The sequence below is a fragment of the Pseudomonas syringae group sp. J254-4 genome (assembly GCF_032586855.1).
Classification (GTDB): domain Bacteria; phylum Pseudomonadota; class Gammaproteobacteria; order Pseudomonadales; family Pseudomonadaceae; genus Aquipseudomonas; species Aquipseudomonas amygdali.
Genome location: NZ_JAWHOO010000035.1, coordinates 1 through 45,267, shown reverse-complemented (window position 1 = coordinate 45,267; position 45,267 = coordinate 1). Strand labels below are relative to the sequence as shown.

Below are 45,267 nucleotides of genomic sequence, written 5' to 3'. Positions count from 1 at the left end.
CAGAATGCAGGCCGCCAAGGCAGCGTAGGTGGATAATTGTCCAACCTTCGGGGGTCATACCAGAGCGTGAGGAACGAGAGGAGCCCGTGAGAACACCTATCGTGCCCATGCTCCGCGTGGGCATGCATTTCTGGACGCTCTGCGTCCGCTCCTAGATCCCGCTGAACCAGTTGTAGCCCTGATCCTCCCAGTACCCCCCAGGATTCTCGTTGCTGACGAAGATCTCGACGATGTGCTTGGGGTTCTTGAAGCCCAGCTTGGTCGGCACCCGCACCCGCAACGGATAGCCGTAATCAGGTGGCAGGGCCACTTCACCGAAGTCCAGCGCCAGCAACGTCTGCGGATGCAGCGCAGTGGGCATATCCAGGCTTGAATAATAGCGATCGGCGCACTTGAAGCCGACGAAACGTGCCGTGGTATCGGCGCCGATGTACTCCAGAAACGTCTTCAGCGGCACACCGCCCCATTGCCCTATCGCGCTCCAGCCTTCAATACAGATCAACCGCGTAATGTCAGTGCGTTGCGGCAACTTGCGCAATGCATCCAGCGTCCATGGCTGCTTGTCACGCACCAGCCCGGACACCGCCAGCCGATAGTCGGAAAGCTCCACCTCCGGCACGTTGTATTCGGGGTAGAACGCATTGAACGGGAACGGGTTGGTCAACTGCGCCTTGCTGTAGGTCGGGGCCAGTTTCTGGCCGTTGAACAGCCAGGCCTGAACCCGGTCATTCCAGCGCGACATGGCCCACAGCACTTTATCGACCTGATCGCCATCCTGCAGGTTGCAGCCGGTGAGCATCGACATCGCCCCCACGGTCAGCCCGGCGCGCAGAAAAGAGCGGCGCTGAATATCGACAAGTTGGCTCTGCTGCGCAGGCTCAAGACGAATGCGCTGGGTGATGCGTTTACGAGGTTCGTTCATGGTTGCGCAGTTCCGTCTTCGTTCGGCTGGCGGCCGCCGGTAATCATGGGTAACAAGGTACTGGGCACCAGCACGACCAGCACCAGATGAACAACAACAAACGCGCCGATGGCCGTCATCGCGCCAAAATGCACCCAGCGGGCGAAATCGAACCCGCCCAGCAGGGCAACCAGGCCCTGAAACTGCACCGGTTTCCAGATCGCCAGCCCGGACACCACGACCAGCACGCCCATGATCAACACCAGCCAGTACATCAGTCGTTGCACCGCGTTGTAACGGCCTTTGACGTGGGCCAGGCGAAAATGCAGCGCATCACTCATGTCACGCTTCACTTCGGACGGGCGAACCGGCAGCAGATCGCGTTTGAAGTGGCGGCTGAATACGCCATACAGCACATAAATCAGACCGTTGATGACCAACAGCCACATCACCGCGAAGTGCCAGGCAATGGAACCGCCCAGCCAGCCGCCGAGGGTCAGGAATTTGGGAAAGGTAAATGGCATCAGTGGCGATGCGTTGTAAATCGCCCAACCGCTCATGAACATGCAGACCATGCCCACGGCATTGACCCAATGCGTCAGACGCACCGGCCACGGATGAATGGGACGGGTTTTCATGTCGAGATTCCTCTGAATCAGGCATGGCCGGGAATGTCAGCAGCAGCCAGCCACTGACATCCTCGGCGGCGATCACATCGGCGGAGTGAAACCGTCCTTGCCGACTGCCACACCACGAGCAGACTTGCCGTCGTCAGCCGGGAACACCACGACCTTGGCGCCCTTGGTCAACTGATCAACCTTGCCTGGCTCGACGTAGGCGATAGGCACATCCTGCGGCACCACCAACTTCTTCTCGCCACCCTCGTATTTGACGGTCAGCGTGCGGCCATCGGTGCCAGCCAACGTGCCAACGGTGCCATTGGTCATGGTGCCGGTGCTGCCATCAGCGTTTTCCCAGCCATAGTGACCTTCGCCGCTGCCTTTGAGGCTGGCTTCAAAAACAGTCACCTCCAGCGCTTTCAGTGTGCCGTCCGCCTGCGGGATGGCAGCCGAACCGACAAAACTGTCGCCTTTGATTTGCTTGAAGTCAGCTTCGGACACAAGACGAATACCGGTCTTGTCAGTCAGCTTGATACTTTCGTGCTGACCCGAACGGGTGGTGAAATCGAGGGTGTCGGCGCTGACGCTGTCGACGGTCCCGCGCATCGGTTTAACCACCTTCATGTCAGCAGCCTGAGTCATGACAGCAGCGCTGAGCAACAGCAGGCCGAACGTAGTAGAGAGTGCAGTCTTCATCGGTACTTCCTTGGCAGTTGATATCTGAAACCCATCCTTGCACCGTTACCGGCACCGCAGAATGACCGGGCAATGACATTTTTGTCATTCGCCGGACACCTCGTCGGCAACTGGTTAGACTCCGGCATCGGCGCACCATGGGTGCAGGCAAAAGCGTAGCGGACAAAACGATGCATATCCTGCTGATTGAAGACGACACCAAAACCGGCGAATACCTGAAGAAGGGCCTGGGTGAGTCCGGCTACAAGGTGGACTGGACCCAGCACGGTGCCGACGGCCTGCACCTGGCACTGGAAAACCCCTACGACCTGATCGTGCTGGATGTGATGCTGCCAGGCATCGATGGCTGGCAGATCATCGAAGTGCTGCGCGCCCGGCAGGACGTGCCGGTGCTATTCCTGACCGCTCGCGACCAGTTGCAGGACCGGATTCGCGGGCTGGAGCTCGGCGCTGACGATTATCTGGTCAAGCCATTTTCCTTCACTGAACTGCTGCTGCGCATCCGCACCATCCTGCGCCGGGGCGTGGTGCGCGAGGCAGACCATTTTCATCTGGCCGACCTTGAACTGGACCTGCTGCGCCGCCGCGTGACGCGTCAGCAGCAGGTCATCGTGCTGACCAACAAGGAGTTTGCCCTGCTACACCTGTTATTGCGCCGCGAAGGCGACGTGCTGTCACGGGCACAGATTGCCTCGGAAGTCTGGGACATGAATTTCGACAGCGACACCAATGTCGTCGACGTCGCCATCAAGCGTCTGCGCAGCAAGGTCGACCTGCCCTACCCGGTCAAGCTCATCCACACCGTGCGCGGCATTGGTTATGTGTGCGAGGTACGGCCATGCGACGCCAGCCTTCCCTGACCCTGCGCTCGACCCTGGCATTTGCCCTGGTGGCGATGCTCACCGTCAGCGGTGCCGGCCTGTATCTGTATCAGTCAATCGAAGCAACAGTGATGCAACGCAGTGACCATGCCGTGCTTGCGCGACTGGACCACTTTCGCAAGCTGCTGCGCTATGACCTGACCATGGACAACCTCAAGGGCAGCCCGCAGCTGTTCGAGAACATGCTCGACAGCGAAGAAGATATCTTCATCATCGGAGAGCCGGGCAAGTCACCGGTTATCTCCGTCAACCCGCAGCACGCGCCCTTGCCGGAACTGCCGACCGTGGCGCAGGACCAACCGCTGCGTGTCGATGACCTGCGCAGCGGCATGAGCCTGCAAGGCGTGCCGTTGCGCGCTGCTGCCGTACAGGTGATGTCCAACGGTGTCGAAGTACGTTTGCAGGCAGCGCACCTGATGGTCAAGGAAATGGCCATGCTCGCCAGCTTCCGTCAGCGCATCTATATAGCCGTGGCCCTGGCGTTTCTGATCACCGCAGCCCTGGGTTATGTACTGCTGCGTCGCGGCTTGCGTCCACTGCGAAGAATGGCTGCCCATGCCGCCGCAATCACCCCCGCCAGCCTGCACAAACGCCTCGACAGCCGTGATACGCCCGTCGAGCTGCAACAATTGAGCGACGCCTTCAACGCCATGCTTGACCGTCTGGACGATGGCTATCGACGCCTGATGCAGTTCTCCGCCGATCTGGCCCACGAGATTCGTACGCCGGTCGGTTCGCTGATGGGCCACTGCCAGGTTGCCTTGCGCCAGAACCGCAGCGCCGACGAATATCAGGTCCTGCTGGCTTCCAATCTGGAAGAGCTGGAACGTATCTCAAGGCTGGTGGAAAGCATCCTGTTTCTGGCTCGAGCGGACGAAGCCCAGGCTGCGCTGGAACGCCAACCGCTGGACCTGCACGATGAATTGCAACGCGTGGCTGGTTATTTCGAAGGGCTGGCTGAAGAGCGTAATCTGCGGCTGAGCCACAGCGGACAAGGCACGTTGCTGGCCGACCCGATCCTGCTGCGCCGTGCACTGAGCAATCTGGTTGCCAACGCAATTCGCTATGCGAATGAAAACAGCGAAATCCTGATTCGTGTTGCGGCAGTTGATCGTCAGTGGCGAATCGAGGTAGAAAATCAGGGCCCGGTATTACCACAAGCCACGCTCGCGCGACTGTTCGACCGCTTCTATCGGGGTGACGCCTCGCGCCATGAGCGCTCGGACTCCAACGGCCTGGGGCTGGCCATTGTTACAGCAATCATGCACCTGCATGGCGGGCGGGTCGAAGTGGCTCAACCCGCCGCCGGCAGAATCTGCTTCAGTCTGATATTTCCAGCGGTCTGAATCTTCCAGACCGTAACGATCAATTCTTTTTCTCGTGGGCAATGGCCAGCTTGTAGAAAGTGGCCGAACCGCCTTCAGTGGTGTAACCGGTATTGTCCTGGGTATAGACCCCTGCCTTGAAGTAGAACAGTTTACTGGCCCAGGCTGAATCCAGCTTGGCGTACCAGACTGCGTCGAAGGCATTGACCGTCAGGTCGCCGCTGGGCGACAGGTTGATGGTGTAGTTGAACTGCTTGTTGAGCGGCACGCCCTGCGCAATGGTAATGACCTCGATTTCCGAGTCTGGCGTACGACGAAACTTGGCGACGATATTGCCGGTCTGCAGCTTCTCCTTGTACTGGTACTCCACCTTCAGCAGCGGCTCGGTGCTCTGGTAGCAGTGAATCTGACCGATCACGATTTTGCCCGTGGAAGGCACTTGATCGACCTCCAGCGTCGCGCGCAGAAAATTGTCAGCGCTTGAGTAGGCCCAGTTGAAGACCCTGCCATCGGACGTCGTCTCGCGTAATTCGGAGCGCGGGTACTTGGCGTTCTCTGTGGTGGAACCGGTCACCGGTGCCCAGAAAAACAGCGTATCCCCGGATTGAAAATAGCCATCCCGATAACCCTTAACCAACTTGGGGGTTTCGATGATGGTCGCGGGACTTCCGACAGGGACGGAAAGATTCCAGGTGGCAAGGTCGATCATGGAGTAGCTCGCAAGGTACGCATTGCGCACCGACAGAATGGCTCTGGAACGGGCGTGCTGGCCCGTTTGGTCATCCAGACTATCGGCTGAATCGTTTATTTTTTAAACAGCAACGACAACGCAATGACGCCAATAAACCGCCACAAAAAGACCAATGCCACTACTTTGATGTCAAATCACGATACAAGGCAGATTGCCATCCATTTGCTGCAGGCGGCGAATCATCAGGACCCTTCTATCGGGTGCCGCGCCATTTTTTTGAATGAGGCTGAGTAAAAGCTCGGCGCTTCTGGGTCTCTTGCCGACGAACGGTAGCAATTATTTTTTGAAATAATGAACTTTCACCGCTAAAAGCGGACGCAGATAGCCGTTCATCGCCTCTACGCTCCCTCAAAAAAACCGTTCGGACGTCCCTGTAACCCAAAAAGCCCCACTGGGCAGTTACGGGTTGACTGTAAGAACTTGTTACGAGATATTAGTTAGCATCCTACTAATATCCTCCCTAACAATAACGCTCCTAACTAAATTGTTCACAACCCAACCCCGGTGATTCATGCTTGTCGACCCACTGCATCGCGCTGTCAGTAGCGGCCTGGTAGCCGCCTCTCGCCAATGGCGACGCATTTGCCAGAACACACTGGTCACCTATGAAATTTCTGAGGCATGTGCCGGGCCACTGCTGGCCATTGCGCGCCTGGGTGACGGCGTGCATCAGGTAAAAGTCGCGCAGGCGGCCGGCATGGAAAGCCCGACACTGGTGCGCCTGCTCGACCAACTGTGCAAGGCCGGCATCGTCTGCCGCAGCGAAGACCCCAATGATCGCCGCGCCAAGGCCCTCAGCCTTACGGACAAGGGTCGTGCGCTGGCAGGCTCGATAGAACAGGAGCTGACGCGTCTGCGGGCGGATGTGCTTCAGGGCCTTCAACCTGCCGATCTCGAAGCCACCTTGCGGGTATTTCAGGCCTTCGCCGAGGCTGCACAAGGTGAGCACGGGGGGCAGGTTTGAACGGATTTTTCTCCAGCGTCCCACCGGCACGCGACTGGTTCTACGGCGTGCGTACCTTCGGCGCGTCGATGCTGGCGCTGTACATCGCGCTGTTGATGGAAATGCCTCGCCCCTATTGGGCCATGGCCACGGTGTACATTGTCTCCAGCCCCTTTGTCGGCCCGACCAGCTCCAAAGCCCTGTACAGGGCCGCCGGAACTCTGGCGGGCGCGGCTGCATCGGTATTGCTGGTGCCGATGTTCGTACAGACGCCCTTGCTACTGGCCATCGTGGTCGGGCTGTGGACCGGCACGCTGTTGTTTCTGTCCCTGCACTTGCGCACGGCCAACAGCTACGCACTGATGCTGGCGGGTTACACCATGCCGCTGATTTCCCTGCCGGTGGTCGACAACCCGCAGGCCGTATTCGACATCGCCGTGTCGCGTACCGAAGAGATTTTTCTAGGCATCATCTGCGCCGCCGTCGTGGGTGCGATGTTCTGGCCCAGACGCCTGGCACCGGTGTTTCAGGCCACCACGGAAAAATGGTTCAGTGACGCCTCGACCTACAGCCAGCGCTTTATCAGCCGCACCTGTGAGCCCGAGGAAATCGGCGCACTGCGCAATTCGATGGTCGGCAGCTTCAACTCGCTGGAAATGATGATCGGCCAGTTGAGTCACGAGGGTGCACGCAAGCAAACCGTACGCAACGCCAGTGAACTGCGCGGCCGGATGATCCACCTCTTGCCGGTCATTGATGCACTGGATGACGCATTGTGGGCGCTGGAGCGACGCACGCCCGAGCTGTTGGCCAGCCTGAAACCCGTACTGCAAAAAGCTTGCGACTGGCTTGAAAGCACTGCCGACGGCCCGCAACGGGAGCAATGGCAACAGTTGCACGATGAGCTGGAACGCCTTCAGCCGAACTCCACACAACTGGACGACCGCGATCAACTGCTGCTCTCCAATACACTGTTCAGGCTCGGCGAGTGGATCGACCTGTGGCTGGATTGCCGAACCCTGCAATACGCGATCAAGACCGACGATCAGTCACAGTGGCGCGCGGTCTATCGCCACTGGCGTCTGGGTCGGCTGACGCCATTTCTGGACCGCGGCCTGATGCTCTACTCAGTGACTTCGACGGTACTGGCGATCATCGCTGCATCGGTGTTGTGGATTCTGCTGGGCTGGAAAGACGGTGCCAGTGCCGTGGCATTGGCAGCAGTGTCGTGCAGCTTCTTTGCAGCCATGGACGACCCTGCCCCGCAAATCTACCGGTTCTTCTTCTGGACCCTGCTTTCGGTGGTATTTGCCAGCCTGTACCTGTTCGTGGTGCTGCCCAACCTGCACGACTTCCCGATGCTGGTGCTGGCCTTTGCGGTGCCCTTCATCTGCGTCGGCACCCTGACTGTGCAACCGCGTTTCTTTCTCGGCACACTGCTGACCATCGTCAACACCTCGTCGTTCATCAGCATTCAGAGCGCCTACGACGCGGACTTCATGAACTTTCTCAACTCCAACCTGGCGGGTCCTGCCGGGCTGTTGTTCGCCTTCATCTGGACCCTGGTGTTCCGCCCGTTCGGCGTCGAACTGGCGGTCAAGCGTCTGACCCGTTTCAGCTGGCGTGACATCGCCAGCCTCAGTGAAAACGCTTCTCTGGCCGAACACCGGCGCATGGGCGTGCAAATGCTCGACCGCCTGATGCAGCAATTGCCGCGCCTGACGCTCACCGCTCAGGACACCGGGATTGCCCTGCGTGAGCTGCGCGTCGCGCTGAACATGCTCGACCTGCTGGCCTACACCCGCCGCGCCACGCCTGCGGCTCAGGTATTGCTGCGTCAGGTGATCGACGAAGTCAGCGGCTATTTCAAACAGTGCCGCAAGGCCGGTGAAAGGCTGCCCGCGCCCCGCGGCCTGCTGATGGCAATGGACCGCGCACGCCGTTCGTTGACGGCTCAGGAGATGGGCGACAACCCGGCCCGGTTGCATCTGTTGCACGCCCTCAGCGGCCTGCGTCTGGCCTTGTTGCCGGGGGTCGAGATTGTCACCGTGGGCGGCGAACTGACCGAGCAACTGCCGCATAACATCGATGGAGCGCCCCTGTGATCGGTGATCTGGATATCAGCGGGATCTTCATCCCCACGTTCCTGGCGATGATGGGTATCGCCTATCTGCTGTTTCTCGCCGTGCACGCGCTGCTGTCGCGTGCCCACTTCTACCGTCTGGTCTGGCACCGGGCTTTGTTCAACGTAGGTCTATACGCTTTGTTGCTCGGCGCCGTGGATACTCTAAGTCGATACCTGATGACATGAAAAAACCGATACTGACACTGGGCCGTGTGGTCCTGACCCTGCTGGTTGTCACTCTGGCCGCCGTCGTTGTGTGGCGCATGGTGATGTATTACATGTACGCGCCGTGGACCCGCGACGGGCATATTCGCGCCGATATCGTGCAGATCGCGCCGGACGTGTCCGGGCTGATCCAGAAGGTCGAAGTCACCGACAATCAGCCCGTGCACAAGGGCCAGGTGCTGTTCACCATCGATCAGGACCGCTTCCGCCTGGCCTTGCGTCAGGCGCAGGCCACGGTCGCCGAGCGCCAGGAAACCTGGGAGCAGGCACGCCGCGAGAACAAGCGTAACCGTGGCCTGGGCAACCTGGTGGCGCGTGAGCAACTGGAAGAAAGCCAGTCCCGCGAAGCCCGCGCCCTTTCTGCGCTTGGTGAATCAAAGGTCGCAGTGGATGCCGCGCAGTTGAATCTGGATCGTTCGGTGATCCGCAGCCCGGTGGACGGCTACCTTAACGACCGCGCGCCCCGAGACCATGAATTTGTCACCGCCGGGCGTCCGGTGTTGTCGGTGGTCGATGCCGCATCGTTCCACATCGACGGCTATTTTGAAGAAACCAAACTGGACGGCATTCATGTCGGCCAGGGCGTCGACATTCGCGTCATCGGTGACAACGCACGGCTGACCGGCCATGTGGTGAGCATCGTTGCAGGTATCGAAGACCGCGACCGCAGCAGCGGCTCGAACCTGCTGCCCAACGTCAACCCGGCCTTCAGCTGGGTGCGTCTGGCACAGCGCATTCCGGTGCGCATTGCTTTCGATGACGTACCTGCCGACTTCCGCATGATCGCCGGGCGTACTGCAACGGTGTCAATCATCGACGATACGCAGGAGCGCACACGATGAAACGTGCCTTGCGCGTGGCCGCACTCGGTTTTACTGCCGTGTTGTCGGCCTGTCAGGTAGTCGGGCCGGATTACCAGTTGCCCAAGGATGGCGCGATTAATCGTCCGGATTTACAGGGCGAGCTGGCCGGGCGCTCGGTCAACACGGTGTCGGCCCCGGTGCCTGCGCACTGGTGGCGGCTGTATCAGGATGCGCGTCTGGATGAACTGGTGCGCCAGGCCATTGCCTCCAATACCGACCTGCGCATCGCCGCCGCCAACCTGCAGCGTGCCCGCTACCAGACCTCGGAGGCCGAAGCGGCGGGCGGTTTTACCAACGGCGCGAAAATTGGCGCACAGCGCGTGCAGGAGTCGGGCGAAGCGTTTTTGCTGACCGACAAGGTGCCGGTCGCCAATGTCGGGGATGTGGGCCTGACCACGTCGTATCAGTTCGATCTGTTCGGCACCTTGCAGCGCGGCATCGAAGCGGCGCAGGCCAATGTCGATGCAAATCAGGCGGCGGTCGATACCGCACGCATCACCGTGGTCGCCGATGTGGTTCGGGCCTACACGCAGATTTGCGCGGCCAACGAAGAGCTCGACATCGCCCGCGAATCGCTGGACCTGCAGCAACAGAGCGTAACCCTCAACCAGCGTCTTCGCGATGCCGGGCGAGGCGATGAAACCCAGGTCACTCGCTCGCAGACGCAGTTCAAGTCATTGCGCGCCGAAATGCCCCGTTACGAAGCGCGGCGTCAGGCGGCGATGTTCCGCCTGTCGATGCTGCTGGCCAAACCTGTCGAGCAACTGCCCGCCGGGGTCAGCAGCTGCAATGCGCTGCCGCACATTGCGCAGGTCATGCCGGTAGGCGACGGCGCAGCACTGCTCAAACGCCGCCCGGATGTGCGTCAGGCTGAACGTCATTTGGCGATGTCGACTGCGCAGATCGGTGTTGCCACCGGCGAGTTGTATCCGGACATCAGCATCGGCGCGAGCATCGGCACTACCGGCCTGATCGAGAACCTCGGCAAACCGGCCGCCAACCGCTGGGGCTTCGGGCCGCTGCTGAACTGGACCATCCCGTCCAACGGCTCACGCGCACGTATCCATCAGGCTGAAGCCTCGGCGCAGGCTGCACTGGCGCGCTTTGACGGTGTAGTGCTGAACGCCATCCGTGAGACCCAGACCGGTCTGGCGCAATACACCGCCCTGCTCGACCGTCGCGATGCTCTCAAGGAAGCCGAACAATCGGCCAAGGAAGCCGCTGACCAGACCCACCGCTTCTACCAGGCCGGACGCGCCTCGTTCCTCGCTGACCTGCAAGCCACACGCACTTACACCGACGTGCGTGCACAAATGGCCGAAGCCAACACCCAGGTGGCCATGGGACAGATCAACCTGTTTCTGGCACTCGGCGGCGGCTGGGAAAAGGATGACGTGGCGCAGAAGTAGGAAGGGCGTTCGCTCCGCTATCAGGCCTCGCTCGGATTGATCAGTGCCCTCAGGACATGGTCTTCCCAGACGCCGGCAATTTTCAGGTAGGCGCGCGCGTACCCTTCCTTTTCGAAGCCGAGTGATTGCAGCAGTCGCTCGCTGCGTATATTGGCTGGCATGTGGCTGGCCATGATTCGATGCAGCCCCATCTGTTCGAAACAATAGCGATTGCTCACCTCAAGCGCCCTTTGCATCAAGCCACGCCCCTGAGCAGTCTCTGCCAGCGAGAAGCCGAGGTTGCAGGCCTGAAAAACGCCCCTCACGATATTCGTGTAACTGCACCGCCCCAGCAATTCGCCGCCGTCTGGCTCGGTGACGAGGAAGAAAATTGCACTGCCAGACTGCATGCTTTCCCACTGCTGCTGAACCCTGGATCTGGCGTTTTCGAGAATGAAATAGTCATCGTCCCTGAACGGTTCCCAAGGCTGCAGATGCTTGCGATTGGCCTTTTCGTACCGGTTGATCAACTCGCAATCATCAAACGCCAATACCCTTATAGAAAAGCCCTCGCCCGAATACTGCATGCATCCTCCCGCGTCAGTCATTGACGACACTCACCACCTGGCTTGTTATACCTAGCCCTGATGATTCCAGCACTGGACGCTCTGCGCCACAAGAGGACGCGGAGCGTCCAGAACGGCATGCGACGCAGAGCGACGCACGATAGTTGCGATGATCGTTCCTCACGCTCCCGAACGGCATGACGACGCGGAGCGACGCACGATAGTCAGGGTATCGTTCCTCACGCTCCGCGTAGGAATGCCGTTCTGGACACTCCGCGTCCGATCTTGAGTGGCGGCTGCGCTCGACTCAGACTTCCAGTGCCCGTAGGCGTTCCTGGCGGCGTTCGTCCTCGACAGTCGTTGCAGGCTGGAGCACAAAGTCGAAGTCTATGTCTGCGTGGCGGCCATTGGCGTCTTCGGTGAAGCGAATTTCGGCGATCAGTTCATCGCGCGTGGCGTAGGCAAAATCATCGTGCAGGTACTTGTCGCCCGCCAGATTGATCTGCGTGGTGAGGTGACGATGGCCAGGCGCTGAAATGAAGAAATGAATGTGTGCCGGACGTTGACCATGACGACCCAACTGGTCGAGCAATTGCTGAGTCGGCCCATCCGGCGGGCAGCCGTAGCCTGATGGCACGATGCTCTGGAAGCGGTAGCGCCCTTGTGCATCGGTGCGGATCCGGCGACGCAGGTTGAAAGCCGATTGCGACGGGTCGAAATACGAGTAGGTGCCCCCGGTATTGGCGTGCCACACATCGACGATGGCATTGGCCAGCGGCGCTCCATCGGTGCCGCGAACCTGGCCGGTCATGAACAGTACGGTTGCAGGGTCCTGACCATCGTCCAGGCGGGCATAGTGATCGGACAGCGGAGCCCCCGCGACATACAGCGGCCCTTCAATGGTCCGCGGGGTGCCGCCAGTCTGCCCGGCCTGTTCGTCTTCAGCGTCCATCAGCAAATCAAGGTAATGCTCGAGCCCCAGCCCTGCGACCAGCAAACCGGCTTCCTGACGGCTGCCAAGCACGTTGAGGTAATTGACGGCTTTCCAGAACTCTTCCGGCGTAATACGCAGGTCTTCGATGATTTTTATCGTGTCGGTCAGCACCCGGTGCACAACGCTTTTCATTCGCGGGCTGCCACCTGGCTGGTCAAGGCCGCAAGCCTCATTGAAGAACTGTTGCACATCGTCGGTCTGGGAAATGCGTACGCTCATGGTCTTTTCCTCATCGGTGTTCATTGTTGTTTTGTCGGTGTCGGGCTGAAAAGGTACGAACTCAGCGGTCGTCTTGATGGATGGAAGACGGGTGCCTGCACAGGGCCGTAACCTCGATTTCCATGTAGGGATAAAGCGGCAGTTGCAGCAATGTGTCGTGCAGCGCCTGGGCGTCCGCCACGTCGAAAATACTGACGTTGGCGTACAGCCCGGCGATGCGCCACAGATGGCGCCAGGTGCCCTCTTCCTGCAGACGCTGGGCCAGGGCCTTTTCATCAGCCTTGAGTCGAGCGGCCTTGTCGACCGGCATATCGGTCGGAAGTTTGACGGTCATGCGGACGTGGAAAAGCATGTTGTGGGTATCCTCGTGGCTAGTCTTGTGCTCCGGCAGATCAGCTGCGGGCAAAGTGCGAAAGACGCTCAGCATCCAGCTCCAGCCCAAGCCCTGGGGTGTCGGGGATGATCAGTTGAAAATCGCGATAGACCGGAGGCTCGACCAGAATGTCTTCGGTCAGCAGCAGTGGCCCGAACAGTTCGGTGTGCCACTCCAGCCGGTCGAGTGTGGCGAAGGCGTGAGCTGCTGCCAGCGTGCCGACGCTACCCTCCAGCATGGTCCCGCCGTACAAACCGATACCGGCGGCTTCGGCAATCGCAGCGGTGCGCAACACGGCACGCGGGCCGCCGACCTTGGCGATTTTCAGAGCGAAAATCGACGCTGCACCCGACTGCGCCAACGCAAAGCTGTCCTGCACCGATTCAATGGCTTCATCGGCCATCAATGGAATCGGGCTGCGAGCATTCAGACGAACCATGGCCGCACGGTCGTGGCGCGAAAGCGGCTGCTCGATCAACTCGACGCCCGCCTCTGCAAGCAACTGGCAGCCACGTATGGCCACCGCCTCGCTCCACGCCTGATTGATGTCGACACGCACGCTGGCTCGATCACCCAATGCCCGCTTGATCGCCGCAACATGAGCGATATCACGGGCGGGTTCACCGGCACCGATCTTCAGCTTGAAATGCCGGTGACGGCGCATTTCCAGCATGCGCTCGGCTTCTTCGATGTCCCTGCCGGTATCGCCGCTGGCCAGTGTCCAGGCCACTTCCACACCGTCGCGCACGCGTCCGCCAAGCAATTCGGCAACCGGCAACCCAAGGCGCTTGCCCTGGGCATCAAGCAGCGCCGTTTCAACCGCCGAACGCGCGAACGTATTGCCGCGAATGGCACGATCTACGCGCTGCATCAACGCGTTGAGGTTGGTGGCGTCTTGCCCGACAAGAAGCGGAGCGAACCATTTGTCGAGGTTCACCTTGATGCTTTCCGGGCTCTCTCCGGCATACGCCAGACCGCCGATGGTGGTGGCCTCGCCGATACCGATAATGCCGTCACTGCACCGAATGCGCAGGATGACCAGTGTCTGACCGTGCAGGGTATGCATGGCCAGTTTGTGCGGACGAATCGTCGGCAGGTCGACGATCAGGGTCTCGAAACGTTCGATCGTGATGGCACTCATGGGGGTTCCGTCTGCTGGGTAATTGTTCTGGAGCAACGACTGGCGTCAGGCGGCCGGTCAAACGCTGCTGTCGGCGAATTTCTCGAAGTACAAACGCGAGGCGTCCAGCGAATGCCCGTGCAGCCAGTCCTTGATGGACTCGACCATCGGTGGCGGCCCGCACACGTAAATGTCTGTGGGTACTTCGGCCAATGCAGCGGCGTCCAGGTGATCGACGATGTAGCCGCGCCTTCCGCTCCAGCCGGCCTGCTCTTCGCTGACCACCGGGACAAACCTGAACCCGGGAATCTGCTGACTGTAGGCTTCAATTCGCGCAAGCTGGCAAAGGTCCTGCGCCGTACGCACGCCGTAATAAAGGTGCACGGGCTGCCCGCAGCCTCCTTTGGCGGCGATCTGATCAAGCATGCCGAGGAAGGCGGACAGCCCCGTACCTCCGGCGACAAGCGTCAGCGGCCGATCGACATGGCGTAAGTAGAACGTGCCCAGTGGTGCTTCGAACTGAATCACGTCGCCCACCTGGCAGCGGTCACGCACGTAGTTGCTCATCGCCCCGTCAGGTAACAGGCGAATCAGGAACTCCAGCGTGTTACTGCCGGGAGCATTGGCAAACGAATAAGAGCGACGCAGATCAGTGCCGGGAATTTGTAACCGGGCGTACTGGCCGGGCAGATAATCCAGCCCACTGGCCTGCTCATCCAGCGTCACCTGAACAATGGCGGTGCCCTGCGAAACCAGTTCGACCTGGCTGACCTTGCCTTGAAGGGCGCTCGGGCCGGTGTTGTCACACAGGCTGGAGGCGAAATCGAAGTAGAACGCCGCATCGGACTTCACCCGGGTCTGGCAGCTCAGCACCTTGCGCTGCGCCAGGTCGCTGGCCGAAAGCGCCTCATCGTCCACGTAATCCTGGGTGTACTGCCCCGACTCGCAACGCCCCTGACAGGTGGCGCACACGCCTTCGCGGCAATCCATCGGCAACGTGATCCCGCTGCGTAACGCAGCATCCAGCAACAGTTCATTGTTCTGCACGTTGCAGAACAGCGTCTTGCCGTCAGCAAAACTGAAAGCGACCTTATAAGTCATGTCCGCCCCGCTACCTCAGAGGTGATAGAAATCGAGCACCGAGTTGATGGTGTCGTTGAGCAGCACCACGTGTTTGCGGGCGATTTTCCAGCTGTCGCCATCAGGACGCAGGCGATAGCTGGCGCGTCCGAAGAACTGCTCCGCAACTTGCAGGCGGTAATACAGGGTGTGCCAGTTGACCTGCACGTCCAGTTCGCCCGCCTGCCCATTTGCACCCTCACCCGCAGGTACGATGCCCACATTGCTGATCAGGTGCAGCGTGCGCGGCATCGGGATGGTTGACGCCGCTTTGCCGGTACGCAGGCGGTAGACACGATCTTCCAGGCCGCCACGGTTGGGGTAATAGATCAGCGACATGCCTTTTCTGGGATCGGTGGTGTAGACATGCTCCGAATCCCATTGCGGCAGGTGGAACTCGCTGTCTTCACTGAACAGGTCCAGGTAGCGATCCCAATCCTGGGCATCGCAGACTTCGGCCATGTGGTACAGGAACTGCTCGATGCGGTACTGCAATTGGGCGCTCATGTTCAGACCTCACGCAGTTTCAGGGAGTGTTCTTCAGCGGCTTTGCGTGCCAACCTTTCAAGCAGGAAGCGCTGCCAGTTACCGTGCTGATTGACGTACAGCCCTTCGTGGGTGAACTCGGTGCCGGTGAGTACCGGCGAGATGCCGATGGCCTCGCTGTTGGGTGTTGCCCCCTCGACCCATTTTTCGTACCCGCGCGAGATGTCGCTCCAGCGTTCCAGGCGCGCCTGAAAGCCACGCTGGGCCTCGCGAAACTCCACCAGGTCATCCGGCGTGCCCAGCCCGGAAACATTGAAAAAGTCTTCGAACTGGCGAATGCGGTTTTCGCGGTCGGCGTCGGACTCGCCCTTGACGCCCAGGCAGAAACTGTTGATTTCGGTCTTGTTCCAGGCCAGCGGGCGGATAATGCGCAGTTGCGAGCTGATCTGGTCGAGGAAGAACATGCTCGGGTAGATGTTCAGGTTGCGCAGCCGGTGCATCATCCATTCAGCCTTGCTCTGCCCGTATTCCTCCACCAGGCGCGGCATGATGGTCGCGTAACCGGGGCGCACGCTCGGGTTGGGCATGTCGCTGAACAGCAGGCTGTGACCGTTGTGAAACGAGAACCAGCCGTCGTCGGTGTCTGCATCACCGGCCCCCAGCTTGCTGTAGTCCAGCGTACTGCCCGCCGCTGCGCCCTTTTCGGCGTTGACCTGCTGGCGGTGCTGCACCGTGGCGACGTAGTTATAATGCACGGTACTGACGTGATAACCGTCCAGACCGTTTTCGTTCTGCAGTTTCCAGTTGCCGTCGTAGGTGTAGGCCGACTTGCCCGGCAGCACTTCCAGTTCACCGGTAGCCGACTGCGCGACCATCATGTCGAAAAATACCTTGGCATCGCCCAGGTAGTCGGCAAGGCTGTCGCTGCCATGCACATCAAGGCTGATGAAAACAAACCCCTTGTAGCTCTCGATGCGCGCCTTGCGCAGACCACGCGTGGCCTTGTCGAAGCCTTCCGGGTACTCGCCGGGTGCCTTGACCTTGACCAAGCGGCCATCGCTTTTGTAACACCAGGCATGGAACGGGCAGGTAAACGTCGACTGGTTACCCTTGCCGACCCGGGTCAGGGTGGTGCCGCGATGCTGACAGGCGTTGATCAATGCATTGAGCTGGCCGCTGCCATCACGGGTGATGATCATCGGCTGGCGACCGGCGCGCATTGTCATGAAGTCGTGATTATTGGCAATTTCGCTTTCATGACAGGCGTAGATCCAGTTCTTTTCGAAGATCAGTTCCATCTCCAGATCGAACAGCTCGGGCTCGGTGAACATCTCCCGGGCAATGCGGTACACACCTTCGACGGGACGAAAATCCAGACAACCTTCAACGAAGTGCTGCCATTGGCTTACGGTTTTTGCGCTGCTCATCAGGGGGCTCCTTTTTAGAGTCATCAGCCTTGAACTGATTGAACGCCCCGCAGCACTGCCCTTCTATCCGTTTTCCCGGCAGAACCTATCCGTTTTGCGGTTATTTGCAGTAAGTGGATAGAGGCGGCATACGCGCTGCAGTAACGTGAGCAGAACCTGATCAGAACCAGACCGGACTTACCGGCAGACCTACCGGCAGGGCATCGATATGAAGAGTGAAGCTGTTTTGCCCAACGACTCGCGCGCCCACGGCCTTCATGCCGCGCACCATGATCTGGACGGCGCGCGGGCCTGGATGTCGACCATCTGCGGCCCGCACAGCCTTCAGGCCAGCGCTCCGCATTGCCTGGAATTCGAACATTCGGCGAACGTGCTCAGCGCAATGTCTACGGTGCTGGGGCGTATACAGTACGGCACCGATGTGGTGATCGGCGTCGAGCCCGGCAGTTCGTTGAAGAGCTACAGCATCAGCCTGCCGCTGGACGGCGAGCAGGAGCTTGACTGCGGCAAGGGGCTGTTGCGTTCCAATGCCGGGACCGGGCTGATTATTTCGCCGTTCGACTCGCAGCGACTGAGCATCACCGGCAACTGCCGCAAGTTGCAGGTGGCGATTGACTGCTGCTCAATGCAGCGCGTGCTGGACGAGTTGCTGGAGCGTCCGGCCCAAGCGCCGCTGGTGTTCGAGCCGTGTATCAATGCCGAACTGGGTGCCACGGCTTCGTGGTGGCGCATGGTGCGGTATCTGGTCGATGAAATGGACGGCGACAGCGACTATTTCGAGCACCTGCCGATGGCACGGGACCTGGAGCGCAGCCTGATCAAAGGCTTGATTCTCTCGCAGCCGAACAACTATTCGGCGGCCCTGAACGAAAAGGTCCAGAGCCGCTGTCCGGCGTTTCTGAAACGGGCGCAACAGTTCATCGAAGAGCATTGCGGCGATGATATCCACCTGATCGATATCGAACGCGCGGCCGGTATAGGGCCGCAGAAACTGCACGACAGTTTCAAGACGCACTTCGGCGTTTCGCCTGTGGTCTACCTCAAGCGTTTTCGACTCCAGTCTGCGCGGCGCAGCCTGTTGCAGGGGCACAGTGGCTACAACATCGCGGCCATCGCCTCGCAGTGGGGTTTCAATCATCTCGGGCGCTTTGCACAGGACTACCAGCGCCTGTTCGGCGAGCTGCCCTCGCAGACGCTGGAACGCGGCAGCCGACACTGATCGCCCCTGTGCAACGCTCTTTGTCATCCACAAATCTGCTTTGATTGGCCGCAGGCTCCCACGAGATTTATAACTATCGTGCCCATGCTCCGCGTTGGCATGCAGTTCATGACGCTCTGCGTCACAAATCTTCAGCCTGGCGAGACAGTAGCCGTAACCGCTAACGATCAAAGCGCTCGGCGAGGCTCCTCAAACCCTCCACCTGATGGCCGATTTCCTCACTGATGCGTCGGCCATCCAGTGCCTTGGCCGCGCTTTGTCGCGAGGCGTCGGCGATCCGCATGGCTTGCTGGTTCAGGTCTTCAGCGACCTGCCCCTGCTGCTCCATGGCGCTGGCGATCTGCACGCTCATGGAGGAAATCCGGTCCAGCGCTTCGTTGACCTGAGAGAAACTTTCACGCACCGACGTGACCGCTGCCATGCCTTGCCGGGAGAGCGTCTGCCCCTCATGGGTAAGCTGCACGGTCTGTTCGGTGGTCTGGCGAAAACGCTGCAGCAGCGGCTGAATATTCAGCGTGGCTTCCTGGGTGCGGGTCGCCAGTTGCCGAACCTCATCGGCCACCACGCTGAAGCCTCGCCCGGCATCACCGGCACGCGCGGCTTCGATGGCGGCATTGAGCGCCAGCAGGTTGGTCTGTCCGGCAATGTTGCTGATGATGTCAGTGATGCTGCCGATGGATTCGGTTGCGGTCGAAAGCTCGCTGGCCGCAGCGGAAATTTCGGCGACCGAGGCATTCAACCGCTGCATGGCCGACAAGCTCTGTTCAGCCAAAGCTTGCCCTTGACTGGATTGTTCCACCGCCTGGCCGGTGGCTTCGGCACTGTGTTGCAGGTTGCGAGAGACTTCCTGGATGGTCGCAGTCATCTCGCTCAACGCCACCACCGACTGATCGGATTCACTGCGCTGCTCTTCGAGTCGCCGGGCCTCGTGGCCGATCAGTTCATGCAGCGCGCCCATGTGCTCGTCAATCAGTCGGCCACTCATGCCAATCCGGCTGAGGGCGGTTTGCAGACGTGCCTCTCCGGCGATCAAGGCCATGTTGACCAACGCTGGCGTAGCGCTCATGTCAGCGTACAACCCGGCCAGCGCAGGGGCGGAAAACGCTTTGGGGTGTGACGCCAGTACCGCTCGCACTTGCCGGTTTTGACGCCAGCTCTGCCAGCCGGTTAGCACAAGGACACCCAGCAATGCGCTGGCACCTTGCAGCCAGGCCGACTCCAGCGCCGCGCAGGCCAGAGCGATGCCGGAACCGACCAGCAAAGTCGGCCAGCTCCACGACAACCAGCGAGTCATCGCCGCAACCGGCGAGACCGGCGAGACCGGCGAGCCGCGACGCTGCCAGCGGGCAAAAAACACCTGAGCACGGTGTTGTTGCTCACTGCTCAACGGCAGATAGATTGCACCGTAACCCTGCACGCCTTCGCTGCCATACACCGGTTTGATGTACACATTGTGCCAACGCTGGCTGCCGTCCCTGTGACGGTTGCAGACGATGCCCATCCACGGCGTGCCCTGACCCAGCGTCGACCACAGGCTTGCAAAGACAGCGGTGGGCATCAACTCGTGACGAAGCAGCGTCACCGAGGCCTCCAGCAGCTCATCGCGAGCGTAACCATGCTCGCGGGCAAATCCCTCGGAGCAGTGTTTGATCTGACCTTGGAGGTTGGTCCGGCAAATCAGTGCAGGCCTGTTGGGCGCAGAGCTATTAGAAGGAATGGTCATATCGAAAACTCGCACGCAGAAAAAAAGCCTGTCGCAACGACAGGCAAAACCCGAGTCAGCTGTGGAGCAGCGCCTGCGGTGATTTAAAAATGGTGAACGTAGCGCATCTGCACGCGACTGCCGTCAGGGCGATTTTCGACATCCTGTTCGAAGTACGCGTTGACGAACACATGGTCGTTTTGCGAGAAGCTGTACATGGCACCTGGGCCGATTGCCCAGACCTTTTCCCTGCGCCCGGAAACGTCGTGACCGTCGACCTGGGTGTCGGTGATCTGCTTGAGCCAGTAACCGTTGATCCCCAGCCGAAGCTGATCGGTGACCGCATACTCAGTCGCGAAGTTGGCGTGCAGCGCCTGCCCTGCCTGAATGTCGCTGACATTGCCGAACGACTGTGCCGGGTCGTCATTCTTGCCGTTGTACAAGTAGTGCGCGCGAACCGACGCCGTCCACTTCGGCGTGAACCAGTAGGTCGCAGCCCAATACGGATTGAACGACCAGGCGTTGTTGCCAGGGTTGATTGCGTGTTTGTCGTCGTACTCGCCGGTGGGCAGGTTGACCTGCAACTCAATGCGCTGCACGAAGCGCGGCCCGTCCGGCCCCATCACCGGGTCGAACTGAATGAACGGCCCGATCAACAGATCGCCCATACCGGTCTGGCCGCGCAACGCGGCGTTGTTCAGCCCGTCGTCGACCTTCATGCGCGTCACCACCGGCAATACTGCGTTCAGCCCCAGGCTGGCGTTGCCCAGACGCACGTTCGACAGGTAGCTGAGCTGGGTCACCGCGACCTGATAATCCAGATCCTGCTTCGGCAAACCCAAAGCCTTGCCGTCCTTGTCGCGCAGGCGATCAGCGCTGTAATTCTGGAAATACTCTTGCAAGTACCATCCGGGACCTGCGGGCAAACCGCCGTCCAGAAAGCTGGTCAGGCCCAGATTGACCACAGGCAAATCGTAGGCACCTGCCCCTTGTGCAATCAACAAACCCGCCCCGCAAACACACATCAGTTGCGTTTTCATGCGTTTATCTCCCCGTTTTTCTGCATGTCGTGCGGCAGGCTTACTGGGCCAGTCCGGGGTGCGCGGCGGCAATCCGGTACTGGCCTGCGTGAAAGACCAGCGGTTCTGCGCCGCTGTATCGGTAATGCTCGATTTCGCCGATGAAGATCAGGTGGTCACCGCCCTCGTACTGGCGCACGTTGCGGCACACCAGCGTAGCGACCACGTCATCAAGCAGCGGTACGCCAGCTGTACCGGCCGCGTGCGCCACGCCGGCGAACTTGTCGCTGGAGGGTCGGGAAAAGTGCCGCGACAAGCCATGCTGCTCGGCACCGAGCACGTTGATCGCAAAGTGGCTGGCCTCGCAGAAATCGTTCAGGCTCGGTGCGCTGCGTGCCAGGCTCCAGAGCACCAGCGCGGGCTCCAGCGAAACCGATGAAAACGAGTTGGCGGTCATGCCCACCTTGCGTCCGTCGGCAGTGCAGGTCGTTATGACCGTGACGCCAGTGGCGAACTGGCCCAACAGACCGCGCAAGTCGCGGGGGTCAGAGTCTTTCGCGTCGCACAGTGGCTGGGTGGTTTCGATGTCAGTGCTCATGGGGGCTCCCTCTGGCAGCAGTCTTATGCCGCTTGTTTGTTGTTCTTCTGGATAAAGGCCTGGCATTGCTCGGCGTCGAACCACCACGGAGCAAACTGGCGTGGGTCGTCGAACGCGTTAGTGATGGCAGAAGCCAGCGGCAGGGACTGGCTGGCCGCGCCGAGCAGTTCGAGCAAATGCCGGGGCGGAGGCGTGAGCATGCTGTTGGTCCACTCCACCACATGCCGGGCGTAGCTCCAGTACTGCTCGAAGGTCTGCTCCATCCACGCCTGATCGAACGCTTGATCGCCACGATCGAGCACCGATTGCAGGTAGACCTTGCTGCACTTGGCGGCATTGTTGGAGCCTTGTCCGGTGATTGGATCATTGACCACCAGCGCGTCAGCCATACCCAGCACCTGACGTCCGGACGGCAGGGTCAGTACCGGGCGGCGGACCATCGGCGTGAAGCGCCCGGAGAGGAAACCCTGATCGTCGGTGAGGGTCAGGTTGTGGCAACGCTCGGCTTCCCAGGGCAGGTACTGACGGACGATTTCCAGGCTTTTCTGCAAGTGGGCTTCAGGTGTCTTGATGTCCTGCCAGCAGTCCAGAGGGCCGCCGGGGATACCTTCGAACACCATGATTTCGCAAGGGCCGCTGGTGGTCAGCGCCGGAAACACAAAGTATTCGCCGACTCCGGGGATCAGATTGAACGCCACCCTGGAAAACGGCGAAACCGGCGTCATGCCCTTTACGTAGGTCAGCGCCAGCGCCCGCTGCGGCTGACTGAACTGCGTGCGTTGCGGGTCTTTGGCGAACTGGTTGACCACTTCGCCCTTGCCAGCGGCCAGCAGCACCAGATCATGGTTCAGCGACAAGGTTTCCAGCTCGTCGATGCCCACATCGGCAATGACCAGCTCGCCGCCACGTTTGACAAACTCGTCCATCCATACCGGCATTTTCACCCGCTGATCCACTGACTGAGCGTAGCGATCCAGCCGCGCGGCCCAACTGAACAGTTGCTCGCCGGGCAACTCCGGGTGCGGCACGGTCAGGCCGATACCCTCGACTGCCGGGCATTGCTGCTCCCAGAAGTTGAGCCCCAGATCACGTTCGGTCTGCAGCGAGGTGTTGAACATGCACTGGCTGGACATGACCTTGCCGTTGCGAATCTGCTCGCCCGTGCGGTTGGTGGTCAGGGTGACGTGATAGCCCTCGGCAAGTAGCCCGAGAGCGAGTTGCAGACCGGCCTGGCCGGCTCCGACGATTGCAATACGACGCATGATGGCATTCCTGTTGTTGTGAGTGGGTAGGCGTGTCGCACCGGGGTCAAGCGTTATGAAAAGGCTGCGTGTCTACCGAAGCCATCACTGCGCCAGGCGCGGGATGGCAGGCAGGTTCTGCTCGGGCCCCATCGCCGAATAGCCGCCGTCCACGGCATAGTCGGCACCGGTGACAAAGCTGGCTGCTGGCGAGCACAGGAAAGTCACGACGCTGGCCACTTCAGCGGGCTCGCCGAGCCTGCCCAGCAGGTGATACGAAGCCGCCACCTGATCGGCTTTGGCGCGATCGCCACCACTGACCTCGGCGATCACCCGCGACCAGGTCCAACCCGGTGATACCGAATTGACACGAATGCCGTCGGGGGCAAGGTCCATGGCCATGCTCCGCGTCAGTTGCCTGATCGCAGCCTTGGAAACCGGGTACAGCCAGCGACCGGTCTGCGCGCAGCCCGCAGAAATGGAAGAGAAATTGACAATGGCACCGCCACTGGCCTTGAGATCGTCGTGTACGGCCTGAGCCAGAGCGATGGCCGAAACCAGATTGACGTTCAACGCTTGCAGCCAGTCTTCGCGGCTGGAAGCAAAGCCGTCATCCTGATAGGTACAGGCCAGGTTGATCAGCAGGTTTACCGGGCCCAACACCTGGCGCACCCCGGTAAGGGCTTCGCTGATCTCTTCATCCCTGGTGATATCAACGGGGAAAAATCGCGCCTGCTTGCCCAGCTGTTCGGCAGCCCGCTGGCCCGCTTCGGCGTCAATGTCGAACAGCGCCACTCGCGCGCCAGCATCGATCAGTCCACGGGCCACGGCCATGCCGATCAGTGTTGCGCCGCCGCTGATCAACGCGACCTTGCCGTGCAAGGCATCGGAGTTCAGAAATGTAGACATGGTTAATCCTCAGGCGCTTTGGTCGGCACTGTTCGCCCAGTTGGGCATCAGGCTGTTGGAAGGCAGGCTCTCATCAAGCAGCTTGCGGGCGGTTTCGACCCCGGCGACGGGCAGCCCGGACGGGTCAAGAAGACCGACTTGCACCAGCACGCTGGCCTGGTCCCAATAGATATGCTCGTGACAGAGCCTGGGGCCTCGAAACTTCACCACGCCAAGCATCGGTATCTGCACCTTGCGCCCCGTGGGCGCGACGCCCGGCAGCATCCAGTCGATCTCGCTGTCGTGGGTAAAGGTCATGATGAATTCGTCGACGATCTGGGTAGCGCCCACCGTTCGGGAAATAGGCGTCAGCGCCATGTCCTGCGGGTTGCCGTGCACAAAATGGTGCTGATAGAAGCGGCTCAATTGCGCATGGCCGACACCGCCGGTCATGGTCGGAATGTGATTGACGTACGGTTCGGCAACCATGGTGGCCATGGTCGCGGGCACGTCACGGGTCTCGAACTCGTGGCGAATGTGCTCTTCCCAGAGCGCTGACAGGTCGTATTCGGGGCCAAGCGTGCGGCGCAGTGCCGCCACGGTGCGCTCATGTGCCATCAGCGCGGCGGGCTTGTTGAAATGGTGGCCGTTGGGACGGGCGAACGCATGATCGACGCCGGGGTACAGGTAGGTTTCCACGCCCGGCGTGTTCTGTGCGGCGGCAAATATCTCGGCACGGGCCTCTGTGGGGCAGAATTGATCCAGCTCGGCAGCGTGCAAGACCAGACGGCGACCTTGCAGCCCCTCCAGCTCGGCCAGCGCCTTCTCTATGCCAACCCCGTAATAGCCAACCGCACACGCCACCTCGGACAGGCGGCAGGCGGCCAGATAAGCCAGCTTGCCGCCCAGGCAATAACCCACCACTCCTTGAGCATTGCCGGTGCATTCCGGCAGTTGGCGCAGGGCATGCAGGCTGGCGCGAATGTCATCGACACCGGCACGCTCGTCAAACGCCTGATAAAAACCGAACGCCTGCTGAAAATCCTCTTCGCTGTAACCCAGCTCGACGCCAGGCTTCTGCCGCCAGTACAGATCGGGCACCAGTACGCTGTAGCCTTCATCGGCGAGGAAGTCGGCAACGTCGCGCATTGCCTGATTGACCCCGAATATTTCCTGGCACAGCACCACTCCGGGGCCGCTTCCACCGATTGCAGTGGCCAGGTAGGCCTGGAACTGTCTTCCATCGTGCGCATTGACGCTGACATAGCGACCGTTCATTTGCGAGTCTCCAACATCGTGTGAGGTTGGAGCCAATCTTGCGAGCCTTGGACGGGATCCACTATCCGCTGGCTGCGGGCCCTGTCCGGACGGCGCGGAAAGTTGCACAACGCTTTTTTTCTTTCGATACGCAATAAATCCGCATGCGTAGAACTGGCGTGGCGTTTGCTAAGTACTCGTCAGGACCACAAAAAAGTGGCCAAAAAGAAACAGCAGAGCGGCCGCAGTATCCAGAAACTGCGAGCGTTATCCGCAGTGTGAAAATGGCGGGTGACATAAAGACTCAAGCTGCCTTGAAACCGTGCACGAGTGAGAGTTGCCATGAATTCGGAATTGGGTGGGGCCCTTTTTGAAAACACGCCGCTGTTTACAGCGCAGAACCGTCTCTTTTTGCTGCATGACCGGGAACGCATTCGTGAACAGGTGGGCAAGGTATTCAAACCTCATGATCTGAAGGTGGCGACATCCACGCAGGAAGTCAGTGCTTCCATGCACCATGTGCATCTGGGCAAGCTGTCGTTGAGCCGGCTGGAGTACGGGGTGCCGGTGAGCATCGATCCGGGCCGACTGGAAAATTTCTTTCTGATTCAGATTCCAACGCGCGGCAGTGCCGAGATCCACTGTGACGGCGTGCGTTTTACGTCCTCGGCACAATGCGCCTCAATCATCTCGCCCGACACACCGGTTTCGATGCGCTGGGCCGCCGATGCTCCACAACTGGCCTTGCGTCTGGATCGGCAAGAGGTCGAAAAACATTGCGCCCAGCATCTGGGCCATGGTTTGAAAACCCCGCTGCGCTTCAAACCCGAACTGCTGCTGACCCATCCTAACGCGAGCTACTTTCTGCAGTTGCTCGGTGCACTGGCCGATGCACTGGCCTTCGACGGGCACCCCATCCATAACCCGCTGGTGCTCAAGCAGTTTGAAGCGACGCTGATCAATGCCCTTATCTACGGGCAGCCAAACACCCTGCAAAACCCGTTGAGCGCGCCGGAACCGGCCCGCCGGGTTTCGCCGTACTTTGTCAAACGCACCGAAGAGTTCATCCTCGCCCACGCTCATGAGCCGCTGTCCATCGAACAACTGGCCGAGCATGCGGGAGTCAGCGTGCGTACGCTATTTTCCGGGTTCCGGGAGTTTCGCAACATCAGTCCGATGGCGTTCCTGCGCAACGTACGCATGGAGCGCGTGCACCTGGAATTGCGCAACCCCGGTACCGATTCGGTGACCGACATCGCAATGAAATGGGGGTTTGCTCACCTGGGGCGGTTCTCGCAGGAATATCGCAAGTACTACGGCGAGTTGCCCTCGGCAACCTTGCGCTTTCGTCAATGAGGATAGTTGAGGTTATCGTTCCTGACCCTCCAGCGCAGGAACGCTGTTCTGGAAGCTCTGCGTCCGATCTTTGAATGGGGTGCCAACGCACTTGCACTCACCCGCCCATGCTCCTAGGCTCTGCCGATATTCGAATCGGGAAGCACCATGGACACCTCTCTCAGCCGCCGCGAGCGGTTGCATATCGTTATTTTCGAGGCGAATACGCCTGCCGGCAGAACCTTCGACAAGATTGTGCTGGTGGCGATTCTGCTCAGCCTGCTGGTAACGGTCATTGACAGCATCGAGAGCATTCACCGCGATTACGCCATGCTGTTCGCCTGGATCGAATGGGGCTTTACCCTGCTGTTCGCGATCGAATACATCCTGCGCCTGTACTGCTCGCCCCGACCGCTGAAGTACGCGTTCAGTTTCTACGGGCTGGTCGACCTGCTGGCCATCGTGCCGGGGGTTCTGTCGATCTATTACAGCGACGCGCAGTACCTGCTGATTGTGCGGATCATCCGTATGCTGCGGATTTTCCGCGTGCTCAAGCTCGGCACTTACCTGCGCCAAGCCAACTATTTGCTGGCTGCGCTGCGTGGCAGCAAGCAGAAGATCATCGTGTTTCTGGTCACCGTTTCCACTCTGGTCACGGTGTTCGGCACGCTGATGTACGTGATCGAAGGCCCGGAGCACGGCTTCACCAGCATCCCCAAAGGCATTTACTGGGCTATCGTGACCCTGACCACTGTGGGCTTTGGCGATATCGTGCCGAAGACGCCGGTCGGGCAGATGCTCTCGTCGCTGGTGATGATCATCGGCTACTCGATCATCGCCGTGCCCACCGGTATATTCACCGCCGAACTGGCCAATGCCATGCGCGGCGAACAGCTGAAACACGATTGCCCGGTGTGCTCGAAGAATTTCCACGAGCACGGCGCGGCGTTCTGTTCGCGCTGCGGTAATCAATTGTTTGCAAAAGTAGAGCACAAGGCATAAGCAAAGACCTTTTCAGTCTTTAAACAGCAGGCGCGATACTGATAGTGTCGCGGCATTACGCCATCAGGCTTCATCACACGACTCTTCATCTCAAGGACCCTGCAGTGAATAAACTCTTCGCCGCCTCGCTACTGGCCGCTGGCCTGGCCTTTGCCAGCGCTGCCCAGGCAGCCCCGACGCTGCTCAACGTCTCCTACGACGTGATGCGTGATTTCTACAAGGACTACAACAGCGCCTTCCAGAAGCACTGGAAAGCCGAGAAAAATGAAGACGTGACTGTGCAGATGTCCTTTGGCGGTTCGAGCAAGCAGGCGCGCTCGGTCATCGACGGGCTGCCGGCTGACGTGATTACCATGAACATGGCCACCGATATCAACGCGCTGGCCGACAATGGCGAGCTGGTGCCGAAAGACTGGGTCAGCCGCCTGCCGAATAACAGTGCGCCGTTCACCTCGGCCACTGTGTTTATCGTGCGCAAGGGCAACCCGAAAGCCCTCAAAGACTGGCCGGACCTGATCAAGGATGGCGTGGAAGTCATCGTGCCTAACCCGAAAACCTCGGGTAACGGCCGCTACACGTACCTGTCGGCCTGGGGCTACACCCTTAAAAAAGGTGGCGATGAAGCGGCCGCGAAGAAATTCGTCGGCGAACTGTTCCGCCATGTGCCCGTGCTCGACACAGGTGGTCGAGGCGCGACCACGACGTTCATGACCAACCAGATCGGCGACGTGCTGGTGACCTTCGAAAACGAAGCGGAAATGATCGCTCGTGAATTCGGTCGCGACCAGTTTGAAGTGGTCTACCCGTCCGTGTCGGCAGAAGCCGAGCCGCCGGTGAGTGTGGTCGACAAGGTCGTGGACAAGAAACAATCCCGCGCCCTGGCTGAAGACTACCTGAAATACCTGTGGTCACCGGAAGGTCAGGAAATAGCGGCGAAAAACTACCTGCGCCCACGCGACCCGCAGGTCTTGGCCAAATACACCGACCGCTTCCCGAAAGTGGACTTCCTGTCGGTCGAGAAAACCTTCGGTGACTGGCGCACGGTGCAGAAGACCCACTTCATTGACGGTGGTGTGTTCGACCAGATCTATCCGGGCAAATAACCCCCCCGAAACGCAAAACGGCGACCCATCAGGTCGCCGTTTTCATTTGCAGGCTTGAATCAGTTACTGAACTGCTTGCCCAGCCCGGCCGGTACGCCGCTGGCGTCGGTCGCCTGCCACGGACCGTTGGGGTTGGTTGCCCAGCTCCAGCCGTTGTTCCACTGATAGTAAGTACGCTGGCGATAGAAGGTGTTGGGCTGATCGTCCATCACGTACACGCCCAGACGCGGGTCCCAATGGCTGCCACCGCCCGGTGGCGGGGCGAAACTGGCCGAGGTCTTCGGCGCTGCTGCTGGCGCTTTGGCAGGTTCGGCAGGCGCCGTGTTCGGGCGCGGTGCGCCGGGTTGCTGGCCGCCCGGCAGATTAAGGATCGGATCCTGGCTGTGAGGCGGTGCCGGATGCTGGACAGCACAGGCACTCAGGCCAACGACCAGACCCAACAAGGTGATGCGTGCGGTACGGTACATAAGCGATTTCTCTAGTTATCCGGACTGTCGATGGTCAACGCCTGCTGCGCCTGAGTATCACTGGCCAGCGGCTGACTGCGGCCGACCCACTCACCGGTGGTTGGCTGCCCTGCGCGAGACACTCGCGCAACCAGTTGGACTTGCGCAAAGTTCGACAGGTTCAGTTGCGGCATCATTGCATCGGCATCACTCAGTTCGACCTCGGCAGGCAGGTCCGCCACCGTGATGCGTTTGACCGCCAGTGGCGCGGCCGGGCCGTTGATTGCACGGGCGAAGATGAACACGCTGTCACCCGGTTGAACGTTACCCTTGAGCGAGGCAGCCAGCGCGACACGCACCTTGAGCGCCCTGGCCTTGACCGGCGCGCCCTGCCCGGCAAGGTTTTCTCTGGCGCGGGCTATGCCGCCTTCCAGCGCCGAGCGCGAAGCGTCCTGCGCGGGCAACGCCGCCAGCAGGCGGGTCCAGTAATCCACCGCTGCCTGATAACGCTGTGTTTCGAACGCGGCAATCCCCAGCAGGCCGAGGCTGGTGACTTCTTTGGGGTCGGCCTGCAGCGCTTCGTCGGTCAGCGCCTGCACCTGTGCGGTGAAGTGTTTGTCGCTGGCGAAATACAACGCCTGTGCCCACTGCCCGAGCAATTCTGGCGATCTTCCGGCCAGTGCCACCGAGCGCTCGAACATCTGCGCGGCATCACCCGGGCGGTTCTGCGCCATGTAGCTGCGCGCCAGAAAATACAGGTTTTCGGCTGAGTCCGGCTGAGCCTGCACGCTGCGCTCCAGACGCTGGGTCAGGTCGGCCAGCGAGGTTGGCGGCCGGGCGAATTCGCGGCTCAGCGCGACGCGGTCAATGGCCCCCAGTTGCAGATAGCCCGCCAGCCCCAACACCGGCACCAGCACCGCAGCCAGCAGCAGAACGGGTTTGCCCAGACGCGACGTACGGGCAGGCTCTGCGCCTTCAGTATCGGCGAGCAGCTCGCGCGCAGCTTCGGCACGAGCGCCTTGCAGTTGCGTCACCGACAACACGCCCTGCTCTTGCTGAACTTGCAACTCGCCCAGCCGTTCCTGATACAACGCCACGTTCAGGGCTGTGCGGTCTTCTTCACGTTGCGCACGATGGCCGCGCAGCACCGGTATCAGCAGAAAACCCAGCGCCACGAGCAAGAGAAGCCCGGCGGCCATCCAGAAATCGATCATGGGCGGTGGTCATCCAGCAATGCGGCGAGGCGTTGTCGCTCGTCCTCGGAAAGCACATCGGCCTGTTCGGAGTGCGCCCTGCGACGCCGCCCGACGATGAAACCGATCACCACCAGACCGCCGATCAGCAGACCGGCCGGGCCGAACCAGAGCAGCCAGGTGCGGGCGTTGAGGCTGGGTTTGTAACGAACGAAGTCACCGTAGCGATCAACCATGAAGTCGATGATCTGCTGATTGCTCTGCCCTTCACCCAGCATGCGGTAGATTTCCTTGCGCAAGTCAGCGGCAATCGGCGCGTTGGAATCGGCGATGTCCTGATTCTGGCATTTGGGGCAGCGCAGTTCCTTGGTCAGTTCGCTGTAGCGGGCACGCTCGGCGTCGTCGCGAAAGGTATAGGCATCGATGGCAGCGTGGGCGATGCCTGAGCACAGCACGCTGAGCAGGACAATCATCAGGCAGCGCTTCATGGCCGCGCCTCATCAACCAGTTGCTGATAACGCGCGGCAAGCTTTTCTCGCCACACAGCCTCGTCGATGACCCCGACATGTTTGTAACGAATAATGCCCTGACGGTCGATCAGGAAGGTCTCCGGCGCACCGTACACGCCCAGGTTCAGCCCCAGCGAGCCGGCTTCGTCGCGGATGTTCAGCTGATAAGGGTCGTGAAACTCCTTGAGCCATTTCAGCGCGTCGGTGTTGACGTCCTTGTAGTTAACGCCGTAGATCAGCACGCCCTGCTGCGCTAGCCGGGTCAGCACAGGATGCTCCACCCGACAGGCCACGCACCAGGTGCCCCAGACGTTGACCAGTGCGGGTTTGCCCAGCAGGTCGGCGCGGGTCAATACGCGGCTGCCTTGAACTTCGGGCAGCGAAAACTGCGGAAACGGCTTGCCGATCAGCGCCGACGGCAGCTCGGCGGGGTCCAGATACAAACCGCGATACAGGAACGCCGCCACGCCGAGAAACAATGCCAGCGGCAGGAGCATGACCCAGCGCTTCACAGTGCAACTCCCGACATGCCCAATGCCTCGCGCACCTTGCTTTTGACCCGCGTGCGATAACGACGGTCAAACGCCGCCAGCACACCGCCCAGACCGGTCAGCAGACCGCCGAGCCAGATCCAGCGCACAAACGGTTTGACGTGAACCCGTACGGCCCATGCGCCATTGCCCAGCGGTTCACCCAATGCTACGTAAAGATCACGGCTGAAACCGGCATCAATGCCTGCTTCGGTCATCATTGACTGCTGCACGCTGTACAGACGTTTTTCCGGGTGCAGTTCAGTGAGCTGCGCCCCGTTGCGCAGGACGCGAACGGTGCCGCGATCGGAGGTGAAGTTCGGCCCTTCATAATGCTTCGCGCCCTCGAATACAAAGACGTAACCGCCCAGCTCAGTGGACTCGCCAGGTGCCATGCGCAAATCGCGCTCGGCGCTGTTCTGGCTGGACAACACCACACCCAGCGCGCACACCACGATACCAATGTGCGCCAGTTGCATGCCCCAATAGCTGCGGGCAAGACCGCGTGCGCCGCGAAGCAGGCCCTTGTGACGGGTCTTGTCGAGCAAGTCGCGGACCCCGGCCAGCAGCACCCAGGCGGCGAGCATGAAGGTGGCCAGCACCGCCCACTGAAAATCGCCCATGAGCAGAGCGGCGATCACCGCCAGTACGGCGCTGCCGACCAGTACCGGAGCAAGCATGCCCAGCAACCATTTCAGCGGTGTGTCCTTCCAGCGCACCAGCACGCCAACCGCCATGACCACCAGCAACAGCCCCATCAACGGTACGAACAGCGCATTGAAATACGGCGGACCGACCGACATCTTGGCTCCGCTCATGGCATCGATCACCAGCGGATAAAGGGTACCCAGCAGGATCATCGACGCAGCAGTCACCAGTAACAGGTTATTGCCCAGCAACAGGGTTTCCCGCGACCACAGGCCGAAGCCGACATGGCTTTTGACCACCGGCGCACGAATCGCAAACAGGGTCAGCGAGCCGCCCACCACGACCAGCAGGAACAGCAGGATGAACACGCCGCGTGCCGGGTCCGAGGCAAAGGCGTGCACCGAGGTCAGCACCCCGGAACGCACCAGGAACGTGCCCAGCAGGCTCAGGGAAAAAGCGGCAATCGCCAGCAGCACAGTCCAGCTCTTGAACACGCCACGTTTTTCCGTGACCGCCAGCGAGTGAATCAGCGCAGTGCCCACCAGCCAGGGCATGAACGAGGCATTTTCCACCGGGTCCCAGAACCACCAGCCGCCCCAGCCCAGTTCGTAATAAGCCCACCATGAGCCAAGGCTGATCCCGATACCGAGAAAGGCCCAGGCTACCAGCGTCCATGGCCGCGACCAGCGCGCCCAGGCAGCGTCGAGTCGGCCGCCAAGCAAGGCGGCGATGGCGAAGGCAAAGGCCACGGAAAAACCGACATAGCCCATGTAGAGCATCGGCGGATGCACGATCAGGCCGATATCCTGCAACAGGGGGTTGAGATCGCGTCCGTTGGCAGGCATTTGCGGCAGAAGACGGGCGAACGGGTTGGAGGTGAGGATCAGAAACAACAGGAAGCCCAGGCTGATCATGCCCATCACGGCGAGCACACGCGCCAGCATGACCTGAGGCAATTGCCGGGAAAACACCGAAACAGCGAAGGTCCAGCCGCCGAGAATCAGCGCCCAGAGCAGCAAGGAGCCCTCATGCGCACCCCATACGGCGCTGAATTTGTAGTACCAGGGCAGCGCCGTGTTGGAATTCTGCGCCACATAGGTAACGGAAAAGTCGTCGGTCATGAACGCGTAGGTCAGGCAACCGAAGGCGAAGATCAGAAAACTGAACTGGCCCCACGCCGCCGGACGCGCCAGGCTCATCCACAGGCGGTCGCCGCGCCATGCACCAATCAGCGGAACAATGGCCTGCACCAGTGCAAAGCCGAGGGCCAGAATCATGGCCAGATGGCCGAGTTCGGGAATCATCGATCAGCCCTGTTTCGCAGGTGTGGAAGAGCCGCCCGGTGCCGCCTGGCCACTGTCGCGCAGCGCCTTGGTGACTTCGGGCGGCATGTACTTCTCGTCATGTTTGGCCAGCACCTCATCGGCGACCACCACACCCTGAGCATTGAGTTTGCCTAACGCGACAATCCCCTGCCCTTCGCGGAACAGATCGGGAAGAATGCCGCGATAGGTGATGGTCACCGACTTGTTGAAATCGGTGACCACAAAACGCACATCCAGCGAATCCGCCGAACGCTGCAATGAGCCCTTTTCCACCATGCCGCCAGCACGAATGCGCGTGCCCAGCGGGGCCTCTCCATTGGCGATCTGGCTCGGCGTATAGAACAGATTGATGTTTTCCTTCAGCGCGCTGAGCGCCAGGCTCACTGCCAGGCCGACGCCAACCAGCAGCGTCGCAATGATCAGCAGACGTTTTTTGCGCAACGGGTTCACGAGCGATTCTCCCGCTTCAGGCGCCGCGCCTGTTGTTTCAGGAACCGCTGGCGCGCCACTAGCGGCATTGCCACGTTGATCAGCAGCACCAACAGGCACAGACCGTAGGCCGACCAGACAAACAGCCCGTGGCGGCCCATGGCGAGAAAGTCGCTGAATGACGCGAAGCTCAAGACCTGTTCTCCGACGGTTCTGGCGTTTGTCCGAGGCTACGTAGAACCTCGGCCTTGGCCCACTGGGTGCGCGACTCGCGACGCAGCACTTCAAGGCGCATACGCAACAGCAATACAACACCGAAGAAGCAGTAAAAACCCAACGCTGTGAACAGCAACGGCAGCCACATTTCGGCAGGCATGGCCGGTTTTTCCGTAAGGCTGAACGTCGCGCCCTGGTGCAGGGTATTCCACCACTCGACCGAATATTTGATGATCGGGATATTCACCACGCCGACGATGGCCAGCAGTGCACAGGCCTTGGCAGCGCTGGCGCGGTTGCTGATGGCATTGCCCAGCGCGATCAGGCCGAAATACAGGAACAGCAGAATCAGCATTGAGGTCAGGCGCGCGTCCCAGACCCACCACGCGCCCCAGGTCGGTTTGCCCCAGATCGCGCCGGTCGCCAGTGCCAGCGCGGTCATCCACGCGCCAATGGGTGCAGCGCATTGCAGCGCGACATCGGCCAGTTTGATTTTCCAGACCAGCCCGACCACGCCGCACAGGGCCAGCATGACGTAGCAGGACTGGGCGAGCATGGCGGCAGGCACATGGATATAAATGATCCGGAAGCTGTTGCCCTGCTGGTAATCCGGCGGCGCAAACGCCAGCCCCCAGATGATGCCGATGCCGAGCAGCAGTGCAGCGGCCACACTCAGCCACGGCAGCAGACGTGCGCTGATGCGGTAAAACCCTTTCGGTGAGCCGAGTGTGTGCAGCCAGGCCCAACCAATGCTGCTTTTCATGGCGTTGCTTTTCATCAGGTGTATCCAGGGTGTTGACCGGCATCGAATTCTCGATCCCGGAACCTCAATTTATTCACCGACGCTGATTTTCAGGCCAGCGGCTATCGCAAAGGGGGTCAGAGTGATCGCCAGCACGCTCAGGCAGCCCAGCCACAGCAGATAGCCAGTCGCTGGCATGCCTTGCAGCGCGGCTTGCAACGCACCGCTGCCCAGAATCAATACCGGGATGTACAGCGGCAGAATCAACAACGCCAGCAACAGGCCGCCGCGCTTCAAACCCACGGTCAGCGCCGCACCCACTGCACCCAACAGATTGAGCACTGGCGTGCCCAATAGCAGCGACACCATCAACACCGGCAGGCACCGCACCGGCAGCCCCAGCATCAGCGCCAGCAAGGGCGACAACAATACCAGTGCCAGTCCGGAAAAAACCCAGTGTGCCAGCACTTTGCTCAAGACCAGAAGGGCCAGCGGGTGCGGCGAAAGGACCCACTGCTCCAGCGAGCCATCCTCGAAATCACTGCGAAACAGCCCGTCCAGCGACAGCAACACGGCCAGCAGTGCCGCGACCCAGACCAGCCCCGGTGACAAGGCTTGCAACAATTGCGTCTGCGGCCCCAGTGCCAGCGGGAACAAGGCGACCACTATCGCAAAGAACACCAGCGGGTTGGCAAGCTCTGCCGGACGCCTGGCCAGCAGGCGAAACTCACGGACGATCAGCAGGGCAAAGACGTTGCTCATGCTGCCCACTGCCCCAGATCGATATCCCGATAGCCCGCAGGCAGGCGGCTCAGGGTGTGATGAGTAGTCATGATGATCATGCCGCCCTTTTCACAGTGCCCGGCGAGATGGTTTTCCAGTTGGGCAATGCCCTGGCGATCCAGCGCGGTGAACGGTTCATCGAGCAACCAGAGTGGCGGGCCTGGCAGATACAGACGCGCCAGCGCGACGCGACGCTGCTGCCCGGCCGACAAGGTGTGACAGGGCACATCTTCGAAACCTGCCAGCCCGACCGCGTCGAGCGCATTGAAAATGGCATCGGCATCGGCCGGGTGATGAAGCGCACAGAGCCAGGAAAGATTCTCCAGCGGTGTCAGCAGGTCCTTGAGCGCCGACGCATGGCCAACCCACAACATATTGAGCCCCGGCGCTGTCGGCTGGCGGCCCGCTGGCTGGCCGTTGAGCAGCACGTGCCCGGCCGTGGGTTGCATCAGCCCGCACAACAGGCGCAGCAGGCTGGTCTTGCCACTGCCATTGGGGCCGCTGACTTGCAGCATGTCCCCCGTGCGCACCTGCAGATCAAGGTTTTCGAACAGCATCCGCCCGTCCCGCTCACACGTCAGAGCCGTCGCTTGCAAAAATGGGGGGGCTGGGATCATCGGGCGTTTCCAGTGCTGGAGCGTCGCGAAATGTACCAAAACAGACACATACGCAGTAAAAGGCGGTTCAAGTCGGAGGTGATATGGCCGTTACATGAAGAGAAGTTAATGGCGGCTGGTCCGGTTTTGGCCGGTATTATACATGCGAGTCCTGTTATCAAAGGGGCAATTTCCTCAGGTCGATATTTCAATGACAGGCGACATCACCAGCGTCCCGGCGACAATCCCTACCACAACCCTGCTGCGCGCCGGCATCTCCCCTGCGCAGGTGCTGACCCTGCTGCAATCGGCGGATAATCTGATTCCCGAAGGCGAAACCGTCGACGCCGAAGTGCTGACCCTCAAGCAGGTCAACCAGAACTTCCAGTTGCTGCTGCGGCTGGTACTCGCCAATGGCAGCCTGACCAACCTGCAGGTCACCAGCAGCGTACCGTTCACGCCCGGCAGCCTGTTGCAAGTAGCGCAAGCCTCGCCCAACGAGCTGACGCTGACGCTGCAACAGATCAACAGCGCACTGAAAAACTCGATGACCAGCATCGATACGCAACAATTGCCGGTCGGCACGCTGTTGCAGGGCAAGGTCATGACCAGCCAGGTGATCGCGCAGGCAGTCAATCAACTGGCCACGCAAAACCCGGGCGCCGCAACGCCCACCTATCGCTCCATCGTGATGCTGCTCAATACTGCGCTGGCGGGCTCCAGCCTGACCATCGAAAGCCCGCAGCCGCTGACGGTCGGCAGCCTGCTGAGCGCGCAGGTACAAGGCAACCAGGCGCTGAACTTCGTCGCCCTGCCCGGTCGCTTCGATCAACTGGCCGTGGCGCAGCAACTGGCCGCTCAGCAAAACCGCCAGGGCTCGCTGGATAACCTGATCAACGCCCTGCAAAACCTGCAGTCAGCCACTACAACCAGTGCCAGCCCTGCCAGCAACTCAGCGATCAGCGCCCCGCTGCAAGCCGCCATCAGCCAGTTGCTGGACGATCTGCCCGACATCGAGCAGATGAGCACACCGAAAGGCGTCGCCCAGGCCCTCAATGCCAGCGGCGTGTTTCTGGAAGCGAAGCTGCTTGCCGGGCTCAACCCGGCTCAGGTTCCGGACATGAAAGCCAACCTGATGCGCCTGATTGCGCAGATTCTTCCGGGGTTGCCGGACAACACCACTTACAGCGCCGCCGCTGCGTCCAATACCCTGGCGCGGGCCATGCCCAACGCGATTCGCAATGCCCTGGGCACCCTTGGGCTGGTTGCCGCACGCACTCAGCCGAGCATCTTTCCGCTGCCGTCGCGCAACGTCAGCGGTGGCGAAAAAGAGGATGACCTGGAAATTCTGCTCAAGCTGGCTGCGGCAGCTGTTTCGCGCCTGCAAAGCCACCAGTTGGGCGGTCTGGAGCAGACCCGCACCAATGCCGACGGCACGCAGGTGACCACCTGGCAACTGGAAGTGCCGATGCGTAACGCGCATGACATCGTGCCCTTGCAGGTCAAGGTGCAGCGTGAAGACAAGCCGGATCAGGAAGCTGCCGAAGACCGCGACGATGTCGAGATCAAGGAAACCCGGGAAAAGCTCTGGAAAGTCGATCTGGCATTCGACCTTGAGCCGTTGGGGCCGCTGCAGGTGCATGCGCAGTTGTTGCGCGGCACGCTGTCCAGTCAGCTATGGGCCGAGCGGCCCGACAGCGCGGCCTTGATCGAACATGAACTGGGATATTTGCGCGAGCGGCTGATTGCCTGCGGCCTGGCAGTGGGCGAACTGGCCTGCAGCCACGGCGCACCGCCCAGTGGCCCGCGCACCGCCCTTGAACAACGCTGGATTGACGAGAACGCCTGATGCCCCTACCCGACCATGTCCCGCGCCAGGCTATTGCCCTGAGCTACGACGGCCAACAGGCCCCGACGCTCAGCGCCAAGGGCGACGACCAGCTGGCCGAGGCCATTCTAGCCATTGCCCGTGAATATGAAGTGCCGATCTACGAGAACGCCGAACTGGTCAAACTGCTGGCACGCATGGAACTGGGCGACAGCATCCCCGAGCCGCTGTACCGCACGATTGCCGAAATCATCGCCTTCGCCTGGCACCTGAAAGGCAAGTTTCCGGCAGGCCAGGACCCGGATGCGCCGCCTGTAGAGCGGGATATTACCCCGCGCTACTGATAGCGCAGGAACAAGGGCGCATCACAACGCAATCGGCTTGCGCCCTGCAAACGAGTGCGCCAGAGTGCCGCCGTCGACCAGATCCAGCTCGCCACCCAGTGGTACACCGTGGGCGATGCGCGACGCGACCAGGCCTTTTTCGTGGAGCAACTGGGCGATGTAATGCGCCGTCGCTTCGCCTTCCACCGTCGGGTTGGTGGCGAGGATCACCTCAGTGAAGGTGCCCTGCTGGCTGATACGTTCCATCAGTTGCGGAATGCCGATGGCTTCCGGCCCCAGGCCGTCGAGCGGCGACAGATGGCCCTTGAGCACAAAGTAGCGACCGCGATAACCGGTCTGCTCCACCGCGTAGACATCCGTCGGCCCTTCCACCACACACAGCAGAGTGTCATCACGGCGCGGGTCGGCGCATTGCGGGCAGAGCTCCTCTTCGGTGAGGGTGCGGCATGAGCGGCAATGACCAACGCCATCCATCGCCTGCCCCAAGGCCAGCGCCAGCCGTGAGCCGCCGCTGCGGTCGCGCTCCAGCAGCTGCAACGCCATGCGCTGAGCGGTTTTCTGACCGACGCCCGGCAGCACGCGGAAGGCATCGATCAACTGGCGAATCAGGGGGCTGAAGCTCATGGAGAAAAATCCGACAAAAACACAAGACGCGGTTTATACCCGCGCGTTGCCGTGAGCGTCAATTGAGGTGTTCGATACTGCGACCAACAGCGCCTACGTGATTAATGTGATCAGCCCTTCAGCGCCGTCTCCAGAAACTCCGTCAGTGCCTGCACCCTGGCGCTGCGGTGCTTGCGCACGGGCACCAGCAGGTTGATCGGCGCGCTGGCCAGTTGCCAATCGGCCAGCACCCTCACCAGCCTGCCGCTGGCAATGGCGTCGCTGACGTCCCACTGCGAGCGCAAGACGATGCCCTGCCCCTGCTCGGCCCAGCGCCGGGCAACCGAGCCGTCGTTGCTGAGCAGCGCAGGCTCGATGCGCAGGGTCTTTTTCGCCTGGCCCTTGCTCAGGTGCCAGAGGGTCACGTCTTCATCGTTTTCGCGAATGCAGATGCAGCGATGACACGCCAGCTCGTCAGGCGTCGAAGGCACGCCGTGCTGCTCCAGATAAGCCGGGCTGGCGCACAGCCAGCGATGGTTGTGCGCCAGCGGTCTGGCGATCCACAGACTGTCATTGAGGCTGCCGATATGAATCACTGCGTCGCTGTCATGCCGATCAGGCCACGGCGTTTCGCGCAGGTCCAGGTGCAGGCACAACTGCGGATGCAGTTTGGCAAAGCGCGCCAGCAAAGGCGCAATGCGCTGGCGACCGTAACCAAACGGCGCTGCCAGACGCAGGGTGCCGACCAGTCGCTCATCGTGCTGCCTGAACGATTCCGGAAGCGCTTCAAGCTGTTCCAGCAGGTGCGCGCTTTCCTGTGCGAAACGCTCGCCATCGGCCGTCAGGCTCAGGCGTCTGGCGTCGCGATTGGCCAGGGTAATGCCCAACTGCGTCTCCAGCTTGCGCAAGCGCATCGACAGCGCGGGCGGCGAGACATTCAGGACTCTGGCCGCAGCACTGAGGGACTCGCAGCGCGATAGCGCCACGGCCAGACGCAGGTCTTCTATAGCGATCATTCAGCTCAGCTTAAGGATTGATGACAAAGCATTGAACCACAGCTTCATCACCCGTGAGTAGAGTGGCAGCCGTACCCAGTCACGCGAGCTCTGTCCATGTCTGCCCTCTTGTCTTCTCTCGATACGCCTGTCGCGTTGCTTGATGTGCCGCGTATGCAGCGCAATATCCAGCGCATGCAACACCGCATGAATGAACTGGGTGTGCGTTTGCGTCCGCACGTGAAGACCAGCAAATGCCTGCCGGTGATTCAGGCGCAGATAGCTGCAGGTGCCAGCGGCGTGACGGTCTCGACCCTGAAGGAGGCCGAACACTGCTTTGCCGAGGGCATCAACGACGTGTTCTACGCCGTCGCCATCGCACCTGGCAAACTGGACCAGGCACTCAAACTGCGGCGCAACGGTTGCCGCCTGAGCATCCTGACCGACAGCGTGGTCGCTGCCCAGGCGATTGTCGCCTTCGGCCAGCGACATGATGAGAACTTTGATGTGTGGATCGAAATCGATTGCGACGGTCATCGTTCCGGGCTGACCGTCGACGACCCTGCGCTCGTCGACGTCGCGAGAACGCTGGTCGAGGGCGGCATGCACCTGCGAGGGGTCATGACCCATGCCGGGTCCAGCTACGACCTCGACACCCCCGAAGCGCTGCAAGCCCTCGCCGAGCAGGAGCGCAGGCTTTGCGTCAGCGCCGCCGAGCGCATTCGGCAAGCGGGGCTGCCCTGCGCGGAAGTCAGCATCGGCTCGACGCCTACCGCGCTGTCGGCGCAGAGCCTGCAAGGCGTGACCGAAGTACGTGCCGGGGTCTATATATTCTTCGATCTGGTAATGCACAACATCGGCGTGTGCCGCGCGGACGAACTGGCCCTGAGTGTGCTGACTACGGTCATCGGCCATCAGCAGGACAAGGGCTGGATCATCGTTGACGCGGGCTGGATGGCCATGAGCCGGGATCGCGGTACCCAGCGCCAGCGTCAGGATTTCGGCTACGGCCAGGTGTGCAGCGAAACCGGCGAGTGGATCGACGGCGCACGGGTGACCGGTGCCAATCAGGAGCATGGCATCATCACGCTTGCCACCGGCAGCCAGGCAGACATCACTGCGCGCTTCCCCATCGGCAGCCGGCTACGCATTCTACCCAACCACGCCTGTGCTACCGGCGCGCAGTTCCCGGACTACCACGCCTGCGATGCCGAAGGCGCAATTCACACCTGGAGTCGCTTGCATGGCTGGTGATATCGAACTGATTCGCACACCCCTGGCCGCCGCGCCAGGCGGGCATTATTCCCAGGCAGTGTTGCATGAAGGCACGCTGCATGTTTCCGGGCAACTGCCGGTGCGCGCTGACGGCAGCCACAGCGTCGACGGGCCATTCGAGGTGCAGGCCGTTATTGCGCTGGACAACCTGGCTGCCATTCTTGAGGCAGCAGGATGCACGACCGATGACCTGCTGAAAGTGACCATTTACATCGCAGGCATCCAGCACTGGCCGGCCTTCGACCGCATTTATGCAGGCTATCTGGGCGACCATCGCCCGGCCCGCGCCGTGGTGCCGGTTCCAGAATTGCACCACGGCTACCTGATCGAGATCGAAGCCGTGGCGCGCACCGTACGATGAACACTGTCGGGAGCACCTCATGACCCCGCAAAAAAGCGACGTTCTGATTATCGGCGGCGGCTTCATGGGCTCGTCATCAGCGTTTTTCCTGCGCCAGCACGGGCGCTCGGTGACTCTGCTGGAGCGCGACCAGATCGGCCAATACGCCAGCGGCGTGAATTTCGGCAATGTGCGTCGTCAGGGACGCTTTCTCGGCCAACTGGAACTCGCCAATCGCTCCTGGGCGCTGTGGAAACGCCTGCCGGAACTGATCGGCGAAGACCTGGAGTTCATCCCCAGCGGGCACATGCGCGTCTGCTACCGCGAAGACGAGATCGCTGAACTGGAGGCCTATGCCGCCGCACCCGAAGCCCGCGAGCTGGATTTGCAGATTTTCTCCGGCAGGGCCCTGCACGAGCGCTTTCCGTTCCTCGGCCCGGAAGTCAAAGGCGGCTCTTATGCGCCCCACGACGGGCATGCCAACCCGCGCCTGGCCGCACCCGCCTTCGCCCGTGCAGCGATTCGGGCCGGGGCACGGATCGAAGAGCGCACTGAAGTGACTGACGTTCAGAAAGTCGGCGGTGAGTTTCATGTCACCACTGCCGATGGTCAGTTATTCGTCGCCGAACAATTGCTCATCACTGCCGGGGCCTGGGCAGCCAGGCTGGCGGAACAATTCGGTGAACCCGTCCCTCTCGAGCCGAACGGCCCGCAGATGTCGGTGACCGAACCGGTGCCCTACGCCCTGCCGACGGTGATCGGAGTGTTCACCAAAATCAAGGAAGAAGTGATCTATTTCCGCCAGATACCGCGCGGCAACATCATCATCGGCGGCGGTAATCGCAACAAACCGGACATGGTCAACCGCCGTGCCTACTTCAAGCCAGAAAGCCTGATCAACCAGATGAAGCAGATGAAACGCCTGTTACCGGGCGCAGAGAAGCTGAACATCATCCGTGTCTGGAGCGGCATCGAGAGCTATACGCCGGATTCGCTGCCGATCATGGGCCGCAGCGGCAAGGTGGACGGCCTGTTCTATGCGTTTGGCTTCTGCGGCCACGGCTTTCAGCTCGGCCCCGGCGTCGGCGATGTCATGGCCGAGCTGATCAGCACCGGCAGCACGCGCACCTTGATCAGCCCGTTCGATATTCGCCGCTTCACTGACCCGACGGCCATCGAGATGCCGTTCACCTCCAGCCTGATGAGCACAGGCAAGCTCATATGAGCCGAAACGACCCACTTCGCCCTTGCAACGGAGGCTCCATGCCCGCGACCCCAGATACCCTCTATCGATATCGCCCGGTGACTGAGGCGGACATTCCGGCGGCCCATGCCCTCTCGGTACACCTCAAATGGCCGCACCGCGAAGAAGACTGGGCCATGGTGCAACGCACCTCCGAGGGTTTTGTCGCCGAACGTGACGGCCAACTGGTGGGCGTGGCATTCACCTGCCATCAGGGCGACTGGTCATCCATCGGTTTGGTGATTGTCAGCGATGAACATCAGGGCAAAGGCATCGGCCGCCGCCTGATGCATCTGTGCCTTGACGCAACCGCACCGCGTACACCGATCCTCAATGCCACGGAACTGGGCGCGCCGCTGTACCGGAGCCTTGGCTTTGTCGATTTTGCGCAGATCCAGCAGCATCAGGGCATTGCTGACCTGTCAGGGCTGGCGACGCCGAGCGTTGGTCTGCCGATTCGCACGCTGGGTCCGGCCGACCATGCCGAACTGATCAGGCTGGCCAACGCAGGCAGCGGTCTGGATCGCACTGTCGTGCTGAATGACCTGTTGTCGCGCGATGCAGAACAGGCGGTGGGCATCGACCATGAAGGGCGCCTGACAGGCATGGCCCTGCTGCGCCGTTTCGGCCGCGGGCATATCATCGGCCCGCTGGTGGCCGGTGATGCAGAGCAGGCCCGGCAATTGATTGCCCACCTGCTGCAACAGATACCCGGCATGTTCGTGCGCTTCGACATTCTGGCTGATTGCGGCTTGGCACCGTGGCTCGAAAGCCTTGGCCTGCCGTGTGTCGACAGGGCTCCGCGCATGGTGCTCGGAACGCCACCGCCATCAAGCAAGGACGTGCAGCAGTTTGCGCTGGTGACCCAGGCCATAGGCTGAAATCGGCGCGGATAAAGCCCCGGAACAGGTCCGCAATGTTAACGGGTTGCATACAGCAGATTATTCTTTGCAGCCCGGCAGATCGGCGCTTTTTATCCAGACCGCTTTGTTAGCTTATAGGCATATAACGGCCTGATATCAAACGGCCTGACCTCGCCCATTATCGCTCCAGGGAGCTCGCTGGATGACCTCACAGTCCTTGAACAGCCATCGCGTTGATCCAGACACCGCGCAGAAATTCTATATCGATGGTCGCTGGTCGGCGCCGCTCAACCCGGCCAGTATTGCGGTGATCAACCCGGCAACCGAAGAAGTGGTGGCGCACGTTGCCAGTGGCTCGGCCGCCGACGTCGACCGCGCGGTTGCAGCGGCGCGGGCAGCCTTTGCGGGCTGGTCCGGCACCTCGGCGCACGCCCGGGCCGAGATAATCGGGCGCATCCACGAGCTTATCCTCGAGCGCAAGGAACAGCTGGCGCAGGCCATCTCGCTGGAAATGGGTGCAGCTATCAATTCTGCGCGGGCGATGCAGGTGCCACTTGCCGCGGAGCACGTTCGTGTTGCGCGTGACCTGCTGGCGACCTATCGCTTCCAGAGCGTCGAAAGCGGCACCGCGATTGAACGCGAACCCATCGGTGTGTGCGGGCTGATCACGCCGTGGAACTGGCCGCTGTATCAAATTACGGCAAAAGTCGCCCCGGCGATTGCCGCCGGCTGCACAGTGGTGCTCAAACCCAGCGAACTGTCGCCGCTAAGCGCCTTGCTGTTCGCGCAACTGGTTCACGATGCGGGCCTGCCGCCTGGGGTATTCAACCTGGTCAATGGCAGCGGCTCTGAAGTGGGCGGCGCGATGGCGGCGCACCCTGACATCGACATGATCTCGATCACCGGTTCCAACCGTGCAGGCGCGCTGGTTGCACAGGCTGCCGCACCGACCGTGAAACGGGTGACTCAGGAACTGGGCGGTAAATCACCGAACATTCTGCTGCCCGACGCCGACTTCGCCAAAGCCGTGCCGCCCGGCGTAATGGCCGCGTTCCGCAATGTTGGCCAGTCGTGCAGTGCGCCGACCCGCATGATCGTGCCCAGAAGCCGACTGGCAGAAGTCGAAGCGCTGGCTGCCGAAACGGCTGCGGCAATCATTGTGGGAGATCCGCAGCGGGAGGAAACGGTGCTGGGCCCGATCGCCAACGAGGCACAGTTTCACCGCGTACAGGCGATGATCGATGCCGGGCTGAGTGAAGGCGCGAAGCTGGTCTGCGGCGGGCCAGGCCGTGTGCAAGGCCATGAGCGAGGCTTCTACACGCGGCCAACGGTATTTTCCGAAGTGGACTCGTCCATGCGTATCGCCCGGGAAGAAATATTTGGTCCGGTGCTGTGCCTGATTGCCTACGACACGATTGATGAGGCCGTGGCGATTGCCAACGACACCGTTTACGGTCTGGGCGCGCATGTACAGGGGCAGGACCTTGAGCAGGCGCGCTCGGTGGCTTCGCGCATTCGTGCCGGACAAGTGCATCTGAACTACCCCGCCTGGAACCCGATGGCCCCGTTCGGCGGCTACAAGCGCTCGGGCAATGGTCGCGAGTATGGCGTGCATGGCTTTGAAGAGTATCTGGAGACCAAGGCTATTGTGGGGTTTGGTTGAGTGGCGCTGGTGCTGAAAGTCCGGAAAATGGGGCTCAGACTACGATGAGGATCGTTCCAACGCTCCGCGTAAGCATGCAGTTCGTGACGCTCTGCGTCACACGGCGATTCTGTGGCGTCAGGTGGATTGGCGTTCGGCCCAGATTCTCGTTCCTCACTCCGCGAGGTAATGCCTTTCGTGACGCTCTGCGTCACACAGCGGTTCTGTGGCGTCAGCTGGATTGGCGTTAGGCCCAGATTCTCGTTCCCACGCTCCGCGTGGTAATGCCTTTCGTGACGCTCTGCGTCACACAGTTCTGCGATTCAGTGAG

At 60.9% G+C, this 45,267-nt stretch carries 47 protein-coding genes; 18 read left to right on the top strand and 29 right to left on the bottom strand.

Features of this window, described 5'->3' with window-relative positions; translation table 11 throughout:
• Positions 1-151 precede the first annotated feature (151 nt).
• From RYB09_RS26525 to RYB09_RS26515, 3 genes are all read right to left on the bottom strand, one after another.
• Positions 152-922 carry a molybdopterin-dependent oxidoreductase gene (locus RYB09_RS26525; RefSeq protein WP_002554189.1) on the bottom strand — a complete coding sequence of 257 codons (771 nt, stop codon included), beginning with the start codon at positions 920-922 and terminating at the stop codon, positions 152-154.
• Entirely contained in the window at positions 919-1,539 is a 621-nt protein-coding gene (locus RYB09_RS26520; protein WP_316890927.1) for a cytochrome b/b6 domain-containing protein, read from the bottom strand. The genes RYB09_RS26525 and RYB09_RS26520 overlap by 4 nt, the downstream gene beginning before the upstream one ends.
• A 72-nt stretch (positions 1,540-1,611) precedes the next feature.
• Complete coding sequence (locus RYB09_RS26515) at positions 1,612-2,217, bottom strand: hypothetical protein (protein ID WP_002554191.1); 606 nt, start codon at positions 2,215-2,217, stop codon at positions 1,612-1,614.
• A gap of 170 nt (positions 2,218-2,387) precedes the next feature.
• Here RYB09_RS26515 and RYB09_RS26510 point away from each other — a divergent pair, with 170 nt between their 5' ends.
• Positions 2,388-3,077 (top strand): heavy metal response regulator transcription factor, encoded by a 690-nt coding sequence (locus RYB09_RS26510; protein ID WP_316890925.1) that lies wholly within the window; start codon positions 2,388-2,390, stop codon positions 3,075-3,077.
• Positions 3,056-4,444, top strand: coding sequence for a heavy metal sensor histidine kinase (locus tag RYB09_RS26505; protein WP_122280542.1), 1,389 nt, complete (start codon positions 3,056-3,058; stop codon positions 4,442-4,444). The genes RYB09_RS26510 and RYB09_RS26505 overlap by 22 nt, the downstream gene beginning before the upstream one ends.
• Positions 4,445-4,463: 19 nt before the next feature.
• On the opposite strand, the gene RYB09_RS26500 is transcribed toward RYB09_RS26505, so the two are convergent.
• On the bottom strand, positions 4,464-5,132 hold the full coding sequence (locus RYB09_RS26500) for a polysaccharide lyase family 7 protein (protein ID WP_005733740.1): 669 nt from the start codon (positions 5,130-5,132) through the stop codon (positions 4,464-4,466).
• A 553-nt stretch (positions 5,133-5,685) separates the two neighbouring features.
• Here RYB09_RS26500 and RYB09_RS26495 point away from each other — a divergent pair.
• Genes RYB09_RS26495 through RYB09_RS26475 form a run of 5 tightly spaced genes read left to right on the top strand, consistent with a single transcriptional unit; the run spans position 5,686 to position 10,739 of the window.
• Entirely contained in the window at positions 5,686-6,138 is a 453-nt protein-coding gene (locus RYB09_RS26495; protein WP_002554194.1) for a MarR family winged helix-turn-helix transcriptional regulator, read from the top strand.
• Positions 6,135-8,222, top strand: coding sequence for an FUSC family protein (locus tag RYB09_RS26490; RefSeq protein ID WP_316890922.1), 2,088 nt, complete (start codon positions 6,135-6,137; stop codon positions 8,220-8,222). Before RYB09_RS26495 ends, RYB09_RS26490 begins: the two co-directional genes overlap by 4 nt.
• Positions 8,219-8,428, top strand: coding sequence for a DUF1656 domain-containing protein (locus RYB09_RS26485; RefSeq protein WP_005744635.1), 210 nt, complete (start codon positions 8,219-8,221; stop codon positions 8,426-8,428). Before RYB09_RS26490 ends, RYB09_RS26485 begins: the two co-directional genes overlap by 4 nt.
• Positions 8,425-9,309 carry an HlyD family secretion protein gene (locus tag RYB09_RS26480; RefSeq protein WP_230016496.1) on the top strand — a complete coding sequence of 295 codons (885 nt, stop codon included), beginning with the start codon at positions 8,425-8,427 and terminating at the stop codon, positions 9,307-9,309. Before RYB09_RS26485 ends, RYB09_RS26480 begins: the two co-directional genes overlap by 4 nt.
• On the top strand, positions 9,306-10,739 hold the full coding sequence (locus RYB09_RS26475) for an efflux transporter outer membrane subunit (RefSeq protein WP_058409104.1): 1,434 nt from the start codon (positions 9,306-9,308) through the stop codon (positions 10,737-10,739). Before RYB09_RS26480 ends, RYB09_RS26475 begins: the two co-directional genes overlap by 4 nt.
• 20 nt (positions 10,740-10,759) lie before the next feature.
• Here the strand turns inward: RYB09_RS26475 and RYB09_RS26470 are convergent, their stop codons facing one another.
• The 7 genes from RYB09_RS26470 to antA form a co-directional block, all read right to left on the bottom strand.
• Positions 10,760-11,305 carry a GNAT family N-acetyltransferase gene (locus RYB09_RS26470; RefSeq protein ID WP_316890919.1) on the bottom strand — a complete coding sequence of 182 codons (546 nt, stop codon included), beginning with the start codon at positions 11,303-11,305 and terminating at the stop codon, positions 10,760-10,762.
• A gap of 286 nt (positions 11,306-11,591) precedes the next feature.
• Positions 11,592-12,497 (bottom strand): catechol 1,2-dioxygenase, encoded by a 906-nt coding sequence (gene catA, locus RYB09_RS26465; protein WP_219169564.1) that lies wholly within the window; start codon positions 12,495-12,497, stop codon positions 11,592-11,594.
• Positions 12,498-12,558: 61 nt separating this feature from the next.
• Positions 12,559-12,849, bottom strand: coding sequence for a muconolactone Delta-isomerase (catC, locus tag RYB09_RS26460; RefSeq protein WP_219169566.1), 291 nt, complete (start codon positions 12,847-12,849; stop codon positions 12,559-12,561).
• 40 nt (positions 12,850-12,889) lie between these two features.
• Entirely contained in the window at positions 12,890-14,011 is a 1,122-nt protein-coding gene (locus tag RYB09_RS26455) for a muconate cycloisomerase family protein (RefSeq protein WP_316890916.1), read from the bottom strand.
• A 57-nt stretch (positions 14,012-14,068) separates the two neighbouring features.
• Complete coding sequence (gene antC, locus RYB09_RS26450) at positions 14,069-15,091, bottom strand: anthranilate 1,2-dioxygenase electron transfer component AntC (protein ID WP_316890914.1); 1,023 nt, start codon at positions 15,089-15,091, stop codon at positions 14,069-14,071.
• A gap of 15 nt (positions 15,092-15,106) precedes the next feature.
• Entirely contained in the window at positions 15,107-15,616 is a 510-nt protein-coding gene (antB, locus tag RYB09_RS26445; RefSeq protein ID WP_316890912.1) for an anthranilate 1,2-dioxygenase small subunit, read from the bottom strand.
• A gap of 2 nt (positions 15,617-15,618) precedes the next feature.
• Positions 15,619-17,022 (bottom strand): anthranilate 1,2-dioxygenase large subunit, encoded by a 1,404-nt coding sequence (gene antA / locus RYB09_RS26440; protein WP_410478331.1) that lies wholly within the window; start codon positions 17,020-17,022, stop codon positions 15,619-15,621.
• A 208-nt stretch (positions 17,023-17,230) separates the two neighbouring features.
• Between antA and RYB09_RS26435 the strand changes: the two genes are divergently transcribed.
• On the top strand, positions 17,231-18,241 hold the full coding sequence (locus tag RYB09_RS26435; RefSeq protein ID WP_316890910.1) for an AraC family transcriptional regulator: 1,011 nt from the start codon (positions 17,231-17,233) through the stop codon (positions 18,239-18,241).
• A gap of 160 nt (positions 18,242-18,401) precedes the next feature.
• On the opposite strand, the gene RYB09_RS26430 is transcribed toward RYB09_RS26435, so the two are convergent.
• The 6 genes from RYB09_RS26430 to RYB09_RS26405 form a co-directional block, all read right to left on the bottom strand.
• The gene (locus RYB09_RS26430; protein WP_316890908.1) at positions 18,402-19,964 is read right to left on the bottom strand and encodes a PAS domain-containing methyl-accepting chemotaxis protein; all 1,563 of its coding nucleotides are present in this window, start codon (positions 19,962-19,964) and stop codon (positions 18,402-18,404) included.
• 83 nt (positions 19,965-20,047) lie between these two features.
• Positions 20,048-20,983, bottom strand: coding sequence for a transporter (locus RYB09_RS26425; RefSeq protein WP_244394541.1), 936 nt, complete (start codon positions 20,981-20,983; stop codon positions 20,048-20,050).
• Positions 20,984-21,023: 40 nt separating this feature from the next.
• Positions 21,024-21,560 (bottom strand): flavin reductase family protein, encoded by a 537-nt coding sequence (locus RYB09_RS26420; RefSeq protein WP_002554209.1) that lies wholly within the window; start codon positions 21,558-21,560, stop codon positions 21,024-21,026.
• A gap of 23 nt (positions 21,561-21,583) precedes the next feature.
• Positions 21,584-22,822, bottom strand: coding sequence for a styrene monooxygenase/indole monooxygenase family protein (locus tag RYB09_RS26415; protein WP_244394542.1), 1,239 nt, complete (start codon positions 22,820-22,822; stop codon positions 21,584-21,586).
• Between the two features lie 84 nt (positions 22,823-22,906).
• Positions 22,907-23,710, bottom strand: a complete 804-nt coding sequence (locus RYB09_RS26410) for an SDR family oxidoreductase (RefSeq protein ID WP_316890904.1) — start codon at positions 23,708-23,710, stop codon at positions 22,907-22,909.
• A gap of 9 nt (positions 23,711-23,719) precedes the next feature.
• Positions 23,720-24,967: a dienelactone hydrolase family protein gene (locus RYB09_RS26405; RefSeq protein ID WP_219169583.1), complete on the bottom strand. Its 1,248-nt coding sequence runs from the start codon at positions 24,965-24,967 to the stop codon at positions 23,720-23,722.
• Positions 24,968-25,288: 321 nt separating this feature from the next.
• Between RYB09_RS26405 and RYB09_RS26400 the strand changes: the two genes are divergently transcribed.
• The 3 genes from RYB09_RS26400 (at position 25,289) to RYB09_RS26390 (ending at position 28,386) form a co-directional block, all read left to right on the top strand.
• A complete protein-coding gene (locus RYB09_RS26400) occupies positions 25,289-26,302 on the top strand; it encodes an AraC family transcriptional regulator (protein ID WP_219169585.1) in 1,014 nt (337 codons plus the stop codon).
• Between the two features lie 147 nt (positions 26,303-26,449).
• On the top strand, positions 26,450-27,283 hold the full coding sequence (locus RYB09_RS26395; RefSeq protein WP_005780523.1) for an ion transporter: 834 nt from the start codon (positions 26,450-26,452) through the stop codon (positions 27,281-27,283).
• A 104-nt stretch (positions 27,284-27,387) separates the two neighbouring features.
• Positions 27,388-28,386, top strand: a complete 999-nt coding sequence (locus RYB09_RS26390) for a sulfate ABC transporter substrate-binding protein (RefSeq protein ID WP_005780521.1) — start codon at positions 27,388-27,390, stop codon at positions 28,384-28,386.
• Between the two features lie 59 nt (positions 28,387-28,445).
• Here RYB09_RS26390 and RYB09_RS26385 read toward each other — a convergent pair whose 3' ends face one another.
• The 10 genes from RYB09_RS26385 to ccmA are packed head-to-tail and all read right to left on the bottom strand — an operon-like array spanning position 28,446 to position 35,824.
• On the bottom strand, positions 28,446-28,853 hold the full coding sequence (locus RYB09_RS26385) for a hypothetical protein (protein ID WP_002554216.1): 408 nt from the start codon (positions 28,851-28,853) through the stop codon (positions 28,446-28,448).
• A gap of 11 nt (positions 28,854-28,864) precedes the next feature.
• A complete protein-coding gene (ccmI, locus tag RYB09_RS26380; protein ID WP_316890898.1) occupies positions 28,865-30,046 on the bottom strand; it encodes a c-type cytochrome biogenesis protein CcmI in 1,182 nt (393 codons plus the stop codon).
• Entirely contained in the window at positions 30,043-30,513 is a 471-nt protein-coding gene (locus tag RYB09_RS26375) for a cytochrome c-type biogenesis protein (RefSeq protein WP_316890897.1), read from the bottom strand. The genes ccmI and RYB09_RS26375 overlap by 4 nt, the downstream gene beginning before the upstream one ends.
• On the bottom strand, positions 30,510-31,046 hold the full coding sequence (locus RYB09_RS26370; protein ID WP_058400921.1) for a DsbE family thiol:disulfide interchange protein: 537 nt from the start codon (positions 31,044-31,046) through the stop codon (positions 30,510-30,512). The genes RYB09_RS26375 and RYB09_RS26370 overlap by 4 nt, the downstream gene beginning before the upstream one ends.
• On the bottom strand, positions 31,043-33,016 hold the full coding sequence (locus RYB09_RS26365; RefSeq protein ID WP_316890894.1) for a heme lyase CcmF/NrfE family subunit: 1,974 nt from the start codon (positions 33,014-33,016) through the stop codon (positions 31,043-31,045). The genes RYB09_RS26370 and RYB09_RS26365 overlap by 4 nt, the downstream gene beginning before the upstream one ends.
• A 3-nt stretch (positions 33,017-33,019) precedes the next feature.
• The gene (gene ccmE, locus RYB09_RS26360; RefSeq protein ID WP_058400919.1) at positions 33,020-33,487 is read right to left on the bottom strand and encodes a cytochrome c maturation protein CcmE; all 468 of its coding nucleotides are present in this window, start codon (positions 33,485-33,487) and stop codon (positions 33,020-33,022) included.
• Positions 33,484-33,660, bottom strand: coding sequence for a heme exporter protein CcmD (gene ccmD, locus RYB09_RS26355; protein WP_057401186.1), 177 nt, complete (start codon positions 33,658-33,660; stop codon positions 33,484-33,486). Before ccmD ends, ccmE begins: the two co-directional genes overlap by 4 nt.
• Complete coding sequence (locus RYB09_RS26350; protein WP_058409109.1) at positions 33,657-34,460, bottom strand: heme ABC transporter permease; 804 nt, start codon at positions 34,458-34,460, stop codon at positions 33,657-33,659. Before RYB09_RS26350 ends, ccmD begins: the two co-directional genes overlap by 4 nt.
• Before the next feature lie 54 nt (positions 34,461-34,514).
• Positions 34,515-35,186: a heme exporter protein CcmB gene (gene ccmB / locus RYB09_RS26345; protein ID WP_005780512.1), complete on the bottom strand. Its 672-nt coding sequence runs from the start codon at positions 35,184-35,186 to the stop codon at positions 34,515-34,517.
• Complete coding sequence (gene ccmA / locus RYB09_RS26340; RefSeq protein WP_122280547.1) at positions 35,183-35,824, bottom strand: cytochrome c biogenesis heme-transporting ATPase CcmA; 642 nt, start codon at positions 35,822-35,824, stop codon at positions 35,183-35,185. Before ccmA ends, ccmB begins: the two co-directional genes overlap by 4 nt.
• A gap of 190 nt (positions 35,825-36,014) precedes the next feature.
• Here ccmA and RYB09_RS26335 point away from each other — a divergent pair, with 190 nt between their 5' ends.
• Together RYB09_RS26335 and RYB09_RS26330 are read left to right on the top strand one after the other, a co-directional pair.
• The gene (locus tag RYB09_RS26335; RefSeq protein ID WP_122280548.1) at positions 36,015-37,652 is read left to right on the top strand and encodes a flagellar hook-length control protein FliK; all 1,638 of its coding nucleotides are present in this window, start codon (positions 36,015-36,017) and stop codon (positions 37,650-37,652) included.
• Entirely contained in the window at positions 37,652-37,975 is a 324-nt protein-coding gene (locus RYB09_RS26330; RefSeq protein WP_122280549.1) for an EscU/YscU/HrcU family type III secretion system export apparatus switch protein, read from the top strand. Before RYB09_RS26335 ends, RYB09_RS26330 begins: the two co-directional genes overlap by 1 nt.
• 21 nt (positions 37,976-37,996) lie before the next feature.
• Here the strand turns inward: RYB09_RS26330 and recR are convergent, their stop codons facing one another.
• Both recR and RYB09_RS26320 read right to left on the bottom strand, forming a co-directional pair.
• The gene (recR, locus tag RYB09_RS26325) at positions 37,997-38,599 is read right to left on the bottom strand and encodes a recombination mediator RecR (RefSeq protein WP_002554228.1); all 603 of its coding nucleotides are present in this window, start codon (positions 38,597-38,599) and stop codon (positions 37,997-37,999) included.
• Between the two features lie 110 nt (positions 38,600-38,709).
• The gene (locus RYB09_RS26320; RefSeq protein WP_122280550.1) at positions 38,710-39,594 is read right to left on the bottom strand and encodes a LysR family transcriptional regulator; all 885 of its coding nucleotides are present in this window, start codon (positions 39,592-39,594) and stop codon (positions 38,710-38,712) included.
• Positions 39,595-39,690: 96 nt separating this feature from the next.
• Here RYB09_RS26320 and RYB09_RS26315 point away from each other — a divergent pair, with 96 nt between their 5' ends.
• The 5 genes from RYB09_RS26315 to RYB09_RS26295 all read left to right on the top strand — a co-directional run bounded on the left by RYB09_RS26315 (position 39,691) and on the right by RYB09_RS26295 (position 44,957).
• Positions 39,691-40,827 (top strand): DSD1 family PLP-dependent enzyme, encoded by a 1,137-nt coding sequence (locus RYB09_RS26315; RefSeq protein ID WP_316890885.1) that lies wholly within the window; start codon positions 39,691-39,693, stop codon positions 40,825-40,827.
• Entirely contained in the window at positions 40,817-41,209 is a 393-nt protein-coding gene (locus RYB09_RS26310; protein WP_005780501.1) for a RidA family protein, read from the top strand. The genes RYB09_RS26315 and RYB09_RS26310 overlap by 11 nt, the downstream gene beginning before the upstream one ends.
• Before the next feature lie 19 nt (positions 41,210-41,228).
• Positions 41,229-42,413, top strand: coding sequence for an FAD-binding oxidoreductase (locus tag RYB09_RS26305; protein ID WP_316890883.1), 1,185 nt, complete (start codon positions 41,229-41,231; stop codon positions 42,411-42,413).
• Positions 42,414-42,451: 38 nt separating this feature from the next.
• Positions 42,452-43,312 carry a GNAT family N-acetyltransferase gene (locus tag RYB09_RS26300; RefSeq protein ID WP_316890881.1) on the top strand — a complete coding sequence of 287 codons (861 nt, stop codon included), beginning with the start codon at positions 42,452-42,454 and terminating at the stop codon, positions 43,310-43,312.
• A 184-nt stretch (positions 43,313-43,496) separates the two neighbouring features.
• The gene (locus tag RYB09_RS26295) at positions 43,497-44,957 is read left to right on the top strand and encodes an aldehyde dehydrogenase family protein (RefSeq protein WP_316890879.1); all 1,461 of its coding nucleotides are present in this window, start codon (positions 43,497-43,499) and stop codon (positions 44,955-44,957) included.
• Positions 44,958-45,267 lie beyond the last annotated feature (310 nt).

Bases quoted from the DNA above. Each gene is read 5' to 3' on its own strand.
- RYB09_RS26515 (WP_002554191.1), bottom strand. From the start codon at position 2,217: ATGAAGACTGCACTCTCTACTACGTTCGGCCTGCTGTTGCTCAGCGCT.
- RYB09_RS26415 (WP_244394542.1), bottom strand. From the start codon at position 22,822: ATGCGTCGTATTGCAATCGTCGGAGCCGGCCAGGCCGGTCTGCAACTC.
- RYB09_RS26320 (WP_122280550.1), bottom strand. From the start codon at position 39,594: ATGATCGCTATAGAAGACCTGCGTCTGGCCGTGGCGCTATCGCGCTGC.
- RYB09_RS26300 (WP_316890881.1), top strand. From the start codon at position 42,452: ATGCCCGCGACCCCAGATACCCTCTATCGATATCGCCCGGTGACTGAG.
- RYB09_RS26350 (WP_058409109.1), bottom strand. From the start codon at position 34,460: ATGAAAAGCAACGCCATGAAAAGCAGCATTGGTTGGGCCTGGCTGCAC.
- antA (WP_410478331.1), bottom strand. From the start codon at position 17,022: ATGAGCAGCGCAAAAACCGTAAGCCAATGGCAGCACTTCGTTGAAGGT.
- RYB09_RS26330 (WP_122280549.1), top strand. From the start codon at position 37,652: ATGCCCCTACCCGACCATGTCCCGCGCCAGGCTATTGCCCTGAGCTAC.
- RYB09_RS26505 (WP_122280542.1), top strand. From the start codon at position 3,056: ATGCGACGCCAGCCTTCCCTGACCCTGCGCTCGACCCTGGCATTTGCC.
- RYB09_RS26335 (WP_122280548.1), top strand. From the start codon at position 36,015: ATGACAGGCGACATCACCAGCGTCCCGGCGACAATCCCTACCACAACC.
- RYB09_RS26470 (WP_316890919.1), bottom strand. From the start codon at position 11,305: ATGCAGTATTCGGGCGAGGGCTTTTCTATAAGGGTATTGGCGTTTGAT.
- ccmA (WP_122280547.1), bottom strand. From the start codon at position 35,824: ATGATCCCAGCCCCCCCATTTTTGCAAGCGACGGCTCTGACGTGTGAG.
- recR (WP_002554228.1), bottom strand. From the start codon at position 38,599: ATGAGCTTCAGCCCCCTGATTCGCCAGTTGATCGATGCCTTCCGCGTG.
- ccmB (WP_005780512.1), bottom strand. From the start codon at position 35,186: ATGAGCAACGTCTTTGCCCTGCTGATCGTCCGTGAGTTTCGCCTGCTG.
- RYB09_RS26430 (WP_316890908.1), bottom strand. From the start codon at position 19,964: ATGACCATTCCTTCTAATAGCTCTGCGCCCAACAGGCCTGCACTGATT.
- antC (WP_316890914.1), bottom strand. From the start codon at position 15,091: ATGACTTATAAGGTCGCTTTCAGTTTTGCTGACGGCAAGACGCTGTTC.
- RYB09_RS26405 (WP_219169583.1), bottom strand. From the start codon at position 24,967: ATGAACGGTCGCTATGTCAGCGTCAATGCGCACGATGGAAGACAGTTC.
- RYB09_RS26410 (WP_316890904.1), bottom strand. From the start codon at position 23,710: ATGTCTACATTTCTGAACTCCGATGCCTTGCACGGCAAGGTCGCGTTG.
- RYB09_RS26400 (WP_219169585.1), top strand. From the start codon at position 25,289: ATGAATTCGGAATTGGGTGGGGCCCTTTTTGAAAACACGCCGCTGTTT.
- RYB09_RS26425 (WP_244394541.1), bottom strand. From the start codon at position 20,983: ATGAAAACGCAACTGATGTGTGTTTGCGGGGCGGGTTTGTTGATTGCA.
- RYB09_RS26295 (WP_316890879.1), top strand. From the start codon at position 43,497: ATGACCTCACAGTCCTTGAACAGCCATCGCGTTGATCCAGACACCGCG.
- RYB09_RS26315 (WP_316890885.1), top strand. From the start codon at position 39,691: ATGTCTGCCCTCTTGTCTTCTCTCGATACGCCTGTCGCGTTGCTTGAT.
- RYB09_RS26435 (WP_316890910.1), top strand. From the start codon at position 17,231: ATGAAGAGTGAAGCTGTTTTGCCCAACGACTCGCGCGCCCACGGCCTT.
- RYB09_RS26395 (WP_005780523.1), top strand. From the start codon at position 26,450: ATGGACACCTCTCTCAGCCGCCGCGAGCGGTTGCATATCGTTATTTTC.
- RYB09_RS26480 (WP_230016496.1), top strand. From the start codon at position 8,425: ATGAAAAAACCGATACTGACACTGGGCCGTGTGGTCCTGACCCTGCTG.
- antB (WP_316890912.1), bottom strand. From the start codon at position 15,616: ATGAGCGCCCAATTGCAGTACCGCATCGAGCAGTTCCTGTACCACATG.
- RYB09_RS26375 (WP_316890897.1), bottom strand. From the start codon at position 30,513: ATGAAGCGCTGCCTGATGATTGTCCTGCTCAGCGTGCTGTGCTCAGGC.
- RYB09_RS26525 (WP_002554189.1), bottom strand. From the start codon at position 922: ATGAACGAACCTCGTAAACGCATCACCCAGCGCATTCGTCTTGAGCCT.
- RYB09_RS26420 (WP_002554209.1), bottom strand. From the start codon at position 21,560: ATGAGCACTGACATCGAAACCACCCAGCCACTGTGCGACGCGAAAGAC.
- RYB09_RS26305 (WP_316890883.1), top strand. From the start codon at position 41,229: ATGACCCCGCAAAAAAGCGACGTTCTGATTATCGGCGGCGGCTTCATG.
- RYB09_RS26475 (WP_058409104.1), top strand. From the start codon at position 9,306: ATGAAACGTGCCTTGCGCGTGGCCGCACTCGGTTTTACTGCCGTGTTG.
- RYB09_RS26310 (WP_005780501.1), top strand. From the start codon at position 40,817: ATGGCTGGTGATATCGAACTGATTCGCACACCCCTGGCCGCCGCGCCA.
- RYB09_RS26365 (WP_316890894.1), bottom strand. From the start codon at position 33,016: ATGATTCCCGAACTCGGCCATCTGGCCATGATTCTGGCCCTCGGCTTT.
- RYB09_RS26500 (WP_005733740.1), bottom strand. From the start codon at position 5,132: ATGATCGACCTTGCCACCTGGAATCTTTCCGTCCCTGTCGGAAGTCCC.
- RYB09_RS26495 (WP_002554194.1), top strand. From the start codon at position 5,686: ATGCTTGTCGACCCACTGCATCGCGCTGTCAGTAGCGGCCTGGTAGCC.
- catA (WP_219169564.1), bottom strand. From the start codon at position 12,497: ATGAGCGTACGCATTTCCCAGACCGACGATGTGCAACAGTTCTTCAAT.
- RYB09_RS26510 (WP_316890925.1), top strand. From the start codon at position 2,388: ATGCATATCCTGCTGATTGAAGACGACACCAAAACCGGCGAATACCTG.
- RYB09_RS26385 (WP_002554216.1), bottom strand. From the start codon at position 28,853: ATGTACCGTACCGCACGCATCACCTTGTTGGGTCTGGTCGTTGGCCTG.
- RYB09_RS26455 (WP_316890916.1), bottom strand. From the start codon at position 14,011: ATGAGTGCCATCACGATCGAACGTTTCGAGACCCTGATCGTCGACCTG.
- RYB09_RS26520 (WP_316890927.1), bottom strand. From the start codon at position 1,539: ATGAAAACCCGTCCCATTCATCCGTGGCCGGTGCGTCTGACGCATTGG.
- ccmI (WP_316890898.1), bottom strand. From the start codon at position 30,046: ATGATCGATTTCTGGATGGCCGCCGGGCTTCTCTTGCTCGTGGCGCTG.
- catC (WP_219169566.1), bottom strand. From the start codon at position 12,849: ATGCTTTTCCACGTCCGCATGACCGTCAAACTTCCGACCGATATGCCG.